This window comes from Ensifer sp. EB106-05-01-XG146 (assembly GCF_058791875.1).
The window spans coordinates 896316-952062 of the sequence record NZ_JBYTDX010000001.1; the positions used below are offsets into that span (position 1 = coordinate 896316).

Consider the following 55747-nt stretch of genomic DNA (forward strand, 5'->3'; position numbering starts at 1 on the left):
GATCCTTGTCCTGCTTGGACGGGTCATAGGACCAGGCGTTGCGGAAATGGTAGTGGCCGCGGTTCGGCCAATGAAGCTGATAAAGGTCCACATAATCTGTCTTCAGCCGCTTGAGGCTGGCGTCGATCGCCTGGTCGATGCCCTCGGGTGTCGTCGGGTTGCCGTTGCGGATATAGGGGCGGCCGGGGCCGGCGACCTTGGTCGCAACGACGACCTCATCGCGCCGGCCGCGCCTGGCCAGCCATTCGCCGATGAAGCGTTCCGTGTCGCCATAGGTCTCCGGCGAAAGCGGGGTCGTGGGGTAGAGTTCGGCCGTGTCGATGAGGTTGACGCCCTTTTCGAAGGCGTAATCCAGTTGCTCGTGCGCCTCGGCGATGGAGTTCTGTGAACCCCAGGTCATGGTGCCCAGGCAGATTTCCGAGACCTTGATGCCGGTGCGGCCAAGCGTGTTGTAGCGCATCTAGATAAGTATCCTTGTGAAGGGCGGCGCCGACCTGGGAGGGAAGGGGCGCTGGCACCGGGAATGGAGCGGTCGCCTCGACCCTGGTGATCGGGTAGGGCAGAGCGACATCGGGCGGCAAACTTACGCCTTGATTGTTGAAGATCAAGGGCAAAAGGCCTCGTCGGCCGTGTCCGTGCCGGCCTCCAAGCTTGACTCGTCGGTAAGGAATGTGAATGGAGAGGAAGCCGGAGATGTATGGTTTCTGCCTGCATCCCGCTCTAACTCATAAGAACCGATCACTAGGATTTCGTGTCGCGCCGACCCGAAATCCTAGTGATCTAGGGAAGGGACGATCCCATGAGCATTGCATTCACGTTTCCAGGCCAGGGCAGCCAGGCTGTCGGCATGGGCAAGGATCTGGCCGACGCTTTTCCGGAAGCGGCAGCCGTCTTTGCCGAAGTCGATGAAGCACTCGGCCAGAAGCTGTCCGAGATCATGTGGAACGGCCCCGAGGAAACACTGACGCTGACTGCGAACGCCCAGCCGGCGCTGATGGCCGTATCTATGGCCGTCATTCGCGTGCTCGAAGCCAAGGGCCTCGACCTCAAGTCCAAGGTTTCCTTCGTCGCCGGCCATTCGCTCGGCGAATACTCGGCGCTCTGTGCCGCCGGTACCTTCTCCATTGCCGACACGGCGCGTCTCCTGCGCATCCGCGGCAACGCCATGCAGGCGGCGGTTCCCGTCGGCAAGGGCGCAATGGCGGCGATCATCGGCCTTGAACATGCGGATGTCGAAGCCGTCTGCCGCGAAGCCTCCGCGCTCGGTTCCTGCCAGATCGCCAACGACAATGGTGGCGGCCAGCTGGTGATTTCCGGCGAGAAGGCTGCCGTCGAGAAGGCCGCAGCACTCGCTTCCGAAAAGGGCGCCAAGCGCGCTCTGATGCTGCCGGTCTCTGCCCCCTTCCATTCCGCGCTGATGGCGCCGGCTGCCGACGCGATGCGCGAGGCGCTGGCCAAGGTCGAGAAGCGTAATCCGGTGGTGCCTGTCATCGCCAACGTGCTCGCCGCCCCGGTCAGCGATTCCGACGAGATCGCCCGGCTGCTGGTCGAGCAGGTCACCGGCCAGGTCCGCTGGCGCGAGACGGTCGAATGGTTTGCCGCCAACAATGTCACGACGCTTTATGAACTCGGCTCCGGCAAGGTCCTGACCGGGCTTGCCCGCCGCATCGACAAGACCGTCAACGGTATCGCCGTCAATACGCCCGCCGATATCGACGCAGCACTCGCCGCCTTGCTCGCCTGAGCGAACGCCTAGGCGCTCCAGTTATAAGGAATCAAAGAGATGTTTGATCTTTCCGGCCGCAAGGCTCTCGTTACCGGTGCATCCGGTGGTATCGGCGAAGAAATCGCCCGCATGCTGCACGCCCAGGGCGCGACCGTCGGTCTGCACGGCACCCGCGTCGAAAAGCTGGAAGCGCTTGCCAACGAACTTGGCGATCGCGTGCAACTCTTCCCGGCAAACCTTTCCGACCGCGCCGAAGTCAAGGCGCTCGGCGAGAAGGCCGAAGCCGAGCTTGGCGGCGTCGACATCCTCGTCAACAATGCCGGCATCACCAAGGACGGTCTCTTCGTGCGCATGAGCGACGAGGACTGGGATGCCGTTCTCGAAGTGAACCTGACGGCCGTGTTCCGCCTGACGCGCGAACTCACCCATCCGATGATGCGTCGCCGTTTCGGCCGCATCGTCAACATCACCTCCATCGTCGGCGTCACCGGCAACCCCGGCCAGGCGAACTACTGCGCCTCCAAGGCCGGCATGATCGGCTTCTCCAAGTCGCTGGCCCAGGAAATCGCGACGCGCAACGTCACGGTCAACTGCGTGGCTCCGGGCTTCATCGAAAGCGCGATGACCGGCAAGCTCAACGACAAGCAGAAGGACGCGATCATGGGCGCGATCCCGATGAAGCGGATGGGCACCGGCGCTGAAATCGCTTCGGCGGTCGTTTACCTCGCTTCCAACGAAGCGGGCTACGTCACCGGCCAGACAATTCACGTCAATGGCGGCATGGCCATGATCTGATCCGGTTTCCGGGATGGGCCGCCCGCCGAGATTGTGCGGTGGGCGATCTTCAACGTCCCGGGACGCCGCCTGCCAAATGCCTGAAATTCAATGTTGAGCAAGCGAATGACAGGCATTTTCGGACTTTGCGACAGCGTTAAACCGTGTTAATCGGGCCATGACTGTTAGCAGTCGACCGGTCCCGCCAGGTGCCCGGCAGCCTTGGCTGCCTTGGGTTTGCCGCAGTTCCGGTTGGATGGATTGCCGGGTGGGCCGTCTTGGTCTATCAGGCTTACAGAAGAGTACCGGTGCCGGAATAGGCGCCTACAGAAACGAAGGTCGAGGAACTCCGACATGAGCGATATCGCAGAACGCGTAAAGAAAATTGTTATTGATCATCTTGGCGTCGACGCCGAAAAGGTCAGCGAAGGCGCAAGCTTCATCGACGACCTCGGCGCGGACTCGCTCGACACCGTCGAACTGGTCATGGCTTTCGAAGAAGAATTCGGCGTTGAAATCCCGGACGACGCTGCTGACTCGATCCTGACTGTCGGCGACGCCGTCAAGTTCATCGAAAAGGCTCAGGCCTAATACCTTAAAGCGGCTTCGGCCGTGGACGGGCCGCCTAAAGCGGCCCGTTTCAGCCCAGGGAAGTGGGCTATCCCGCGCTGAGCGGGGATTTCGATCAGCAAGCGTTTCCCGCATATCCCTCTGATCGTGAATAAGAACCTTAAAATGGATGCCCGGATCGGGTTCGTTACACGTGGTCCGATCCGGCTCTGAAATGGAAAAGTCAGGGTGGGTCGCGGACTATGAGACGTGTCGTTATCACCGGTACCGGCATGGTATCTCCCTTGGGTTGCGGAACTGAGGCGACGTGGGCGCGCCTGCTTGCCGGGCACAATGCCGCGCGCAAGGTGACCGAATTCGAGGTCGAGGACCTTCCTGCCAAGATTGCCTGCCGCATTCCCTTCGGCGACGGCACCGATGCTACCTTCAATGCCGACGACTGGATGGAGCCGAAGGAGCAGCGCAAGGTCGATCCGTTCATCGTCTACGCGATGGCAGCGGCCGACATGGCGCTGGCCGATGCCGGCTGGAAGCCGGAGAACGATGAAGACCAGATCGCGACCGGCGTGCTGATCGGTTCGGGCATCGGCGGTCTCGAAGGCATCGTCGAAGGCGGCTACACGCTGCGCGACAAGGGCCCCCGCCGCATCTCACCGTTCTTCATTCCCGGCCGGCTCATCAATCTTGCCTCGGGCCAGGTGTCGATCCGCCACAAGCTGCGCGGTCCGAACCACTCTGTCGTCACCGCCTGTTCGACCGGCGCGCATGCGATCGGCGACGCGAGCCGCCTGATCGCGCTCGGCGATGCCGACGTCATGGTGGCCGGTGGTGCGGAATCGCCGATCTGCCGGATTTCGCTCGCCGGCTTTGCCGCCTGCAAGGCGCTATCGACCCAGCACAATGACGATCCGCAGAAGGCCTCGCGCCCCTACGATATCGACCGTGATGGTTTCGTCATGGGCGAGGGCGCCGGCGTCGTCATCCTCGAAGAGCTCGAGCATGCCAAGGCCCGTGGCGCCAAGATCTATGCGGAAGTCGTCGGCTACGGCCTTTCGGGCGATGCGTTTCACATCACCGCTCCGTCGGAAGATGGCGACGGTGCCTATCGCTGCATGCAGATGGCGCTGAAGCGAGCCGGCCTGACGGCTGCCGATATCGACTACATCAACGCCCACGGCACCTCCACCATGGCCGACACGATCGAGCTTGGCGCCGTCGAGCGCCTGGTCGGCGAACACGCGTCGAAGATCTCGATGTCCTCGACCAAGTCGGCCATCGGCCACCTGCTCGGCGCTGCCGGCGCGGTGGAAGCGATCTTCTCGGCGCTGGCGATCCGCGACAACATTGCGCCGCCGACGCTGAACCTCGACAATCCGTCGATCGAGACGAAGATCGACCTCGTGCCGCATGTCGCGCGCAAGCGCGAAATCAACGTGGCGCTCTCGAATTCCTTCGGCTTCGGCGGCACCAACGCCTCGTTGGTCCTGCGCCGCTACACCGGCGCCTGATCGCGCGCCTGGAGCGTCGCTTGAGCCAATTGTCGCGCCGACCGTCAAAGGCGGCGCGATGATCCAGCTTTTGCCGTATTGCTCGCTACAAGCATGTGGTGGGAGGAGGCGTCGTCGCGGAAGACGGCGCTCGCCGACCGCGATGTTCGCGCAAGGCAAATCTGTCAGATTGCCCTTCAGTCATTGCCTGGAATTGCGGTTTGCCGGGTTTTTGCCGCGGGCCGTGGTTCCGGATTAAAGTGTCGGTCGTCCGCCGCGTTCTCTTGAACGGACGGTGATTCGACACATTTCTGTGGTTCTTCGGTGAGATTGCACCGACTGCGGATTTTTGAGTAACTGCGGACGTCGGCCTTCTGGGCGGCACCGTTTTATAAATTTGACCTATGCCTGCCACGGTCCAGTCCGAAATTCGCACCGGAAGCAGGAAGAGAATGAGGCCGCGAATTTCGGGTTCGGGATAATCGTGAGCGACTCAAACGATAACGGCGCGGCGCAATTTGGCCGCAGTGAAAACGCGAGCAACGGACCGATCATTCCGAAATCGGCAAACGAGGCCCTGCGTCCGGAAAAAGTGCCGCAACCGCCGAAACGATCGCGCAAGGCCCGCAGCCAGGTCGTGATCTTCCTGAACTTTGTCATGACCGTCATTGTCTTTGCAGCGCTCGCCGCTGCCGGCACGGTCTATTATGCGATGCACCAGTACGAAAAGCCGGGTCCGCTGCAGGCGAACCAGAACTTCATCGTCCGGGGCGGCGCCGGCATGAGCGAGATCGCCAGCGGGCTCGAGCGCGGCAACATCATCACCGATGCGCGCGTTTTCCGTTTCGTTTCCGAAGCCTACCTCGACAACGAGACGCTGAAGGCCGGCGAATATGAGATCAAGGCCGGCTCGTCGATGCAGGAGGTCATGCAGCTCCTGAAGTCGGGCAAGTCGATCCTCTACTCCGTCTCCCTGCCGGAAGGCCTGACCGTCAAGCAGATGTTCCACAGGCTGGCCGACGATCCAGTGCTCGTCGGCGACCTGCCGACGGAGCTGCCGCCGGAAGGCACCCTGATGCCGGACACCTACAAGTTCACGCGCGGCACCAAGCGCGGCGAGATCGTTCAGCAGATGGCCGCAGCCCAGAAGGTGCTGGTCGGCCAGATATGGGAAAAGCGCGATCCCAACCTGCCGGTGTCGACGGTTGAGGAGCTCGTGACGCTTGCCTCGATCGTGGAGAAGGAAACCGGTCGCGCCGACGAGCGTCCGCGCGTCGCCTCCGTCTTCATCAACCGGCTCGACAAGGGCATGCGGCTGCAATCCGACCCGACGATCATCTATGGCATCTTCGGCGGTGACGGTAAGCCGGCCGACCGGCCGATCCTGAAGTCGGACATCGACAAGCAGACGCCTTACAACACCTATATCATCAAGGGGCTGCCGCCGACGCCGATCGCCAATCCTGGTCGTGCAGCGCTGGAAGCGGTCGCCAATCCGTCGCGCACGCCTGAGCTTTACTTCGTTGCCGATGGCACGGGCGGCCACGTCTTTGCCGAGACGCTCGACGAGCACAATGCCAATGTCCGCCGCTGGCGCAAGGTCGAGGCAGAGCGGGCGGCAGAAGCGGCGAAGGCTGCGGCTGACGCGGGCACCGCCGAGCCGGCAGCCACGCAGCCGCAATAACGCCGGCTGCTGGCGGCGCATAGCCGCGCAGCGGTGCTTGCATTGTGGACGGACGAATCACGGCGCGGATATCCCTTGCGGGATGCCGCGCCGTCGCCTTATTGCTTCTGCTGAAACCGCAACGGAGGTGATGATGCCGCTCCAATCGATGACCGGCTTTGCCCGGAGAGAAGGCAGCAGCGGCCGCCGTCGTTGGGCCTGGGAGCTGCGCTCCGTCAACGGCAAGGGCCTGGACCTCAGGCTGCGCCTGCCGCAGGGGCTCGAGCGCTTCGAGCCCGAGGTGCGCAAGCTCGCAGCGGAGTATTTTTCCCGCGGCAATCTTCAGATCGGCCTCTCCGTCAGCGGCGGCGAGGCGGCCGTCGAGGCCGTGGTCAACCAGGCAGCCTTGACGGCGGTGCTGAACCTGCGCGGCCAGCTCGGTGATCTCGTCGATCCCGCGCCGCTCCGGTTCGACACGCTTCTCTCGATCCGCGGCATCGTCGACTTCCGCGAGCCGGAAGAAAGCGAAGAAGAGCGTGCGGCGCTCGATGCCGGTATCCTGGCAGGTCTGGCGGGTGCGCTCGCCGATTTGCGCGCGATGCGAGCAGACGAGGGCGCGGCACTCTGTCAGATCCTGCTGGGACAGGTCGAGACGATCGAGCGGCTGACGGCGACGGTCGAGTCCGACCCGTCACGTAGCGCCGCTGCGATTGCCGATCGGCTGGCGCAACAGGTAGCTCTGGTGATGGACAACGGCTCGTCGCTCGACCGGGACCGGCTCCACGCCGAAGTCGCTTTGCTCGCCACCAAGGCGGATCTTCGCGAGGAGATCGACCGGCTTGGTTCCCACATCGTTGCCGCCCGGGAGCTTCTGTCGAAGGGCGGTCCCGTCGGGCGCAAGCTCGATTTCCTCGCACAGGAATTTAACCGAGAATCGAATACGATCTGTTCCAAGTCCAACGCGGCCGCTGTGTCTGCCGCCGGCATCGAGCTGAAGGTCGTCATCGACCAGTTCCGCGAACAGGTCCAGAATCTGGAGTAAGGTATGAACCCGGCGACCCCTTCGCCCATCAAGATCGCCCGTCGTGGGCTGATGCTCGTCATTTCCTCGCCGTCGGGCGCAGGCAAGTCGACCATTGCGCGCAACCTCCTGGAAGCCGATCCGGAGATGAGCATTTCGGTCAGCGTGACGACGCGTCAGCGGCGACCAAGCGAGATCGATGGACGGCACTATCACTTCAAGTCGATCCGCGAGTTCGAGGCGCTGAGGTCCACCGACTCGCTGCTCGAATGGGCGGAGGTGCACGGCAACTTCTACGGCACGCCGCGAGATGCGGTCGAGGCGGCCATGGCCGCGGGCCGGGACATGCTGTTCGATATCGACTGGCAGGGCGCTCAGCAGCTCCAGGAGAAGATGGCGGGCGACGTCGTCTCGATCTTCATCCTGCCGCCGTCAATGGCTGAACTGCAGTCACGCCTGCATCGTCGCGCCGAAGACAGCGAAGAGGTGATCGCCACGCGCCTTGCCAACTCGCGCGCCGAGATCGAGCACTGGCGGGAGTATGATTACATCGTGCTCAACGACGACCTCGACCGCGCCTTTGCATCCGTGCGTGCGATCGTCGAGGCCGAACGCCTGCGCCGCGACCGGCGCCCCGGCCTGTTCGATTTCGTCAACGGGCTGCTGACCGAAAACCCGTTCTAAGGCTTCAAAAGAAATGGCTCCGTGAGGAGCCATTTTTGATTCACGCTATTTGTAGCGCGCGCCTTGCGATCCATATGCCCGCTCAGAGGCAGTTGGCCAGGCGACAGAACTCTTCCACCGAAAGTGTTTCGGCGCGTCGCTGCGGGTCGATATCGGCCTTGGCAAGCAGCGCCTCGCCACCGAGTGGCTTCAGGCTCTGCCGCAGCATCTTGCGGCGCTGGCCGAAGGCTGCATGCGTCACTTTCTCGAGCGCCGCGACCGAGCAGGGGATCGGGTTTTCCACCGGCTCCAGATGGACCACGGACGACGTCACCTTCGGTGGTGGCGTAAAGGCCTGCGGCGGCACGTCGAATGCCATCCGCGCCTTTGTGCGCCAACCACAGAGCACGCCGAGGCGGCCATAATGGTCGTCATCCGCGTCGGCGACGATCCTCAGGCCCACTTCGCGCTGGAACATCAGCGTCAGCGACTGCCAGAAGGGCGGCCAGCGCTCGGGCAGCAGCCAGTTAACGAGTAACTGAGTGCCGACATTGTAGGGCAGGTTGGCGATGATCTTGACCGGCCCATCGTCGGCAAGCGTCTCGAACGACGTCTTCAAAGCATCGCCTTCGATGACCTGTAGCCGATCGGGATAATGCGCGCCGATTTCGGCAAGTGCCGGCAGGCAGCGCGCGTCCCGCTCAATCGCAATGACCTTCTTGGCACCGAGCGCGAGGATGGCGCGGGTGAGGCCTCCCGGTCCGGGGCCGACCTCGATGACCGTTGCCCCTTCGAGCGAACCGGCGGTCCGCGCGATCTTCTGCGTCAGGTTGAGATCGAGCAGGAAGTTCTGGCCGAGCGCCTTCTTGGCATCGAGGCCGTGACGCTGGATGACGTCGCGTAGCGGAGGAAGACCGTCAAGGGCGGCCATCAGCGGGTATCTCCTGGCATATTGGCCGCAAGCGATGCGGCAAGGTCGAGCGCGGCCCGAAGGCTGTCGTCGCGGGCGACGCCCTTGCCGGCAAGGCCGAAGGCCGTGCCGTGGTCGGGCGACGTGCGGATGAAGGGAAGACCGAGCGTGACGTTGACGCTATCGTCGAAGCCGAGCGCCTTGGCCGGGATCAGCGCCTGGTCGTGATACATGCAGATGGCCACGTCGTAGGTGGCGCGTGCGCGATCATGGAACATCGTATCTGCCGGCAGCGGGCCGACCGCATCGATACCCTCCGCACGCAGCCTGTCGATGACGGGCCGGATGACGGCGTCGTCCTCGAGACCGAGCGCACCGTTTTCGCCCGCATGCGGGTTCAGCCCGGCGATCGCGAGCCGTGGCTGTCGAAGTCCTAAACGATTGCGAAGGTCGGCCGCAGTAATCGCGCAGGTGCGGTAGATGAGGTCCGGCGTCAGTTGCTCCGGCACGTCCTTCAAGGGGATATGGATGGTGACGGGAACGGCGCGCAGCTTCGGTCCGGCCAGCATCATCACCGGCAGCACCGGCTGTCCCGTCGCCTTTTCGGCAAGATCGGCGAGATATTCGGTATGGCCCGGGAAGCGGAAGCCGGCGTCATAGAGAACCGCCTTGGCGATCGGGTTCGTGACCACGGCCGAGGCCTGTCCGGCGGTCACCAGTCGCACGGCCGTGTCGATCGCCCCGATCACGGCGCTGGCATTGACGGTGTCGGGCTCGCCGGCCTTGACCGGGGCAGGGCAGGCAAGCGGCAGGACCGGCAGCGCCGTGTCGAAGAGGGAGAGGGCGCCGGCGCAATCCGTCTCGCGGATGGACACCGTGTAGCCGAGCATCGAGGCGCGCGCGGCAAGGACTGCGGGGTCGCCGATGAAAAGGAAGGGGGCCGTCGCATGGTCGCGGCGGCCGAGCCAGGTCGAGAGGCTGATGTCCGGCCCGATACCGGCCGGGTCGCCCATGGTCAGGGCGAGAGGCCCGCCGGTAGTTTCGCGCATGTTTCCGTCGTGATTACTTGTTGACGATTTGCGCCTTCTTGCGCAGCTCCTCGAGGTACTTCTCGCTGTTCGGGTCTTCGCCACCGGCCTTCTTCTTGCCGATATCCTCGGCGCGGAAGACGATTTCGGCGGCGGTGTCGTCGTTGACCTCACGCTTCTTGCAGATCGCCAGGTACTCGACGCCCTTTTCTGTCACGCGGGTTCCGGTGGTGCCATTCTCGCCGGCCTTCTCGATCAGCGGCTTCCATTCGTCAGGCAGCTGCTGGGCAAGCATGCGGCCGAGGCTGCGGATCGACACGTCGCGATAGTTGGCGGCAAACACCTTCGAGGTTTCGCAGCCCGGGAACTGAGCGCGCGAGGCGTTGGCTTCCGCCTGCCGCTTCGCGGTGATCGCGCCGCGCTTCTTCTCGGGAATGACGAAGATCACCTGCTGCAGGAAATACTCGGTGGTCACCGGCTTCTGTCCGCCGCCTTCCATCATGCGCTTGACGAGGTCGGCGCCCTGGAGGCGGTTAGAGCTGCCGTAACGGAAGTTGACCGCACGCGGCCAGCTCATCTGCACGGCGATGAATTGCTTGAAATGTTCGGAGCCGACGCCGGCCTGATCGAGAATCTTGCCGAGCTGCTCGGTCGAAAGCTTGTTGCCCGAGGCGAAGCGCGCATAGGCGGCATCGACTTCCTGCGTGCTGACGGACTGGCCGATGCGTGCGATCTCGGCACGCTTGAGAACTTCGTCGACGAGTTGCTTCTTGGCTTCGTCGTTGCCGCCCTTCTGGCGCTGCAGGCGAAGGAAGGCCACGCGCTTGGCGATGTCGCCGGAGGTAATCACCGTGTTGTTGACCGTTACCTTGACCGTGCTCGCTGCTGCCTGAGCTCCGGAGCATATTGCAACGCTCAAGGTGCCGGCCAAAGCCAGTACCGACAGTGTCCTCAAGATCGACATTTTCCCGCCCATTCTCTTTTCCTATATCCCGGACTATCACCGTCGACAGGCTTTGTCCGCCTGCCGGCCTTGCGCCGTTGCCTTATCTTGTCGGAGGGAATGCATAATACATGCGGCCAAACGATGACAAGACCGTTTGACGGTGCCGATATCGACGAATGGGCGAACTTTTGACCCGCCCACTCGCTTGACGATATCAATAATAGTCGAGCTCTTCGAACTTGGTGTCGCCGACGTTCACGTCGCCGAGTGTACGGAAGCTGATTCTCGCGCCGATCGACCAATCGTTCGCGACATTGGCATCGGTATCGCGTTCCTGCTTGTAGACGATCGAGAACAGCGTGTCCTGATCGTCGTAGGTGATGCCGAAACCGTTGCGTGAGATGACATCCTTGTTGATGTCATAGGTGATCGCGCCGAACACCGACCAATAGTCGTGGAACCGGTAGGCGGCGGCGGTCTGGATTTCGTCCTGGTTGGACAGAGATCCGTAGAGCGGCTGCGCTTCGATGCGCGTATAGGTCATCGCGGCCTGCCAGGTCGTGCCGAGATAGCCGACGGTGGTATCGGCACGGCGCAGCGACAGGTCCTTTTCGTCGAGGCGGCCGGAAACGCTCGCCATCAGACCGGACGGTGCGTCGATGCCGAACATGGCAACGTAGTCAGAGCTCTTGGTCTCAAGACCGGAATTCGCCCCGGCCTTGACCAGGTCGTCCGTCGCAAACGAGTTCAGGCCACCCAGATGGAACGACTGGCCAACGATGCCACGCAGGCCGTAGCCGCTGTCGAAGGTCCCCGTGTAGCGGAAGCCGACATTGGCGCGCGTGCCGCCCTCGATCCGGTCGAAACCGGAGAACTTGTCACGGTCAAAGAGGTTCGTTGCGTCGAACACGAAGCTCTGCGCGTCTTCGTTCGGCAGGCCGCCGGCATATTGCTCGTTCGGGCGCGCGTAGAGCTGTGCGATCGGCTCGACGACGTGACTGCTGTCCTCACCGACGAACAGGATCGGGTAGCGGGCTTCGAGGCCCGCGGTCAACATGCGCCGCGTTGCCGCATCGCTCGTGTTGAAGTCGCCGGTATAGGCCGGACCGGGATTGTCCATGTTCAGCCCGATGGCATCGCCGCGCGCTGCCAGCAGCGGCGTGAGGACCAGGCCGCCCGGGGCGATGAAGGTGCGCTTCCACTCGAGTTCGCCGGTCAGGCGGTGCGAGGTGCCTTCTAGGCCGCGGAAGCGGACCACGCCCGGTTGGGTAAACGCGTCGAGCCGGTTGCGCTTCACGTTCGTGAAGTTGAACGTCGCGGAAAGCTCGCCGCCCAACACGGGATCAGGCGCCTTGTAGGAATAGTCGAGGACCTGCGCCGCCGGCTGCTGGTTTTCCTCGATGCTGTTGGCGTCGGCGTCCTGAATGTCGAAGTAGAAGGCGCGCAGATCGAAGTAGTTCCGCTTGCCGAGCCCCGTCAGGTAGGCCTGGTTGGTATAGGTGGTGCCGTCGAACGTCGACAGCTCGTAGGTTTTGGCGAAGTTGGCGTCGGACTGGACGAGTACGTTCCAGCCGAAGGTCCAGCGCGGATTGATCTCGAACTCAGCCTTCGACGCGATCATGCCGCGATTGGTATGCATCGCGTCGACGGTGCCGGGCGTGAACTTGCCCTTATCGAGCTGGCTGATGCCGGCGAAGTTCAGCGTATGGAAGCCGTTGTGGAACCGCTGGCGGAATTCTCCCTCCAGCAGGAAGCCCTGTCGCGTCAGGCCGGTAAGCGTCGCCGTCGCGTCCATATAGGGCGAGATCGCCCAGTAGTAGGGGACGCCGACGCCAACTCCGAGTTTCTGGGCCGAGCGGAACGTCGGAAACAGGAAGCCGCTCTTGCGCTTGACCGTATGGTCCGGCAGCTCCATGACCGGAATATAGGCGATCGGCTTGCCGAACAGCTCAAAGCGCGCGTTCTCCAGACGGATGGTCCGCGTGCGGCCGTTCTGGATGACGCGCTGGGCCTTGATGTGCCACAGCGAGCGATGTTCCGGCTTGGTCGAGCACGGCGTGCAAGCCGTATAGACGGCCTCGTTCAGGATGAATTCTTCGCCGTTCCGGCGCTCGCCGCTCGTGGCAGCAAGCCGCGTCAGATCGGTGGTTTCGATGCGCATCTGCTCGAGGAAACCGTCCCCGAAATCGTCGGTGACATCCATCTTGTCGGCATAGACGACATTGCCGCCCGGCTCAATGAACTGGATTTCCCCGGATGCATAGATGCGGCCATTCTTCTGGTCGTACTCGACCTGACGGGCCACCATCTTGTAGCCGCCGTAATCGATCTGCACGTTGCCGCGCACGATCACTTTTTCGGCGTCCTTGTTGTAGACGAGCTCATTGGCGGACAGAAGCAGCTTGGCGTCTTCCGGCATGTTCGGGCGCAACGAATCGAGGCGGTCCGAAGCCTGCTGCGCCATTGCAGGCGCACTCATTCCCATGGCAAGTGTCTGCAGCGCCACGCCTGCAAGCAGGGCAGCGTTGATCAGCCTTATACGTTTGCGGTTCACTACCGCCACTAGCCATCCTCCTGATTTAAAAGAATCGTCGAGCCCAGCGCCATCGCTACAACAACTGGCAACCAGGCTGCAACGAAAGGAGGCACAATGCCGCTGCTCCCGAATGCTTTGACAAGCACGGTGACGACATAAAGCACGAAGCCTGAAAGGATGCCACCGAGAATTACGGAGCGCGATTGGTTAAACCGGCTAAATTTCAGCGACACACAAGCGGCGATCAGCGTCATGGCGACGAGCAGCAGCGGCAACGACAACATTGAGTGGAATTGAGTTTCCATGCCGTTGGTCGAAAAACCGAAGGAGCGGGCCACTTCGATCTTGCGCGGCAGGTCGAAAAACTGAATGGAATCAGCCTTTGCAAGACGTTCCTGAACAAACTCCGGCTTAAGATTGGTGGCCAGCTGTGCTGTTTTCAAACGTTGCGGAAGCTGTCCGTTGCGCGTTTCCGTGACGTCGTTAAGAAGCCAGTAACCATCTTCGAGTTTCGCCGACGCCGCATCCTGTCTCAGAATGATCGTGCCCTGTGGATCAAAGTGGATGACGGTGACGTTGAGAAGCGTCGTGCCGTTGTCCTGAACCGAGCGCGCGCCAATGATCGTGTCCGTGCCGTTATAGATCTGCCGCAGCCACGGGATCGAGCCGGCATCGGCGTTCCGCGTGGAGCCCCATTCGGCCAAAAGCGCCTCGCCGCGCTTCGTTCCCCAGGCAGCAAGCGGGTTGAGCGCCACGACCGCCAGCACGCCGAAGAGGAAGGAGCCGAGGATGAAGGGCCGCAGGAACTGCCAGACGGAGATGCCGGCTGCGCGGGTCACGACCAGCTCGTAGCGGCGGTTGAGCGAAATCAGCGCCGCCATGGCCGAAAACAGCGCGACGAAGGGTATCGTCTGCTGCAGGATCAGCGGGATTCGGAGCGCGGTCATCAACAGGGCGCCGGAGATGCTGTAGCGCGGCAGGTTTGCCAGCCGGCTTGCCTGTTCGCTGAAGTCGATGATGAAGACCAGCGAGAAGATCCCGACGAGGAACCAGAACGTCGTGATAACGTAGCGCATGAAGAAGTAGCGGCCGAGCGTGCCCATCATGACGGCTGCCCTTTCTCGGCGTCAGGCCGCATCAGGCGCAGGCGAACCAGGAGTTCCTGCAGCTTTTCCTGCCCGGTCATCGGAATGTCCAGTCGCCTGTTGCTGACGAGCTGGTGAATGCAGAGGGCGCCCGCCATCAGCGGCACGGCATACATCAACGGCACGAACCACACGGAGTCCTCGGCGCTGTTGCCGGCATAGAACGTCATCCAGCGGATGAGCAGGGCCGTGCCGAGCGCGCTGACCATCGGATGAAGCCGCGCTTCGCGATGGGAGCGTGCGTCACTGCTGAAGACCAGCGCAATCAGGCCGAAGAGCAGCGGGAAGGTCCATTCCGTGAAGCGACGGTTGAGTTCGGCGGTAAAGGCGAGCGGATTGTTCTTGTAGACGTGATCTTCCGGGTCCGGATTGATCAGGCCGGGAAGGTCGCGGTCCTTCGCTCGAATGGTCGCCTCGCGCGTCGTCTTGGTCATGTCGGCGAGATCGAAGGCATATGAGTCGAACTTGATGATCGACACGCTACCGTCGGGGAGCTTGCGCTGCACTTCCCCGTCTTTCATCACCAGCGCCGAGCTCTTGTCGTCGATGGCGCCTTCGCGGGCATAGTAGACGAGCTCGAAGCTCGGATTGCGCGAATCGGCGACGAAGATGCCCTGCAGCACGCCGCCGCCCCGCCGCGCGCCAACCTGGACGTATAGATTGTCTGCGACCTTGCGGAAGGTGTTCTCCTGCACGACGGACGACAGCAGATCGGCGTTGGCGGTCGCAAGCATCTTGCGCAAGGCCATACGCGAATAGGGCTCGACGAAATTGTCGACCACGAAGGAAAGCACGCTGAGGCCCAATGCCAGGTAGACCACCGGCCGGATGATCGCCATGCGCGAGCTGCCGGCGGCGTTGAGCACCGTCAGCTCCGAATCGGTGTTCATCGTCGTCAGCGTTTGTGTGACGCCGATCACCAGCGCAAACGGCAGGATGATCGTGATGACGGAAGGCAGGATGAGGGTCGCCACTTTGGCGAAGGCGAGCACGGATTGGCCGTTGTCGGTGACGAGGTTGACGTTGGTCAGCGCCTGAGTCGTCCAGGTGATGCCAAGCAACGGCAGGAGCGTCGCGAGGAACATGATCACGGCACGCCGGAATATGTAGCGTTCGATCAGCTTCATGCCCGTGTCCGGTCCAAAATCCTGCTCATGTTTCTGTTCCGGCGGCGGTTATCGAACCGGATTTCGCCCATGTCCGTAAACCGAAGCCCGGTTCTTTGCCAGCCACCCGTGCTGCTCGAATTGTGCAGCAACAGGGATAATTTAAGGCGAAGAACCTCGGTTAACCGCATGTAAACATCTGCGGGCATCTTGCCAAGCGGTTGAAAAGCGAGAAGGGTGCCGGCCACAGCTTTGACGGTGGCGAATGATGCGAATATTTGCCACTGTAACCGCCCGGTAACAGGCCGGCTTGCCATAAGCCTTGCCGTGTCGTCCGGTTGCGTTGTGCGGCCTAGATCCCCTTGGGCTGGCGCTCGATCTCCCGGAAAGATCCATTCGATCCAAAGGGTTGCGTCCAGACAGGAAATACCCGGAGTTTTCAATGTCGATGAAGTTTGAGTTCACCTTTGCCAAGTCCCATAAGCCGAGCGGTGGCGTCGCCGTTCTGCTGAAGAGCGCGGGCGCGTCGGCGGCTGCCGGCGCCGATGTCGCCGACCCCGAGAACGTCGTCGCAAGGGCGGCGAAGATCAAGAAGTTTACCGGCAAGGCGTTCTCCTCCCTCGACATCGTCGCGCCGCATGGCTCGCCCGCCGATCGAATCGTCGTGCTCGGTCTTGGAGACGCGGATGCGCTGACGGACCATGACTGGCTGAAGGCGGGCGGAGCCGTCGCTGCGAAGCTTGGTTCGGTCGACAAGGTGACGGTCTTCATCGACGCGCCCGACGCCAACGTGACCGGAAAGGCGGCAGCGGACTTTGCACTCGGCATGGAGATGAATGCCTACGCCTTCGACAGCTACAAGACCAAGAAGGCCGACGACGACGCGAAGCCATCCGGCAAGCCGACCAAGGTGACGATCGTCACCGGCACGGTCATCGCGGCGAAAAAGGCGTTCACGGCGGCGCAGGCCGTTGCCGAAGGCGTGTTCCTCGCCCGCGATCTGGTGAACGAACCGGCCAACGTGCTGGGCCCGGTCGAGTTTGCCGCCAAGGCGAAGGAGCTGGAAAAGCTCGGCGTCGAGGTGGAGATCCTCACCGAAAAGGAAATGAAGAAGCTCGGCATGGGCGCGCTGCTCGGCGTCGCGCAAGGGTCGAGCCGTTCACCGCGCCTCGTCATCATGCAGTGGAAGGGCGGCAAGTCCAAGGACCGTCCGCTCGCCTTCGTCGGCAAGGGCGTCGTCTTCGACAGCGGCGGCATCTCGATCAAGCCGGCTGCCGGCATGGAGGAAATGAAGGGCGACATGGGTGGTGCGGCCGCCGTCACCGGCCTCATGCACGTGCTCGCTGCCCGCGAAGCCAAGGTCAACGCCATCGGCATCATCGGCCTTGTGGAAAACATGCCCGACGGCAGTGCGCAGCGCCCGGGTGATATCGTGACCTCCATGTCCGGCCAGACGATCGAGGTGATCAACACCGACGCCGAAGGCCGTCTCGTGCTTTGTGATGCGCTCTGGTACTGCAACGATCGCTTCAAGCCGCAGGCGATCATCGATCTCGCGACCCTGACCGGCGCGATCATGGTCGCACTTGCAACGCATCATGCCGGCCTGTTCTCCAACGACGACCGTCTGGCGGGGCAGCTTCTTGCCGCTGGCATCGCGACGCACGAGCCCCTGTGGCGCATGCCGCTCGGCCGGGAATACGACAAGATGATCGACAGCAAGTTCGCCGACATGAAGAACACCGGCGGCCGCCACGGTGGCGCGGTGACCGCGGCGCAGTTCCTCAAGCGCTTCGTCAAGGATACCCCCTGGGCGCATCTCGACATCGCCGGCACCGCCATGGGCGCGCCGACCGACGAGGTCAACCAGTCCTGGGGTTCGGGCTTCGGCGTGCGGTTGCTCGATGAGCTGGTGCGGGCGAGCTACGAGGCCTGAATGCCGGACATGATGAAAGGCGGGAGGCAATCGGCATGACCGAGATCCTGTTCTACCACCTGACGGAATCGAAGCTGGAAGACGCTCTGCCGCCGCTGCTCGACAAGAGTGTCGAGCGCGGCTGGCGAGTGGTCGTACAGACGGTCGATGCAGACCGCCGCGATGCGCTCGATACGCATCTCTGGGTCTATCGTGACGAGAGTTTCCTCCCGCATGGCACTGATGCCGGGGACTTTGCGGCGGATCAGCCGGTGTTGCTCGTCGCCGACGACGGCAATGCCAATGCGGCGACGGTGCGTTTCGTGATCGATGGCGCGAGCCCGCCTGACGTTTCGGCCTATGAGCGCATCGTCTTCATGTTCGACGGCTATGACCAGGAACAGCTGGAAGGCGCGCGCGGCCATTGGAAGCGGCTGAAGGGCGAGGGCCACACCTTGACCTACTGGCAGCAGAACCGCGATGGCCGCTGGGAAAAGAAGGCCTGAGTTTACAAGCGTTACGACAAAAAAGCCCGCGGACGAGACCGCGGGCTTTTTGTTTCCGGCATGTCCGGAAGATCAGTCGTGGAAGGCCTCGACGAACTTGCGCTTGCCGAGCATGAAGGCATCTGCGACGTGGCGCAACGGCGCCAGATCGACGTCCGACTTCCCGGCTTTGACGATTTCGGCGAAGCGCCGGTAGAGCATCGGATATTCCTGCTCCGGCTCCTCGTGCACGAGCTTGCCATCGACGGAGAGCTTGGCGCCGCCTTCCGACAGCACCATCTCGCCCGCCGCCGTGCGGGCAACGATGTCCCAGCTCTGCTTGCCGGTCTGGCGCCAGTCGAATTCCGCCGCGACCGGCAATTTTTGGCCGTCGGTGAAAGTGATGTTGGCGGCGATCGGCGCGTCACGATTTTCCGGGAATTCGAGCACGGCCGACGTTACGAACAGCGGGCGTGGCAGGATGTGGGTGACGATCGACAACGCGTTGATGCCCGGATCGAAGATCCCGAGGCCCCCGGCCGCCCAGATCCAATCCTGGTTCGGGTGCCAGTGCCGCACGTCTTCCTTCCAGATGACCTGGACATCCTTGATCGGCGTCGTTGCCAGGAAGGACTTTGCAGCTTCCACGGCCGGCGCGTAGCGGGAGTGCCAGCTTGCAAACAGCGACAGCCCCTTCGATGCTGCCAGCGCCTCGAGGTCCGCGACCTCGCTGAGCGTCGCGCCCGGCGGCTTTTCCAGGAACACGTGCTTGCCGGCGTCGAGCGCGACGCGAGCTGCCTCGTAGCGATACTGCGGCGGCATGCAGAGCGACACGGCTTCGATCGCAGGAACCGCGTCGAGCATCGCCTCGATCGATTTGAAATTGTCGATGCCATCGACCGTCCCATGTCGGCTCGCGGCGGCAATCAGCTGATAGTCGCTGTTCTTGGCGATCGCCGGCAGGTGCTGGTCGCGAACGATCTTGCCGATGCCGACAAGCGCAATTTTGATGGGGGCCATGGTGTTCCGCTCGATTTGTATGACTTATTGTCGGCTCTTGTAGCAGATTGCACACCGGGAGCAAGCCGCCGCTCCGCCCGGGACTATGACATCGATGTCGATGGAATCGACAGATTGTCATTCCCTCTCAACGTCGCCGCACTAACTCTACCGGTGGACGTGCGGTGCCGTCCCGTCAACTGGACTGACATGGGCGGTCTGACCACCCGAACGAGGAGTGAACGATGCAGCAGCAGATCCGTCGGGCAAGCCGAGCCGACCTCGACATCATGATCGAGTGGGCCGCGGAAGAGGGGTGGAACCCCGGCCTCGGCGACGCGGGGCCTTTCTGGGCAGCCGACCCTGAGGGCTATTGGGTGGCGGATGGAGAGGGGGCGCCGGTCGCCGCGATCTCACTGGCGCGGTACAACGAAAGCTTCGGCTTTCTCGGCTTCTTCATCACCCGGCCGGATCATCGTGGCAGGGGCATTGGCCGACAGCTGTGGCAACAGGCGATGTCGGTTGCCGATCGGCGCATCGTCGGTCTGGACGGCGTGGTCGCGCAGCAGGAGAACTATAGCCGGTCCGGCTTCGTCTACGCCCACGCGAACATCCGCTACGGCGGCATCATCGACGTGGTCGAGCCGCCGGGCGCGGATCTGCTGGAGGTCGCGCCGGTGCACATGCCGCTCCTCATCGACTATGATCGCCGCTTCGTCCCGACGCGTCGCGAGGTGTTTCTGCGCGAGTGGCTGAAGGCGAGCGACGGGCGGCGCAGCATCTTGCTGCTGCGCGATGGCGCGGTGGCGGCCTATGGGACGATCCGGGCCTGCCGCAACGGCTTCAAAATCGGGCCGCTCTTTTCCGACACCGAGACCGGCGCCGATCTGGTCTTTCGCAAGCTTGCCGCCGGCGTCAACGGCAGCGAAGTATACCTCGACATCCCTGAACCGAACGCCTCGGCCAAGGCACTTTGCGATCGCTACAATCTCAAGCCCGTGTTTGAGACCGCGCGCATGTATCGTGGGCCGGATCCGGGGCTGCCGCTGGCGCGAATCTACGGAATTACCACTTTCGAGCTGGGCTGACGGAGGGGAGGCGACGGCGGGGCCGGCTTCTGTCAGCCGGCCATCGCGTCTTCATATTCGGCGGAAAGTTCGAGCCATTGCTCTTCGGCTTGCGTGAGTTTCGCTGCCGCGTCGGAGCGTTCCTTGGCCTTTTGTGCAGCCTTGGCCGGCGACTTTTCGTAGAGCGCCGGATCGGCAAGTTCCACATCAAGTGCCTGAATCAGTTTCTCCAGCTTTCCGGTCAAGGATTCGATTTCGTTGATCTTCTTGCGCAGCGGCGCCAGCGAGGCGCGCTTGTCGGCATTGACCTTGCGCTGGTCCGCCTTCGAAAGGCTGTCGTCGACGCCGGTCGGCCTCGGCTTCTCGTCCTTCGCCTTGGGGCCACCGACGATCAGGCTGCGGTAGTCTTCGAGGTCGCCGTCATAGCTCGTCACGGTACCGTCGCGCACCAGCCACAGCCGGTCGGCCGTCGCTTCGATCAGGTGCCGGTCGTGTGAAATCAGGATCACGGCGCCGGAATAGTCGTTGAGCGCGGTGATCAGCGCGTTGCGGCTGTCGATGTCGAGGTGGTTGGTCGGCTCGTCGAGGATCAGAAGGTTCGGCGCGTCGAAGGCGGCAAGGCCCATCAGCAACCGCGCCTTTTCGCCGCCGGAAAGATCCTTGGCGGGCGTTTCCATCTTTTCCGTCGCAAGCCCCATCTGCGCCACGCGTGAGCGCACCTTGGCTTCAGGCGCTTCCGGCATGCGCCGGCGCACATGCTCGACCGCACTTTGCGTCGGGATCAGGTCGTCGAGCTGATGCTGGGCAAAGAAGCCGACCTTGAGATTGGGAGCGATCTTCAGTTCGCCCGCCTCAGGCGCGAGGCGACCCGAGATGAACTTGGCGAAAGTGGACTTGCCGTTGCCGTTCGAGCCGAGCAGCGCGATCCGGTCGTCCGTGTCGATCCGGAGGTTCAAGCGCTTGAGGATGGGCTTGCCGGGCTCGTAGCCGACGGTACCGCCGGTGACGGCGATGATCGGCGAAGCCGCTTCCTTCTCCGGGTCCGGGAAGGAGAAGCCCTGGACATGATCTTCGATCACGGCCGCAATCGTGCCCATGCGCTCCAGTGCCTTGACGCGGCTTTGCGCCTGGCGCGCCTTGGTGGCCTTGGCCTTGAAGCGGTCGATGAAGCTCTGGAGGTGCTTTCGTGCTGCGTCGTTCTTGGCTTTCGCCTTCATCTGCAGCTCGTCGGCTTCCGCCTTCTGCCGCTCGAACTGGTCGTAGGGCCCACGATAGAAGGTGAGCTTCTTCTGGTCGAGATGCACGATGGCGTTGACCGCGGTGTTCAAGAGGTCCCGGTCGTGGCTGATGATGATGACCGTGTGCGGATAACGGCGGATGTAATCCTCGAGCCACAGCGTGCCTTCAAGGTCGAGATAGTTGGTCGGCTCGTCGAGCAGCAGTAAATCCGGCTCGGAAAAGAGTACGCCCGCAAGCGCCACCCGCATCCGCCAGCCACCGGAAAACGACGAGGCGGGACGCAGCTGTGCTTCATGGTCGAAGCCGAGGCCGGCGAGAATGCTTGCAGCACGCGCTTCGGCCGAATGGGCGCCGATGTCGGCAAGCCGCGTCTGGATCTCGGCAATCCGGTGCGGATCGGTCGCGGTCTCGGCTTCGGCGACCAGCGCCGTGCGCTCCTTGTCCGCCTTGAGCACGATCTCGATCAGCGGTTCTTCTGTGCCGGGCGCTTCCTGCGCGACCTGGCCGATGCGCGCGTTTTTGGGTAGCGCGATCGTGCCGGCTTCCGACGCGAATTCGCCGGTTATGATGCGAAACAGCGTGGACTTGCCAGCGCCGTTTCGGCCCACGAGCCCCGCCTTCGTGCCCGCCGGAAGCGTCACGGATGCGTTTTCGATGAGGAGACGTCCCGCGATGCGGGCGGAAAGGCCGGAAATCTGGATCATTGCGGCCTTTTGCCCGGACTTGGCCGGGAAGGCAAGAGGCGTCGGCGTGCTGTTGCCACCGCTGTGGCGGGGCGGGAATTCAAGAGGTCATTGTTATCGATTTTTGAACAAGGCGTTCCGACAATCGATACTACACATCCTCATCGTGAGGGACCATCTCAATAACGGAAGGGCGGGGAACGCTCTTCTGACCGCCTCGATCGACCGAACGCCAGTGGCAGAGGCCCCGCGTTCCGAGGGACGACCGATCCGGCCAAGGACATTTTTGATGAAACCTCGTTCAGCCGAACGAGCCTCCCAGGAGTGAAGACCATGAAAACCGCAATCCAGACCGCTCTTTCCGCCGCTCTCGTTGCAACCGCTATCCTCGGTGGCGCTTCTGCTGCCTTTGCCGGCGGCAGCTACTATGAAGGCGTCAGCCCGACGCCGCTCTATACCGAGCGCACGCCGGCCGTCACCGGCAAGTCGTCCTTCACCATCGGCAGCTCCGAAGCCGGCTATGTCGATCGCACCAACACCGGCTCGGTCGCAAACTTCAGCGTCGCGCCGAAGAGCGTGATCGGCGGCGAAGGCGAATACTACCAGGGCATTTCGCGCTAACGGCGATGAATGAGGGGGCGCGGGTTTTGGCCCGCACCCCATTTCAAGGGATTTGATGGATCACCGTGATGATCCTATGAGGCGACCCCAAGCGCCTATGCGGGGCCTAGTCCCCGACCTTCTACCTCCACCAAGGAACAGATTGATGAAGAAGTCCTTTGCCGCAATCCTCGTTGCGGCGGCCATGCTCGGCGGCGCGTCCGCCGCTGTCGCAGGCGGAAGCTACTACGAGGGTGTGAGCTCCACGCCGCTCTTTACCGGCCGCGCCGAAGCCTCCGCCGGCACCGGCGTGTCCGCGACCGCAAGCCGCGGCGACTACTATGCGGGCATCGAAGACAGATCCGTCGACAAGACGGCAACCGGCGCGATCGCCAATGGCGGCGCCAGGGCTTTCGGCGAGGCCGACCAAAACAAGCAGTAAGTCACGCCAGACGGTTGACCGAACAACCCGGTCCCGCCCACGCGGGGCCGGGTTGTTTCGTTTTGGCGTTGCCAAATGAGGTACATTGCCATGACAGAAAAAGTCGAAGTCGCCGAGCGGCTCTTCGAGCTCTACCACTGCGTTCATCGCCTGGTGAACGCATCGATGTCGGAGGAAGGCGTTTCGCTCGCGCGCAGCAAATTCCTGTTTTATCTGAACACGCTCGGCCCCTGTCGCTGCGCGGATATCGCCTCGGCGCTCGGCTTTGCGGCCAGAACCGTCACCGAAGCGATCGATGGCCTGGAGCGGGACGGCATGGTCCTGCGCGAACCGGATCCGGAAGACCGTCGCGCGAAGATCATCTCGATCACCGACCGCGGTCGGCTGGCGCTGGAGGCGGCACTGCAGCCGCGCCATCGCACGATCGATGAGCTGTTCTCAGCGCTCGACGATTGTGAACGCACCGAATTCTTCCGGCTGCTCGGCTGTCTGCGTGAAAGGGCGTCGGAAATCGACGAAAGCCGTCACCCGGTCGCCGCCTGATTTGCAAGCGTCAAGCGGCGCTCTGGCCGTAGCCCCTGCCGCGGCCGAGGGCCGCCGAATAGCACAGGATGCCGGCGCCATCGCGTGCGCCGGCGAGGGCCTGCTCCGCCTGGGTCAGCAGATCGGCGCTCGTCGATGCCGGTTGCGCAAGGGTGATGCCGGCCGCAAGCGAAAGCGTCTCGGCTGTGTGCGCCCGTCCGGGGAGGGTGACCGTCAGTTCCTTCACCGACTGCCGCAGACGCCGGGCAATGGCCTCGGCATTTTCGGTGCTGACATCCCGGCACACGAAGGCAAACTCCTGCTGGCCCACGCGGGCGACGAAATCGTCCTTCTTGATCGACTTGCGAAACAGCGTCGAGAGCTTGGCAAGCGCCTTCGCGGCGACCGTGCCGCCGTGGTGCTCCGCCATTTCGCGCAGCCCTTCCACCGAGGCAAGAAGCAGGGCAACCGGCTGGTCTGCCTGTTCCGCTTCGAGGATCGAGTCGAGTTTTGCCGTCAGCGCCAGGCGGTTCGGCAGGCCCGTGGCCGGGTCGCGGGTCAGGGATCGCCGGCTTTCGGCAAGCTCGCCCTCGAGTTCGGCGAGACGTGTCATGCTGGTTTCCAGCGCCTGCTGGAGAGCGCCTTCTTCATTCGTCAAACGGCCAGCCGCTTCCCGCAGTCGCGCGGCGTCGTCGGCGAATTCGGACATGCCTGCAACGGGGTCCGTGGCCAGGCGGCCGGCGAAATGGTCCAGTTCATCCTTGAAGCTCTGTTTCTGCAGCAAGGCGAGCCTGAGCTTTCCGGCAATCTCGACAAGCGCTTCCTGGCCAGCGGCTCTCGCGCGGTCCGCGGCAAGTGCTGCATGGGAGATGAGGTGATGCCTGAGACCCAGGGCATCCAGCGCATCCTGCTGCGGGTTGTGCCCGAGTGCGGCGAGTTCGCGGGAAAGCTCCGGCAGGCGACCGGATAGCGCCTCGTAGACAAGCTCGTAATTGCGGGGCAGGGCCGCGATCCCGTGCGCCGACATCGCATGCGCCACCTTCAGAATGATCGCCGCCTGCCTCGCCTGCGATCGGCTGGCATCCGCTGGAACTTGCCTGTTCATTCTGTCGTGGCCCCCGGTCGCTTCTCGATCTCTGGATTGATAAGCCGCCACTATGAGAAGGCCGCATTTAAGGGAGTCTGAAGATTTCGGGCTCTGGGCGATTCCCGCCCGGTATGGTTGCTAAATTCCATCGGCCCTCCGTCCACCGCAACCGCATGTCGCGGGGGAATGGACGGTCGTCAACTGTCGCCATCTTTATACTTGACGCCTTTAGTCACCAATTATATTCGGCGCTGCTAAATCGGGCATCGAGCCCGGGCAAACAGCGACGGTCAAGCATGTCCCTCTCGTTCATTGCGGATCTGGCGAAATGGGGCGACCGGCCGGCGCTGGTCTTTTCCGGGCAACGGATCGTCACCTATCGCGAACTCCATGAGCGGGTCACCCGCCAGGCACTTGCCTTTCGCGGTCCGCGCGGGCTGGTAACGATCGAGGCCGAGCTTTGCGAGCATGCGATTGTCGCCTATCTGGCAGCGCTCGCCGCCGGGCATGCCGTCGCCATGCAAGCCCCGAAGAACGGCGCTGCCGGCTCCTGGGTCGATGCCTTCGAGCCAGACTTCGGCTTCCGTCGCATCGATGGCCGCTGGCGCACGGAGCATCTGCGACAAGGCGATCGGACGCCCCATGACGAACTGGCCCTCATGCTCTCGACATCGGGCAGCACCGGTTGCGGCAAGGCCGTGCGTCTCTCGCGGGAAAACATTTCCGCCAACGCTGTGGCGATCGCGGACTATCTCGGCCTGACGGCGAAAGATCGCGGCTGCTTGATCCTGCCGCTCCATTATTCCTACGGCCTGTCGGTGCTGAATTCTCACCTGGCCGTCGGCGCCAGCCTCTATATTCCCGGCGGCTCCATCCTCGATGCCGGTTTTCTCGATGGTCTCGCGGAAAGCGGAAGCACGAACCTCTCGGGCGTGCCCTACTCCTACGAGCTGCTGGAAAAAGTGGGCTTCCGCGACCGTCGCTTCGCCAAGCTGCGTTTCATGACTGTCGCCGGTGGCCGCTTGAGCGCTGATGTCATCCGACTCTACAACGACCATCTCGGCACCCAGGGTGTGGCTTTCTTCGCCATGTACGGCCAGACCGAGGCCACCGCCCGCATCGCCTATGTGCCGCCGGCTCAGCTTTCCGGCAACGAGGACAGGATCGGCGTCGCCATTCCAGGTGGACGCCTTCTGATCGTGAGCGAGAGCGGCGTGCCGATCGAAAGCGACGGCGTGGCTGGCGAACTCGTCTATCGCGGCCCGAACGTCATGATGGGCTATGCCATTTCACGGGATGACCTCTGCCGCGGCGCCGACCTTGCCGAATTGCGGACCGGCGACCTGGCCATGCGCCATGCCGACGGCCTGTTCCAGATCGTCGGCCGCATGAAGCGGATCTCCAAGATCGCCGGGCTCAGGATCGCGCACGATGTGCTGGAAGCGGGGCTCGAGGCGCGCGGTATCACCGCTGCCGTTGTCGGCGACGATGCCGGCCTTCACGCCTTTTACGCCGGCAGCCGCGATGTCGAAGAGATCAGGCGGCTCTTGGCGCAGGCAAGCGGGCTGACATTGGCCCACCTGAAGGCGACGCCCCTTGCTGAGATGCCGCGGCTTGCCAGCGGCAAGATCGATTACAACGCACTGAACATGGCAGCCCGCCAGGCGGCGGCCAGTGGCGATGATGATAACGGCGGTATCGAAGGGCTCTTTGCCCAGGTCTTCTATCCAAAGCGGGTGAAGCGGTCCGACAGCTTTGTCTCGCTCGGCGGCGATTCGTTGCGCTTCGTTCAGCTGTCGATCGGGCTGGAAAAGGCGCTGGGGCAAGTTCCGGATGCCTGGGAGACCTTGCCGATCGCCGAGCTATCGCTCCAGGAACGGCGCGAAACTGCCACGCGACGGATCGGCACGGACCTCTTGATCCGTGCGCTTGCCATTCTTCTGGTCGTCCTGCACCACGAGGTCCTGTGGCCGATCCCCGGCGGGTCGGCGGCCATGGTCGTTCTCGCCGGCTTCAGCCTTGCGCGCTTTCAGATGGGACCGCTGCTTGCAGGCGACGGCTGGGCGATCCTGCGGCCGCTCGCGCAGGTGCTGATCCCCTATTATCTGATCGTTGCGGCCTATGCGGTCGCCTGGGGTGAGGTGCCCTGGGCCTCGGTCTTTCTCGTCGGCAACTTCGGCGTGGCCCTGCCGGAAACGCACGGCATGGTGCCCTATCTCTACTGGTTCATCGAGGCCTATTGCCAGATGATGGTGGTCTTCGTCGGGCTCTTTGCCGTCCCGCAGTTTCGCCGTTTCGTGTCGGCAAAACCCTTCGCCGCCGGGATGGCCTTGCTTCTGGCCGCGCTTGTTACCCGTCTGGCGCTGCCACTCGTCTGGCCGATCGGCAATCGCCAGATCTTTACGCTGCCATGGATCTTCTATCTCGCCGTCATTGGCTGGTGCGCCGCCGTTGCGGAAACGGCCAGGCAGCGGCTGCTGTTGATGCTGGCCGGCACGGGGGCCTTCCTGTTCTTCGGCCTCTACGAAGGAGTCTGGATCGGCACGAAGATCAAATATCTGCTGCAGATCGCCGTCCTGGCAGCGCTGCTTTACCTTCCACGCGTCAGTCTGCCGCGCTGGTCGGCTCAGCTCATCCTGCCCCTGTCGGCGGCGGGTTTCCACATCTACATCCTGCACCGCTTCGTGCCGGAATTGCTGATGGTGCCGATGCAGCCGGCCTTGCCGCCGGCGGCTTTTTCGCTGCTGTCGATCGTCGGCGGCGTGGCGCTCGGCCTCGTCGCATGGCTCGGCCAGCGTCAGCTCTTGAAGAAGCTTACCGCATGGCGCGGGCGTGAGATCCGGCCACTGCGGCTGTTCGGCTTCGAGGCGTTACGCTCGCCGTTACGCCCACTGTGATCCTTGGGTCCTCAGAAACTGGGCCAGGTCCAGTATCAGGGACGGGCGCCCGAGCGCGGTGAGCGTCGCGTGCGCCTGACCGCGATGGTGGGTCTGGTGGTTGAAGAAGTGGCCGAGCGTCGGCGCCAGCCTCTGCGCGACGGCCGCCGGATTGGTGAGCGTTCTGTAGCTAAGCAAAGCGCCAAGGCGCTCGTCGCTGAGGTTGTCGATCCAGGCGATGATGCGTTCGTCCTCGGCCGCCCGCGCGGCGGTAAGCCCGGCGAGGTCCTCGTGCAGGGTCGTGTCGAGTGAAGCAGGGGTATTGCCCTCGCCTGTGAAGCGCTTCATCCAGATGCGGTCGGCAACGAGGATATGATTGAGGGTTGAAAGCAGTGAGCCGAAAAAGGCGCCGCGGTTTTCCCGCAATTCGGCATCGGTCAGCTCCGCAGCAGCAGCATAGACGAGGCGGTTCGCCCAGCGGTTATAATCGGCGAACATGCGAAAATGATCAAGCATCGGCTACCTTCCTGATGGCTGCGGTTGCGGATGGCGACGCTAACCCGGAACCGCATTCCTGTGTCTGATATCATTCATGAAATTTACTGATTTGATGACGCGGCGGATATGTCGTTCAAGAGGACGCCAATCGTCCCGGAGAGTTTGCATGACTAGAAAGCTCTATTCGCTGTGTGGATCCGACAGGGGGCGTCCCTTCTCGCCGCATGTGTGGAAGACCGCGATGTCGCTGGCCCACAAGGGGCTCGACTTTGACACCGTGCCGACCGGTTTCACCGAAATCCGAGCGATCGAGGACGGGGCGACGAACCTGGTGCCGTTGCTGCGGGATGGAGAAAAGCTCGTGAAGGACAGCTTCGAGATCGCCCTTTATCTCGAACGGACCTATCCGGACCGTCCGGCGCTCTTTGCCGGCGAGGGGGCGATGGCGATCTCCCGCTTCGTCGAGGGTTGGTCGCAGACGACGCTGCACCCGGCCGTCACCCGCATCATTATCCGGGACATTCACGACCGGCTGGACCCCGTCGATCAGGCCTATTTCCGCGAGAGCCGGGAAAAGCGCTTCGGCACGTCGCTCGAGGCCGTGGCCGAAAGTGGCGGATCCTCTCTCGCAACCTTCTCGGAAAAGCTCGAGCCTTTGCGCCATCTGCTGAAGATTCAGGATTTTCTGGGTGGTGCAACGCCGCTTTTCGCCGACTACATCGTCTTCGGCGCGTTTCAATGGGCGCGCATCGTCTCGCCGCAGCGCCTGCTTCAGCCGGGTGATCCCGTCACCGCCTGGTTTGAGCGCTGCCTCGATCTGCATGGCGGGCTCGGGCGCAGTGTGACGGCTGCGTGAAACCCGCCTGGCCTAAGCCGAATCATCGGTGAACCCCCTTGTTTTGCGCGGAATTGGCGGCTAATGAACCGCCACTTCTCAAGAAACAAGGGATTGACCCAATGGCTATTGAACGTACCTTCTCGATGATCAAGCCGGACGCGACCAAGCGCAACCTGACCGGCGCCATCACCAAGATGCTCGAAGATGCCGGCCTGCGCGTCGTCGCTTCCAAGCGCGTCTGGATGAGCCGTCGCGAAGCCGAAGGCTTCTACGCCGTTCACAAGGAGCGTCCGTTCTTCGGCGAACTGGTCGAGTTCATGTCCTCCGGCCCGACCATCGTTCAGGTTCTCGAAGGCGAAAACGCAATCGCCAAGAACCGCGAAGTCATGGGCGCCACCAACCCGGCAAACGCTGACGAAGGCACGATCCGCAAGGTTCACGCTCTCTCGATCGGCGAAAACTCGGTTCACGGTTCGGATGCTCCGGAAACCGCTGCTGAAGAAATCGCCTACTGGTTCTCGGGCACCGAGATCGTTGGCTGATTCAAAATCTTCGGTTCGAGCCATAGCGGCTTGAATTGACTCAGGATTTGAGCCGGAGCGGAAACGCTCCGGTTTTTTGTTGCCCGGTCTCTCAGACGGGGCACTTCGCGGTCTCGAAATGGGCTGGTGCCTTGCCGCCGCTGAAGACCGCCGGGTTCTTGTCGTAGGCCGGGCCCTCGACCAGCGGTTTGGCCGGCATGATGTCCTGATCGACATCGGAGACGACGGTGGTCTCAAGCTTCTGCAGTGACTGGCCTTCGGGGCCTTTGACCTCGATCGACACCGTATAGGGGCGATCCTTCTTCACGCAGGTGACATCGGGGCTTTCCAGCACCACCTTCTCCAACTTCGGAAAGAGCTTGCGCTCCAGTGTCAGCGCGTCGCCGCCGGCCGGATTTTCGAAGCGCGCCACCAAGATGCTGCCGTCGGGCACCGCCTCGGCCTTGGTCAGCGTGACCATGTAGGTCGCATAGGCGAGGCGGTAGTTGAAGACGAACATCTTGCCCGTCAGCTTCAGCGGATCCGGGCCGCTCTCGCGCTGACATGCCGCAGCGGCAAGTGCGATGGCAAGTGTGGCCAAGATCCCGAATGTCCTTGTCATGGGCCTGCTTCTTCCCTGTTGCGGTGATAGTGGCGCTTGGCTTTGGTGCGGTTGCCGCAGACGGCCATGTCGCACCAGGTGCGGCTGCGGTTGCGGCTGCGGTCGAGAAACAGCCAGCCGCAATTCGGGCAGATCTTCAGCCGATCGGGCTCGGGGTTGGCGGCAAGCGTGAGCGCCGATTGCGCCGTTGCGGTGTCGAGCGAAAGCAGGCCGCCCTGGTGCGTCGAGCCGCGCAAGACGCCGGCGATGGCTTCCAGCAGATCCGCCAACAGTTCCGGCCGGCCTGTGTCCGAGATCTCTGCGCGAAAATGCCGGTCGGTCGCTTCGCGCAACTGCAAGAGCCGGTCACGGTTCTCCGCGGCGACAGGCGCAAGCGCGCCGAAGCGTACACTCTCCGCGCTGTAGCGGTTGGCGGCTTCTGCAAAGGAATGGAGTGCGACGACATCGGCGAAGCGGTCGATCCGGCGTTCGGGATCGAAACGCAGGACGATGGAATTGGCGACATCCAGTGCCAGGGCGCCGCCGGCAAATCGATGGGCTGTCCAGGTGAAGGTCATGCAAAAATCCTAACTGGCAAAATCGATTTTACCAGTTATATTGATCTTGTCACGCTCCGGATGCGCCATGCTCTATTTTCTGCAGCAGCTCGCCAATGCCGTTCCCGTCGCAGCGCTCTACGCGGCGCTGGCCTTTGGCTACGCGATCGCCTTTGCCGTGACCCGCCGGGCCGATCTCACCTATGGTGCGCTCTTTGCCTTCTCGGGCCAGATCTTTGTGCTGTTTGCTGCTTTCGGCTGGGACCGGCTGTGGCTGGTGCTTCCGGCCGCCCTTGGTCTCGGTACGGCGGCTGCCCTGACTTTCAGTGTTGGTGCCGGGCTCGTCGCCGGGCGGTATGTCATGCGGCCGTTGGCCTTCTCGTCGGCCAACACCGTCGTCGTCGCCTCGCTCGGCTGCCTGCTGGTGCTGATGGAGACGGCACGGCTTGCCTCGGAGACCCGCAGCCTGTGGCTGCCGCCGTTCCTCAATGCCAACATCGTCTTCTGGGATGATCCGCGTTTCCCGGTCACGTTGACCGTCATCCAACTCGGCAATACCGCGCTGATGGCGGCGTTGGTGGCGGCCGGGCACTGGTTCCTGACCCATTCGCGGGCAGGGCGGTTCTGGCGGGCCGTCTCCGAAGACCGGGGGGCTGCAGCGCTTTGCGGGGTCGACGCGGCCACTGTCTACATCGCCGCCTATGGCGCGGCGTCCCTGATTGCCGCCTTTTGCGGCATCCTCGCCGCGTCCTACTACGGCAACATGGATTTCGGCACAGGGCTTACTTTCGGCGTCAAGGTACTGTTCATCGCCGCCATCGGCGGCCAGGCCTCGCCGCTCTATGCAGCCCTCGGCGCTGCCGCGGTCGGCCTGCTCGAAACACTATGGAGCGCCTATGGGCCGATCCTCTGGCGCGACTTTGCGATCTTCGGATTTCTGGTGATCGTGCTGGCGGTGACGCGCAAGGAGAAGGTCATTCCCTGACCTCAAGGAACGGCGGCTACTTCGACCAGCGGTCCCGTGCGGTGTCGTCGGCATCCTTGGCGCTGACCCAGCCGCCGGTCGTGCCGTCGCCCAAATGTTCCTTCTTCCAGAAGGGAGCCGATGTCTTCAGGAAATCCATGATGAAGTTGGCGCCGTCGAAGGCGGCCTGCCGGTGCCGCGAGGCGGCAACGACAAGCACGATGTTCTCGCCGGGAAGGATCTTGCCGTAGCGGTGGATGGCGGTGGCCGCCTGGAGCGAGAAGCGCTCGACCGCCTCCTGGCAGATGCGTTCGATCTCCGCCTCGGCCATGCCGGGGTAGTGTTCCAGTTCGAGGGCGGCAAGCGTGCCTGCCTCGTCGCGGCAAAGCCCGGAAAAGGTGGTGATGGCGCCGATGTCGGCACGCCCGGCCGAAAGCTTGGCGACCTCGCTATTGAGGTCGAAATCCTCGCGCTGGACGCGCACGGTCACCGGCGCGCGCATGGCCTCAGCCACCCGTCATCGGCGGAAACAGGGCGATCTCCCGGGCGCCGGCGATCGGCTCCTTGTGGTCGACATGTTCCTGGTTGATGGCCGCGCGGATGACGTTTTCATGTTCGAGCGCCGCCTCGTATTCCTCGCCGAGCGTCTTCAGGTGCTGAAGCAGATCGGCAATGGTGACGACACCGGCGGGAAGGTCGAGGGTTTCCTCGCCCTTGCCGATACGCTCGCGCACCCATGAGAAATAGACCAGGTTGACGGTGCTCATTCGTTGACCACGTGCTTGAGGCCGGCGCGGAAGTAATCGTAGCCCGAATAGAGCGTGATCGCGGCGGCAATCCACAGGAGCACGATACCGGCTTCCGTCGTATAGGGCAAAATCTTGTCGCCGGCCGGGCCGGCAAGCAGGAAGGCGATGGCGACCATCTGGATCGTCGTCTTCCACTTGGCGATGCGGGTAACGGGAACGCTGACCTTCAGCGCCGCCAGATATTCGCGCAGGCCCGAGACCAGGATTTCACGGCACAGAATGATGATCGCAGCCCAGATCGACCAGCCGGCGATCGTGCCGTCGGCGGCGACCAGCAGCAGGATGGAGGCGACCAGCAGCTTGTCGGCGATCGGATCGAGCATCTTGCCGATGTTCGATGTCTGCTTCCAGATGCGTGCGAGATAGCCGTCGAAGAAATCGGTGATTGAGGCAACGGCAAAAAGCGCCACTGCCGTCCAGCGCGCGAAGTCCGAACTGTGCAGCCGTCCTTCGACGAAGAAGCAAAGGACGATCAGCGGCACGATCAGGATGCGGAAATAGGTGAGCAGGTTCGGGATGCTGTAGGCGACGGGCGTGGGCATGGATTCGTGTTCTCTGGTTCGTCAGGTACAGAAATGACTTTGCTGGCCGGAGGTCAACAGGTCATCGTCGTCAACTGTCATATTTGCCCTATCGCATGTGAACGCCGGGTGAATTGTGACATCAGGTTTTCATTTCCCGGCATCGTCGTGGAAATGTTCGTAGACCAGCCGCGCCACCGTTTCGGAAATCCCGGCGACGGCCATCAGGTCGTTGATGCCGGCGCGCGAGACGGCTTTGGCGGTGCCGAAATGCGTGAGCAGCGCGCGCTTGCGCGTCGGCCCGATGCCGGCGATCTCGTCGAGCGGGTTCTTGACCATCTCCTTTTTGCGGCGAGCCCGATGCGAGCCGATCGCGAAACGGTGCGCCTCGTCGCGCAGCCGCTGGATGAAATAGAGCACCGGATCGCGCGGCGGCAGCGTGAAGCTGTCGCGACCGAGCGCGAAGAAGCGTTCGCGGCCGGCGTCGCGATCGACGCCCTTGGCGACGCCGATCGCCGTCACGCAGTCCTCGACATCGAGCTCCTTGAGGATGGCGCGCACTGCGGTCATCTGTCCCTGGCCGCCGTCGATGAGAATGACGTCCGGCCAGGCGGGGAAAGCGGCATCGTCACCGACCTCCACGCTCCGGTCCGGTTTGCCCTCTTCCTTCAGCAGCCGCGAGAACCGCCGCGTCATCACTTCGCGCATCATACCGAAGTCGTCGCCCGGGGTGATGTCGGTCGATTTGATGTTGAACTTGCGGTACTGGCCTTTGACGAAGCCTTCTGGCCCCGCCACCACCATGCCGCCGACGGCATTGGTGCCCATGATGTGCGAGTTGTCGTAGATCTCGATGCGGCGCGGCGTGCGCTCCAGCTTGAAGGTTTCCGAGAAGCCTTCGAGCAGGCGTGACTGGGAGGCTGTTTCCGCCAGCTTGCGGCCGTGCGCCTCGCGCGCATTGGCGAGCGCGTGATCGACGAGATCCTTCTTTTCGCCGCGCTGCGGCACCTGGATCGCGACCTTGTATCCGGATTTTTCGCTGAGCGCCTGGCCGAGCAGTTCCTGCTCTTCCACCGCTTCGCAAAGCAGGATCTGCCGCGGACAGGGCTTGTCGTCGTAGAACTGTGCGAGGAATTGCGAGAGCACCTCGGCCGTCGGCAGCGACGGGTCGGCCTTCGGGAAATAGGCGCGGTTGCCCCAGTTCTGCCCGGTGCGGAAGAAGAACACCTGGATGCAGGAGATGCCACCCTCGTGGTGGATCGCAAAGACGTCGGCTTCCTCGACGCCAGAGGGGTTGATGCCCTGGTGGCTCTGGACGTGGCTGAGTGCGGCGAGGCGGTCGCGGTAAAGCGCTGCCCTTTCGAAGTCGAGGTTCTCGGCTGCCTCGCCCATGGCGGCAGCGATCGTCGCCTTCACCGCTTGGCTCTTGCCCGAGAGGAAGTCCTTGGCCTCCTGAACGAGTTCCGCATAGCCTTGATCGCTTATTTCGCCGGTGCAGGGCGCCGAACAGCGCTTGATCTGGTAGAGCAGGCAGGGGCGCGTGCGCGTCTCGAAGACGCTGTCGGTGCAGGTCCGAAGCAAAAAGGCGCGCTGCAACGAATTGATCGTGCGGCCGACCGCGCCGGCGGACGCGAAGGGACCGAAAAAGTCGCCCTTGCGGCTGCGTGCGCCGCGATGCTTGTAGAGTGCCGGCGCGCGGCTGTCGCCGGTCACCAGAATATAGGGAAACGACTTGTCGTCGCGCAAAAGCACGTTGAAGCGGGGCCTCAGGCGCTTGATCAGGTTCGCTTCGAGCAGCAGCGCCTCGATCTCGGTGCGCGTCGTCACGAACTCCATGTTCGCGGTCTCGCGCACCATGCGGGCGATGCGGTTGGAATGACCGCGCCCCTGGGCATAATTGCTGACGCGCTTCTTCAGGCTGCGCGCCTTGCCGACATAGAGAACGTCGCCGGCCTCGTTGAACATGCGATAGACGCCGGGGCCATTCGGCAGCAGCTTGACGAAGGCCTGGATCAGCTCCGCACCCTTCAGTCCCTCGGTCTCCGAGTGATTCTCGTGCCACTCGACGACGGGCGCAACGCCGCTCACGTCAGACACTTCGATCAGGTCGTCGTCGTCTTCCGCTTCGCTGCCATCATAAAGGATGCCGCCGTCGGCCGGCACGCGTCCATTCATTCCACTATCTCCCTGATGTCGGGCGTTTCCCAGGCGAGGTGCTGGCCCCCGTCCAGCGCAATCATCTGTCCGGTAATCGACGGCGTGTCGAACAGGAAGCGGATCGTCCGTCCAAATTCGTCGAGCGTCGGCCCGCGCTTCAAGATCAGCGCATCGACCTGCGCCTCAAAATCCTTCGGGTCCTGCCGTTCGTTCGGCAGCGTCGGTCCGGGGCCGATGCCGTTGACGCGGATGCGCGGGGCGAGTGCCTGCGCCATCGTCCGGGTGGCCGTCCAAAGCGCCGACTTGGACAACATATAGGAATAAAAGCGCGGATTGGGAGCCCAGACGCGCTGGTCGATCACATTGATGATAAGCCCGCTGGCGTTGGCCGGCAGTTGCGCGGCGAAATCGCGTGCCAACAGGGAAGGGGCTTTCACATGCAGCGCGAAATGCTGGTCCCAGACCCCTTCGTCGAAGGCATCGAGGCTATCCTTCTTGAACAGCGACGCATTGTTGACGAGCAGATCGATCGGCCCGAGTGCTGCTGTCGCGCGCTCGATCAGTGTCGATGTCGCGCCCGTATCCGTAAGGTCGGCTCGAATCGCGACGGCATTCGTTCCCGTCTTCTTCAGGGTTTCGGCCAGGGCCCGCGCTTCGTCAAACGAGGCATCGGCATGAATGGCGACCGCAAAGCCGTGGGCGGCCAGGTCCTCCACTATAGCTTTACCGATCCTCTTGGCGCCCCCGGTTACGAGAGCCGCCTTCAGTGCTTTCTTCAACGTTTTATCCCGCTTTTTCGAATCTTCGCGTCAGCGGACGAAGATATAGGGAAGAAACGCGGGGCTGAAACACTCCCTGACGATTCCTTGCCCAAAAATTAATGGAATTGGCGTAAATTGTATTATTTTGCGTACTCATAGTATAGCTTTCGTTAATCTTGATTTATGGTTAACAAATCTCCTGTGGCGCCAAAGCAACATCAAACTTCGGGCGCGTTTGTGCCACCAAAATTTCACATTTTGGCTCTTGTGAATCCGCATTTGCTGGCCAATTTCAGCTCAACCGGGCGGGTTAAATTAAGAGTTGCCTGATGTTTCACTGTGGGACCCCAAGCCCTCGGCGCATCGGGACGAAAAGGAGAATGTATATGCGTACGCTCACCACCACCCTCATGGCTTCGGCTGTGTCCCTCATCGCCTTCCAGGCCGCCCAGGCTGCAGACGCGATCGACGAAGTTCCGGCAGCTCCGCAGGCCGAATACAGCGAGCCGGCAGTCAAGAACTGGTCCGGCGCCTATGTCGGTGGCACCGCCGATTGGAAGCATGGCCAGCACGATGCGACCGGCAGCAACACCGCAGCCGGCTTCGGCGGCGGCCTCTATGGTGGCTACAACGTTCAGGACGGCCAGATGGTATACGGCGGCGAAGCCGATATCGGTTACTCCGGCCAGGATTCGACTAAGGGCAACCTGCGCATGAAGCAGGGCGTCAACGGCTCGCTCCGCGGCCGCGTCGGTGTCGATCTGAACCCGGTCCTCGTCTACGGTACCGCAGGTCTTGCCGTCGGCCAGACCAAGGGCACCGTCGGCGGCGCTTCCGACAAGAACACCATGGTCGGCTGGACCGCAGGTGTCGGTGCTGAAACCTTCGTCACCGACAACATCACCGCACGCGTCGAGTACCGTTACACGGACTACGGTTCGAAGGACTTCCGCATGGGCAGCACCAAGGTCTCGTCCGGCTACGACGAGCATGCTGTTAAAGTCGGTATGGGCGTGAAGTTCTGATCGGCTTCTGCCGGATCAAAGAAAAGGCCGGGGAGACCCGGCCTTTTTTGTGTCTGCACGTTAGGCCTTGAACTTGGGGTAATCCGGGAAGTGTTTTTCGAACTTCGCCGGCCAGTTCTTCAGCTTGGCACGCCCCTTCTGCCATTCGCCGGCAAACCGCAACTCGATGTAGCGCAGCATCGCCGCGAGTGCGAAATGGCCTGCATTGAGCTTGGCCCCGGTCTTCGGCAGGTTGGCATTCAGATGGTCGAGGCTGCGCTCGACCTTTTCCCATTGCCGGTCGATCCAGGGCTGGTGCACCTTTTCCGGCGGATGGGAGCGTTTCTCGTAGACGATCGACAGCAGGCTGCCACAGACGCCGTCGCATAGCGCTTCCAGCAACTCGACGTCGGTGCGCTTTTCGGCGTTCCTGGGATAGAGCTTGCCCTTGGTCTCCCGGTCGATGAAATGCATGATGGTACGGCTGTCGTAGAGCGCCCGTCCGTCGTCGAGAATCAGCGTCGGGATCTTGCCGAGCGGATTGTTGTCGATCAGCTCCGGCGGGTTGGCATTGGTGTCGGTCAAGACACTTTCGGCCGCATAGCCCGCATAATGCGCCGCCATGCGCACCTTGTTCGAATAGGGCGAGGCGGGCGAGTACAAGATCTTCATCGGGCGTCTTTCCTTCCAGGGATTGCGAGATGGGTTTCTGACAGGCGCCTTCTGCGGCTGGTCAAAGCGCCGGGGGCAGCGACACGCTTTCCTTTCGGCAGGCCTGGCGATCGACCGCCGGGCAGGCGCGGAAATTGAGCGACTTGTCGAAGCAGATCCGGATTTCCTCGAGCCGACTACCCTCGCAGGTCACGGCGACCGCGTCCTTCGTCATGCCGGGATTCTTGGCAACGAGCGCATCTTCGATGGCGGCGACGCGCAGGCCCTTTTCTTGCGGGGGAGGTGCGAGCTCCGATGGCAGCGTCAGCCGGTCCCACGCCGCGCGCGTGACGGCGAAGTATTCCTCCTGACTGAGGCCGGAGCAGGTCCCGTGCTTGCGCCATTGGTGGCCGATCAGGCCCATCGATGGAATGAGGTCGAGATATTGCTTGCCGAGCGACGACGGCACGCGATCGGACTGGCGTGTCGGGCAGAAGTCCGGATAACCCCGTTCGTTCTGCGGCCACAGGCCATGCACGATCAGGCCGCGATTGCCGCCGACTTCGCACTGGCTGGATTTTCCCTTGGGGTCATTGTCGCCGCACCAGGTCGGCGACCAGGAAAGCGAGAGCACATAGAAATCGAAGACGCTGCCGACCGGCACCGTAACGGCCGCCTTCGTGGCTTGCGTTCCCGTCGCCGTCGGCGCCTTTTCAGTGTTCTGATCGCTGCAGCCAATGAGGGCTGCTGCAACGAAAAGCGCCGGCAGAAGCCGGCGCGTTTTCCGGAATGATCTCATGATTAACGGAGCGAAGCGCAATAGGCGCCGTAGACATACCAGGGATCGAGGCCGCCGACGCAGAACTCGATGCTTCTGCCGACGCCGGCAAAGCCCCACGGGCGTTCGATGAGGTAATAGAGCGCACGCTGTTCGCCGTTGGTCATCACAGCGGTTCCGTAGCAATATTCACGCTCGACGAGATGCGTCTCGTCGCGGAACTCCTGCCGATTCTGCCCCATGTCGCGGATCTCGGCGATCGAGAGATTGGCGTGCAGGTAATTTGCATCCCGATACTCGAAACGGGATGTGATGAAGCCGAGAACCGAGGATTCGCTGCAGACCCCGGCGTTGTAGGATTGCGCCTGGCTGCTGCCGATGTAGTCGGCGGCAATGGCGCCCGGCGCCGTAGCGCCGGCGAGGGAAAGCGAAATGAGAAGCGTGGCGGCGAGCGTGCGAGTCATGGGCGTCTCCCTATGTCGTCGCATGAGATTGCGGTGCGTCGCGCCCGTCCGTCAAGCCCCTCGGGTTGTCTGTTCTTCCCCGCGCAGCCAGAAGCAGCGACTGGACGCGAAACGATCCTGCCCCAACCGGCTTTTCAGGAACGGCAGCAGCAGGTCGAGCTCGCTCTTCAGCGTGAAGGGCGGGTTTACGATGATGAGGCCGGAACCGGAAAGCCCTGTGGTTTCCCGGTCGCTTCTGACGGACAGTTCGGCGCAGAGCATCTTCGGGATGTCCAGCGCCTTCAGCGCCTCATGAAACGCTTTGATCGGCGCCCCCTGCTTCAGGGGATACCACAGGCAATAGACGCCGCCGGTAAAGCGGCGGTAGCCGCGCGCAAGGCCATCCACCAGCCGTTCGTATTCGCCCTCCTTTTCGAAGGGTGGGTCGACGAGAATCAATCCGCGCTTTTCCTTCGGCGGCAGGTGCGCGCCCAGCGCCAGCCAGCCGTCGAGCTCGGTGACGCGGCTCTGGAAATCGGCGTCGAACAGCCGGTGCAGCGTTTCGTAGTCGTCCGGATGCAGCTCCATCGCCGAAAGCCGGTCCTGGGGTCGGAAGAGCATGCGCGCGAGCTTCGGCGAGCCGGGGTAAAGCGTCAGCTCGGAGCCGGGGTTCAGCGCGCGGATGGAGGACAGGTAGGGGGTGAGGATCACCGCGATCTCCGGTGGCAGTTCGCCCTCGAGCAGCCGGCCGACGCCGTCGCGCCATTCACCGGTCTTCTGCGCTTCCTCGCTGGAGAGATCGTAGAGCCCGATGCCCGCATGGGTATCGAGAACGCGGAACGCTTTCTCCTTCTGCTGGAGATAGGTGACGAGCCGCGCCAGCACTGCGTGCTTCAGGACGTCGGCAAAATTGCCTGCGTGATAGATGTGCCGATAGTTCATGAGCGCCGCCGATGGCTGTGATCAATAGTTGCGATGGGTGGGCGATTGGCTCTTTGAGCCGAAATGCCGATGCCATATAGAAAAGCCATGAACGTTGCGACCCCCATCAAAGCAGAAAAAACCATCGGCCACTCGGTCTGTCCGCACGATTGTCCCTCGGCCTGTGCCCTGGAAGTCGACCTGACCGCCGAAGGGCGGATCGGCCGTGTGCGCGGTGCAGCCGCCAATACCTACACCGCCGGCGTGATCTGCGCCAAGGTGGCGCGGTATTCCGAGCGCATCTATCATCCCGACCGTCTGATGGTGCCGAAGCGCCGCAAGGGAGCCAAGGGCGAGGGCGGCTGGCAGGAGGTGAGCTGGGAGGCCGCGCTCGACGAGATCGCCGATCAGTTCATTCGCGCCGAGCAGAAATATGGCGCCGAGACCGTGTGGCCATACTTCTATGCGGGCACCATGGGCCAGGTGCAGCGCGACTCGATCGACCGGCTGCGTCACGCCAAGCGCTATTCCGGCTTTTTCGGCTCGATCTGCACCAACATGGCCTGGACCGGCTTGAGCATGGCGACCGGCGCCTTGCGCGGCCCCGACCCGCGCGAAATGGCCAAGGCCGATTGCGTGGTGATCTGGGGCACGAATGCGGTTGCGACCCAGGTCAACGTGATGACCCATGCGGTGAAAGCCCGTAAGGATCGCGGCGCGAAGATCGTCGTCATCGACATTTACGACAACCCGACGGTCAAGCAAGCGGACATGGGCCTGGTGCTTAAGCCGGGCACCGACGCAGCACTTGCCTGCGCCGTGATGCACATCGCGTTTCGCGACGGCTACGCCGACCGGGCCTACATGGCGAAATTCGCCGACGATCCGGCCGGCCTTGAAGCGCATCTGAAGTCGCGTGGGCCGGAATGGGCGTCGGCGATCACCGGCCTTTCGGTCGAGGAAATCGAGGCCTTTGCAAAGTTGGTCGGCACGACGCCGCGGACCTATTTCCGGCTCGGCTACGGTTTCACGCGCCAGCGCAACGGTGCCGTCGCCATACACGCGGCGGCATCCGTGGCGACCGTGCTCGGCTCCTGGAAACACGAAGGCGGCGGTGCCTTCCACTCCAACAACGATATCTTCAAGCTCGACAAGCGCGAGTTGATCGGCTCGGCCTTTCACGATCCGGATGTGCGCATGCTCGACCAGTCGCAGATCGGCCGGGTGCTGACCGGCGACGCCGAGGCGCTGCGCCACCGCGGGCCGGTGACGGCGATGCTGATCCAGAACACCAATCCCGTGAACGTCGCGCCGGAGCAGCGGCTGGTGAAGCGCGGCTTCCTGCGCGACGACCTCTTTGTTGCCGTGCACGAGCAGTTCATGACCGATACGGCTGCTGTTGCCGATATCGTGCTTCCGGCCACCATGTTCCTGGAGCATGACGATCTCTATCGCGGCGGCGGCCATCAGCACATCCTGATCGGCCCTAAGGTGGTAGAACCACCCTCGACCGTGCGCACCAATCTGTTCGTCATCGAGGAACTGGCCAAGCGCCTTGGCGTTGCCGATCATGCCGGCTTCGGCCTGACCGAGCGTGAGCACATTGATCGGCTGCTCGCCAACTACGGCATCGGCTACGAAGAGATGAAGGGCCAGAAGTGGCTCGACTGTCAGCCCGCCTTCGAGGAGGCGCACTATCTCAACGGCTTTGGCCACCCGGACGGCAAGTTCCGCTTCAAGGCGGATTGGACGGGGACGCCGGCGCCGAACCGGCCGCCGAAGTCGATGGGCATTCAGGGGCCGCACCAGTCGCTGCCAGAGTTTCCTGACCATGTCGACCTCATCGAGGTTGCCGACGCCGGGCACCCGTTCCGGCTGGCGACCTCTCCGGCTCGATCCTTCCTGAATTCGACCTTTGCCGAGACACCGTCTTCGATCCAGAAGGAAGTGCGCCCGGAAGTGATGGTTCATGCGGAAGATGCCGCAGAACTCGGCATTGCCGATGGCGATGTCGTCCAACTCGGCAACGTCCGCGGCGAGGTGCGTCTGCATGCGAAGATCGGTGGCGGCGCCCGTCGCGGCGTCGTCATCGCCGAGGGCCTGTGGCCGAATGGCGCGCATCTCGACGGGGAGGGCATCAACGTGCTCACCGGCGCCGATGCGGTGGCGCCCTATGGTGGTGCCGCCTTTCACGACAACAGGGTCTGGGTAAGGTTGGCGCGCTAAGTCAGGTTGTAGAACGGCAGACGGAACCTCCCATGAGCGGCGACCACCACCATGCAGATGTCACGAGCACGCCGGTTTCAAGGCTCTGGGCCTCGCTTGGCCTGACCGGCGGCTTCATGCTGGCCGAAGTCGTCGGCGGCATCCTGACCGGCAGCCTGGCGCTGATATCCGACGCCATGCACATGCTGACCGACACGGCGGCCCTTGCGATCGCGCTCGTCGCGATCCATGTCGGCCGTCGCCCGTCAGACCTCTTGCGCACCTATGGCTACGCCCGCTTCGAGATCCTGGCTGCCGCCTTCAACGCGCTGCTCCTGCTCGGTGTCGCCTTCTACATCCTCTATGAGGCCTGGAAGCGGTTGTCCGAGCCGCAGGAGATCCAGTCCGGCGGCATGCTGGTGATTGCCGTCGTCGGCCTTCTCGTCAATCTCGCCTCGATGCGGCTGCTCACCAGCCACAAGGACGAAAGCCTCAACGTCAAGGGCGCCTATCTCGAAGTCTGGTCGGACATGCTGGGCTCGCTCGCCGTCATCGTCGGCGCGGTGGTCATCTGGTTGACCGGCTGGCAGTGGGTGGATTCGCTGCTCGCTGTCGGCATCGGCTTCATGGTCTTTCCGCGCACCTGGGTGCTGCTGAAGGAGTGCGTCAACATCCTGCTCGAAGGCGTGCCGCCGGGCATGCGCCTCGCCGATGTCCACGCGACGATTGCCGCCGTTCCCGGTGTTGCCTCCGTGCATGACCTGCACCTCTGGGCGATCACCCAGAGCCAGCCGTCGCTGACCGCCCATGCGGTACTTGCCGACGGTGCCGATGCCGAGACCGTGCGCCGCGCAATCGAGGAGCAGTTGCGCGCGACGTTCGACCTGCACCACACGACGCTGCAGATGGAGCGGGAAGATCGCGCGGCAGCGGAACATATCCACTGATGGCTGAAAGGGCGGGATTGCACTCGCCGGAGAAGGAAGTTGCATGAGCACCCAGCATGACCCACGCGTCAGGATCGTCGGCCGCCGCACGCTGTGGAAGGGCTTTGCGCACCTGGAAGAGGTGACGTTCGAACAGCAGATGTCCGATGGCGCGACCGTGACGCTGAAGCGGGAGATCCACGACCATGGCAATGCGGCGACCATCCTGCTCGTCGATGCCAGGCGCCAGAGCGTCATCCTGGTGCGGCAGCTTCGCGTTCCCGTTCTGCTCCAGGGCGACCCGGCTTATCTGATCGAGGCGGCCGCCGGGCTCCTCGACGGCGACACTCCGGAAGAGGCGATCTGCCGCGAGGCGCTGGAGGAGACCGGCTACCACGTCCAGGACGTTATCCACCTCTTCGATGTCTATATGAGCCCGGGGGCGCTGACCGAGCGCACGAGCTTCTTTGCCGGCCACATCGATGCCACCGAGAAACGCGGCGACGGCGGCGGGCTTGCGCATGAGGGCGAGGACATAGAAGTGCTGGAAATCCCATTCGACGAAGCCGTTGCAATGATCGCGACCGGAGAGATCTGCGATGCCAAGACAATCATGCTCCTGCAGTGGGCGCAGCTCAACCGACAGCAGCTGTTTGCCTAAGGGATTGTTTTATAAGAGTATAATTTATTACCGATATTTCACTTTTTGATCCGTATCGGGTAAGCTAAAGCGCTGATGTCCTCATTATCGACATGGGCGCTTCATGACATCCTCCCTACCGGAACGTGCAACCGACGACGAGCAACAGGCGGAGGGAGGCTGGTTCTCCTTCCTGCGTCGCAATCGCCGTTATCTATCGGCTGCGGGTACGCTCTTCGTAATCGCCCTTTTCGGCTTTGCGATCTTTCACCTGACGTCCGAAGTCCAGTACGACGAGGTCGTCCAGGCATTGGCGGATACCAGTTGGATCTCCGTCGCGGCGGCGGTATTCTTCACCGCATTGAGTTTCCTCGCGCTCACCTTCTATGACGTCAGCGCGCTTGATTACGTCAAGCGAAAGCTGCCCTATGCCGATGTGGCGCTGACGGCGGCCTCGGCCTATGCGGTCGGCAATACCGCGGGGTTCGGGGCGCTCAGTGGCGGCGCCATCCGCTACCGCTCCTATTCGCGCCTTGGCATCGAGCCTGAGAACATCGCCCGCATCATCGCCTTCGTGACGCTCGCCTTCGGGCTCGGGCTGCTGGCGGTGACTTGCCTCAGCCTGCTTGCCGTCGGCGAGTATGTGGCACCGATGACCGGGATGGATCCTCTGATATTGCGCGTAATCGCGGCCGTGATCCTCGGCGGTCTGTTCACAGTGTTCTTTCTTGCCCGTGACGGGCGCGAGGTCAGCATCGGGCGTCTGACGCTTCGGCTCCCGGATTCGCGCACCGTTTCGCGCCAGTTCCTGGTGACGGCGCTCGATCTCGCCGCCTCGGCGACCGTTCTCTATGTTCTTCTACCCGCCGGCACGATCGGCTGGCCGGCCTTCCTTGCGGTCTATTCGCTGGCCGTCGGCGTTGGCGTCTTGAGCCATGTGCCGGCCGGTCTTGGCGTCTTCGAGACGATCATCATCGCGACGCTCGGCCACAATGCCGATGTCGACACCATTCTTGGTGCGCTGGTGCTCTACCGCGTGATCTATCACGTGCTGCCGCTCGTGATCGCGATCGCCGTCGTCATCGGCATCGAACTCCGCCAGCTGTCCGGTCATCCGGTTGCCTCCAGCGTGCGGCGCATCGGCGGCCGCATGACGCCGCTGCTTTTGGCAACGCTCGGCATCGTGCTGGCGATCATGCTGGTTCTTTCCAGCGTGACCCCGACGCCCGACGAGAACCTGGCATTCCTCGAAGGACTGCTGCCCTTGCCGATCGTTGAGGGCGCACACTTCCTCGCCAGCCTGCTCGGCCTTGCCCTCGTGGTCGTCTCGCGCGGACTGGCGCTGAGGCTTGACGGCGCCTGGTGGGCCTCGATCGTGATCGCGATCGCCGCGCTGCTGCTGTCGTTGATCAAGGCGATCGCCGTGGTGGAAGCGGGCATGCTGGCCTTCTTCCTGGTGGGGCTCATCGTCAGCCGCCGCCTGTTCGTGCGGCCGGCCTCGCTGTTCGGGCAGGCGCTGACGGTGCCATGGCTGACGGCGCTCGGGGTCATCTGCCTGGGCGCGCTGGTCGTGCTGCTCTTCGTCTATCGCGATGTCGAATACAGCCATGAGCTCTGGTGGCAGTTCGAATTCTCCGCCGAAGCCCCCCGCGGTCTGCGCGCGCTTCTCGGCGTGACGATCGGCGCGAGCATGCTTGCGATCTGGAGCCTGATGCGCCCGGCAACCGGATCCGCCGAGCCTGCCTCCGACGACGCGATGGAGCGGGCGCTTTCGATCGTCGAGGCGCAGGATATGTCCGATGCCAATCTGGTGCGCATGGGCGACAAGAGCCTGTTGTTTTCCGCCGACGGCCGAGCCTTCATCATGTATGGCCAGCGTGCTCGTTCCTGGATCGCGCTTTTCGATCCCGTCGGCCCGATCGATGCCTGGCCGGAGCTGATCTGGCACTTCATCGAAAAGGCGCGCGCGGCCGGCTGCCGGGCGGTTTTCTACCAGGTCTCGCCCCTGGGGCTTGCATACTATGCCGATGCCGGGCTGCGCGCCTTCCGGCTCGGCGAACTCGCGCGCGTCGACCTCGCCCGCTTCGAGCTGAAGGGGGGCAAATGGGCGAACCTGCGCCAGCAGGTGAGCCGCGCTCAGCGGGACGGGCTAGAGTTCCGTGTCGTAGCGCCCGAAAACGTTCCGGACGTCATGCCTGACCTGACCGCGGTCTCCGATGCCTGGCTCGCGCATCACAATGCCAAGGAGAAAGGCTTCTCGCTCGGTGCCTTCGATCCCGAGTATCTTCGCGAGCAGCCGGTGGCGATCCTCACCTGTGGTGGGCGTACGGTCGCATTTGCCAATATTCTGGTGACGGCGACCAAGGAGGAGGGGACCGTTGACCTCATGCGCTTTTCGCCGGATGCGCCGAAGGGCGCGATGGATTTTCTCTTCGCTCAGGTGATGGAGTATCTGAAGGCCGAGGGATACCGTACCTTCAACCTTGGCATGGCGCCCCTGTCGGGCATGTCCACGCGCCAGATCGCGCCGGTCTGGGACCGGGCCGGGCGCACCTTCTTCGAACACGGCGAACGTTTCTACAACTTCAAGGGCTTGCGCGCCTTCAAGTCGAAGTTTCATCCGCAGTGGCAACCGCGCTATCTTGTCGCCAGTGGCGGCATCAATCCGATCCTCGCCCTGATGGATGCGACATTCCTGATCGGCGGCGGTCTCAAGGGAGTGGTGAAGAAATGATCCCTGTCGCGAACGCCTGGAAATGCCTGACTTCGGCGGCGCTGCTGCTCTCCGCATCGATGTTCCCCGCTCTCGCAGAAGACGCGCCGAAGAGCTACGATACCGGGATGATCCCGTCGCCGCGCATCATGCTGCCGAAGGAAAAGGCGGCCGCACTTGTTGTGCTGCTGTCGGACGCCGCCGGCTGGACGGACAGGGAGCAGGCGATCGCCGATACGCTCACCGATGACAAGACAGTCGTTGTCGGCATCGACCTCAAGGCCTATCTCGCTTCACTCGCCAAGGATGATGGCGACTGCATCTACATGGTCTCCGACATCGAATCGCTGAGCCAGCAGGTGCAGCGTGCCGTCGGCACCGACGCTTACCAATTGCCCGTCGTCGCAGGCGTCGGTGCCGGTGGTGCGCTGGCACTCGCCATCGCTGCCCAGACACCGCCTGCCACCATCGGCCAAACACTTGCGATTGATCCGGAGGAGGGGATCGCGCTTGAAAAGCAACTCTGCACCCCGGCCGAAAAGGTGAAGAAGGGCGACCGCATGGTCTACGGCCTGACCGACGGCGCATTGCCGGATCCGGTTTCCGTCGTCTTTTCACCTGCGGCATCGGCCGACGGGCGCGCCCATGTGGCGGCATTGATCGCCAAGCATCCGGACGTCGAGCAGGAGGACAGTGACGACGACGCCTATACGACGCTGTCCGATCACCTCACCGATATCATCGACAGCGAGCGCGACGCCGGCAATCCGTTCGGCTTGCCCCTGACCATCCTTGACGCAAAGCCGACCCGTGACACGATGGCGGTGATCTATTCGGGCGACGGTGGCTGGCGCGACATCGACAAGGAAGTCGGCGACGTGCTGCAGCAGCAGGGCGTACCGGTCGTCGGCTTCGATTCCCTGCACTACTTCTGGTCCGAGCGCGATCCGCAGGTGACGGCGGACGACCTTGCCAAGGTGATGAGCTACTACCGCAAGCACTGGAACGTGCGAAACGTGCTCCTCATCGGCTATTCCTTCGGTGCCGACGTGCTGCCGCGAACCTTCAACCTGCTGCCGGCCGGCGAAAAGGCCCATGTTCGTCAGGTGACCTTGATGGCCCTCTCGCACATGGTCGATTACAAGGTCTCTGTGCTGGGTTGGCTAGGGGCTTCGGGCGACGGCAAGGGTGGTGATCCGCTCGACGATATCAAGCGCATCGACCCGGCGCTGGTGCAATGCATCTACGGCACCGACGAAGAGGACGATGCCTGCCCGCAACTGAAGGGCACCGGCGTCGACGTCATCGGCATCGACGGCGGCCACCACTTCGACGAGGATTATCCGGCGCTGACACGGCGCGTGCTTGATGCCCTCGATCGCCGGCTGGCTTCGGCGAAGTGAACGGTCGGTGTGTGGGGGCGTGGGGCTTACCCCCCTCTGCCCCGCCGGGGATCTCCCCCCACAAAGGGGAGATCGGCTAGACGCGGCCACCCGCTACAACTGAACGAGATTGCCCGCCGGCTCGATGTTGACGATGGGGGTATCCTTCTGCGCCAGATAGAGTTGCCACCGGCGAACCGGTAATGACCGCCGAGTGGTCGCCATCTGCTGATCTCCCCCTTGCGCGGGAGATACCCGGCATGACAGAGGGGCGTTAACCGCGTGAGATGCGCTGCGGTCGGGACAAAGCAACCCGGCGTGATTACGCAGCCGGCGAAATCAGCGTACCCGTCGCCTCGCCAAGGCTCTTGCTCACAGCGCGACCGCCTTCCATGCGTATCTTGCCCTCGGCCATCAGCCGAAGCGCCATCGGATAGGTGCGGTGCTCGACGGTCAGCACTCGGGCAGCAAGGCTGTCGGACGTGTCTCCGGGCACGACTGGAACCACCGCCTGCGCCAGGATCGGGCCTTCGTCCATGCCTTCGGTGACGAAGTGCACGGTGCAGCCGGCGACCTTCATGCCGGCGTCGATAGCCCGCTGATGGGTGTGCAGGCCGGGGAAAAGCGGCAGCAAGGACGGATGGATGTTGAGGATGCGTCCCTCGTGGCGCTGGATGAACGTCGCCGACAGCAGACGCATATAGCCGGCGAGGCAGATGATGTCCGGCGACAGCCGGTCGAGCTCGGCAAGGATTGCCGCTTCGTGGGCGTCCTTGCTGTCGTAGTCCTTGCGCAGGAAAGCGCGCGTGGGGATGCCAAGCGCCTCGGCTTTGGCGAGGCCGCCGGCATCCGCCTTGTCGGCGATGACGGCGACGATCTCGGCCGGGAAATCCGGCTCGGCCGTTGCCTTTGCGAGCGCCAGCATGTTGGAGCCGCCACCAGAGATGAAGACGACGACCCGCTTCTTGCCCGTCGAGACTTCCGTCGTCATAGGGCCAGGTTGCCCTTGTAGATCGTGCCGGCTGCACCTTCGTCGCGGGCGACCATGCGGCCCAGCGTAAAGACGGTTTCGCCTTCGCCGGTCAGCACAGACGTGACCTCCGCAGCCTTGTCGGCCGGGACGACGGCGATCATGCCGACGCCGCAGTTGAAGGTGCGCAGCATTTCATTGGCGGCAACGCCGCCGGTCTGGGCGAGCCAGGAGAACACCTTCGGCGCCTTGATCGCGTCGAGGTCGATCTCGGCAGCGAGGTGCTTTGGCAGCACGCGCGGAATGTTCTCAGGGAAACCGCCGCCGGTGATGTGAGCGAGCGCCTTGATCGAACCGGTCTCGCGGATCGCCTTCAGGAGCGGCTTCACATAGATGCGCGTCGGCGTCATCAGGAGATCGGCAAGCGTACCTTCGCCGAACGGAGCAGGAGCATCCCAGGCAAGGCCCGAGAGCGTGACGATCTTGCGCACCAGCGAATAGCCGTTGGAATGCACGCCGGAAGAGGCGAGGCCGAGGATGACGTCGCCTTCGGAGATGTCACCGGCCGGCAGCAGCTGACCGCGTTCGGCAGCGCCGACGGCAAAGCCCGCGAGATCGTAGTCGCCGCCCGAATACATGCCGGGCATTTCGGCCGTCTCGCCGCCGATCAGCGCGCAACCAGATTCGCGGCAGCCCGCAGCGATGCCGGCGACGATCGCGGCACCCTGGTCCGGGTCAAGCTTGCCGGTCGCGAAATAGTCGAGGAAGAAGAGCGGTTCGGCGCCCTGGACGACGAGGTCGTTGACGCACATGGCGACGAGGTCGATGCCGACGGTGTCGTGCTTGTTGGCGTCGATGGCGATCTTCAGCTTGGTGCCGACGCCGTCATTGGCGGCCACCAGAACCGGGTCGGTGAAGCCCGCGGCCTTGAGATCGAAAAGACCGCCGAAGCCGCCGATTTCGCCGTCGGCGCCGGGCCGCCGGGTCGAGCGCACATGCGGCTTGATCTTCTCGACCATCAGGTTCCCGGCGTCGATATCAACGCCCGCGTCGCTATAGGTGAGACCGTTCTTTCCCGACTGGCTCATGCTCGTTCTCCAAGGCTCGTCGTGCGACAGGTATTTTGCGGATGCGATTGGCACGGCAGGCAAGGGAGTGCAAGCCGAGAGCAGGCCTTGGCGGCGTTTTTTCACCATTTTGCCCATATCCCACGGCGCAAGCCAGTCAGCTTGGCTATAAACTGGATGACTGCACCGGTCGGACTTGACCGTTACGCGCACCGCCCCCTATCTCCTTGACAGGGTTGTGATACGCAACAGTGGCGAGCGGCGCCTCACGAGGAGTGTCATGGATATCAAGGTCAGCGGTTCCGGATTGCAGCGCCAGGTCATTTTCTGGCTACTGGTGCTTGCCGCCTTCATTGCTTTCCTCATGGTTTTCAGCTCGATCCTGCTGCCATTCCTGGCCGGCATGGCGCTTGCCTATTTCCTCGACCCGGTCGCAGACCGCCTGGAGCGGTTCGGCTTGAGCCGGTTGATGGCGACGGTCGTGATCCTGATCGGCTTCGTCGTCGTCTTCGTGCTGGCCCTCATGGTCATCATTCCTGTCGTCGTCAGCCAGGCGGCCGATTTCATTGCGAACATCCCCGGCTATGCCGCCAAACTGCAGGTGCTCGTCAACGAAGCGCAGACGCGGCTGATTCCCGATTGGCTCGCGAGCCAGATGCCATCGCTGAAGCAAAGCTCCGGCAAGCTGCTCGAACAGGGCGCGGCCTTCGTCGGCACGCTCTTCCAGCAGATCTGGAACTCCGGCGTGGCGTTGCTCGACGTCATCTCGCTGCTGGTCGTCACCCCTGTCGTCGCCTTCTATATCCTGCTCGACTGGGACCGGATGGTCGAGAAGGTCGATAGCTGGGTTCCGCGCGACTACGTCTCGGATGTGCGCCAGATCGCCCGCGACATGAACGCGACGATCGCCGGCTTTGTGCGCGGGCAGGGCTCGCTCTGCCTCATCCTTGGTCTTTATTACGGGATCGGCCTGTCGCTGGTCGGTCTCAATTTCGGCCTGCTGATCGGTCTCTTCGCCGGCATGATCAGTTTCATTCCCTATGTCGGATCCATGGTCGGCCTGGTGCTTGCCGTTGGCGTCGCACTGGTCCAGTTCTGGCCGGACTATCTGTGGCTCGGCCTCGTGCTTGCCGTCTTTTTCAGCGGCCAGTTCATGGAGGGCAATATCCTCCAGCCGAAGCTGGTGGGCAAAAGCGTCGGCCTGCATCCGGTCTGGCTGATGTTTGCGCTGCTTGCCTTCGGTGCACTGTTCGGTTTCGTCGGTCTTCTGGTCGCGGTGCCCGCAGCAGCCGCCATCGGCGTGCTTGTCCGCTTCGGCATCCAGCGCTACCTTGATAGCGACCTCTATCACGGGCACGGCAAGGCCGTGGAAAAGAAGGCGAAGAGCGACAAGGCCGCCTGATTTCCGACGATTGTCCCGAGTACAGCATGACAAAACGCCCATTTGAACAAATCCCCCTGGCTTTCGGCCACGACCCGGCGACGGGTCGTGAGGACCTGCTCGTCTCCGACAGGCTGAGCGCGGCCATCGCCATCGTCGATCACTGGCCGGACTGGCCGGCGCCCGTGGTCATCATCGCCGGCCCGGTCGGCTCGGGAAAATCGCATCTCGCCAGCATCTGGAAGGAGCGGGCAAGAGCGGAAGTGATCCACCCGCTCGCCGGTTCCGATGCCGCGTTGATCGCGGCCGAAAGACCTGTTCTATTCGAGGATGCCGATCGCAGCGGCTTCGACGACACGACGCTGTTCCACGTCATCAACAACGTGCGCCAGCACGGCACCAGCCTGCTGATGACGTCGCGGCTCTGGCCGATGTCCTGGCCAGTGACGCTGCCGGACCTGCGCTCGCGCCTGAAGGCGGCGACCGTGGTCGAGATCGGTGAGCCGGACGACGAATTGCTGACGCAGGTGCTGATCAAGCTCTTTGCCGATCGCCAGCTTTTCGTCGACGAGCGGCTGGTGGGCTACATCGTCCAGCGCATGGAGCGCTCGTTGGAGGCGGCGCAGACGATCGTCGAGCGCATCGACCATCTGGCGCTGGCCCGCGGCACGAAGCTTTCACGCGCGCTCGCTTCTGAAGTTCTCGAAGAACTGGGAAATCAGCGTCGGTCCGATTGACTGTCACAGAACCGTCGTCAAACTGAGATAGCCGGTGCAGCCGGAGCAATGGGATCTGAAAAGCATGGATAACGCGCTATCTGCGGTGAACGAAAACCAGGCATCGGCGGAGGACGTCGACCTGCTGACGAGCCCGCAGCGCTTCATCAACCGCGAATTTTCCTGGCTGCAGTTCAATCGCCGCGTGCTCGAGGAAACGCTGAACACGGCGCATCCTCTGCTGGAGCGTGTTCGCTTTCTGTCGATCTCTGCCGCCAACCTCGACGAGTTCTTCATGGTGCGCGTCGCCGGCCTCGAAGGCCAGGTGCGCCAGGGCCTCTCGATGCGTTCGCCCGACGGCAAGACCCCGGTCGAGCAGCTCGAAGACATCCTGAAGGAAATCGACAATCTGCAGATGGAGCAGCAGGCCTCGCTCGCCGTGCTTCAGCAGTATCTCGCCAAGGAAGACATCCTGATCGTTCGCCCGGCCTCGCTTTCGGTGCAGGACAGGAGCTGGCTTGCCAACGAGTTCGATCAGTCGATCTTCCCAGTGCTGACACCGCTCTCCATCGACCCGGCGCATCCGTTCCCCTTCATTCCGAACCTCGGCTTTTCGATGGGCCTGCAGCTCGTCAGCAAGACCGGCCGCGAGCCAATGACGGCGCTCCTGCGTCTGCCGGTGGCACTCGACCGCTTCATCCGGCTGCCCGACGTCAAGAACGTCATCCGCTACATCACCCTCGAAGACATGGTCAGCCAGTTCATCGACCGGCTGTTTCCGGGCTATGAGGTCAAAGGCTCCGGTACCTTCCGCATCATTCGCGACAGCGATATCGAGGTGGAAGAAGAGGCGGAAGACCTCGTTCGCTTTTTCGAGACCGCGCTGAAGCGCCGTCGCCGCGGTTCGGTGATCCGCATCGAGACCGATTCGGAGATGCCGGCGTCGCTGCGCCAGTTCGTCGTGCAGGAACTGGGCGTCCCGGAAAACCGGATCGCCGTCCTGCCGGGACTGCTGGCACTCAACACTTTGTCCGAAATCACCAAGGCTCCACGCGACGATCTGCGCTTCGAGCCGTACAATCCGCGTTTCCCCGAGCGCGTGCGCGAGCATGCCGGCGACTGCCTGGCGGCGATCCGCGAGAAGGACATGGTGGTGCATCACCCCTACGAGTCCTTCGACGTGGTCGTGCAGTTCCTGTTGCAGGCAGCGCGCGATCCTGAAGTCGTCGCCATCAAGCAGACGCTTTACCGCACGTCGAACGACAGCCCGATCGTGCGCGCCCTGATCGACGCCGCCGAGGCCGGCAAGTCGGTGACGGCGCTGGTCGAGCTCAAGGCCCGCTTCGACGAGGAGGCCAATATCCGCTGGGCGCGCGACCTCGAACGCGCCGGCGTCCAGGTCGTCTTCGGCTTCATCGAACTGAAGACCCACGCCAAAATGTCGATGGTGGTGCGGCGCGAAGAGGGCAAGCTTCGGACCTATTGCCATCTCGGCACCGGCAACTATCACCCGGTCACCGCGAAGATCTACACCGACCTGTCGTTCTTCACCTGCAACCCGGTCATCGCCCACGACATGGCGAACATCTTCAACTTCATCACCGGCTACGGCGAGCCGGAGGCGGGCATGAAGCTGGCCGTCTCGCCGCACACGCTGCGCCCGCGCATTCTCAGGCACGTCGACGAAGAAATCGAGCATGCCAAGGCCGGGCGCCCGGCGGCGATCTGGATGAAGATGAACTCGCTCGTCGATCCGGAGATCATCGACGCGCTCTATAAGGCGAGCCGTGCCGGCGTCGAAATCGACCTGGTGGTGCGCGGCATCTGCTGCCTGCGCCCGCAGGTCCCGGGGCTCTCGGACAATATCCGTGTCAAGTCCATCGTCGGCCGATTCCTCGAACATTCCCGGATATTCTGCTTCGGCAACGGTCACGGGCTTCCGTCGGAGAATGCCCTTGTCTATATCGGCTCGGCGGATATGATGCCGCGCAATCTGGATCGGCGGGTCGAGACGCTCGTGCCTCTCATCAACCGGACTGTGCACGAACAGGTTCTGTCGCAGATCATGCTGGGTAATCTCATCGACAACCAGCAGAGCTACGAAATTCTTCCCGATGGCACCTCTCGCCGGATGGAAGTCGGCAAGGATGCCGAGCCTTTCAACGCACAGCACTATTTCATGACCAATCCCAGCCTCTCCGGCCGGGGCGAGGCCCTGAAGTCCAGCGCACCGAAGCTCATAGCCGGCTGGAAGAGCGGCTGGCACAAATAAACTGGAATTGCATGGTCGAATCTGAAGCGCAGGGGCGTCTGCCCGGCATCCGCCCGGTTTCCGTTATCGATATCGGTTCGAACTCCATCCGCCTTGTCGTCTATGAAGGCCTGAGCCGCTCGCCGGCCATGCTGTTCAACGAAAAGGTGATGTGCGGTCTCGGCAAGGGCATCGATGCGACCGGACGCATGGATGAAGACAGCGTCGAGCGCGCGCTGAAAGCGCTGCACCGCTTTCACGCGCTCTCCAAGCAGGCGCGTGCGACCTCGATGTATGTGCTGGCGACGGCCGCCGCACGCGAAGCGAGCAACGGCCCCGCCTTCATCGAGAAGGCGGAGGCGATCCTCGGTCACAAGGTCCGCATCCTTACCGGCGAGGAAGAGGCCTATTATTCCGCGATGGGCATCGTCAGCGGCTATCACGATCCCGACGGTGTCGTCGGCGACCTTGGCGGTGGCTCGCTGGAACTCGTCGAGGTCTCCGGCACGAAGATCGGCAAGGGCATCACCCTCCCGCTCGGCGGTATCCGTTTGTTCGAACACAGCAACGGCTCGCTCACCAAGGCGCGCACCTGGGTGCGCAAGTTCATGAAGAACTCGGCGGTGCTGAAGACCGGCACGGGACGGACGTTCTATGCGGTCGGTGGCACTTGGCGCTCGATCGCCAAGCTGCACATGGAGATCCGCGACTATCCGCTGCACATGATGCAGGGCTACGAGATTTCCTTTGACGAGGCGATGGCGCTTTTGCCGGAAGTGATCGAGCCGAAGAACATCAAGCCGTCTGCCTATTCGACGATTTCGAAGAGCCGCCGCAGCCTTCTGCCCTTCGGCGCGATCGCCATGCAGGAAGCGCTTTCGATCATGAGGCCGGAGCGGATTTCCTTCTCGGCGCTCGGCGTTCGCGAAGGTTATCTTTTCTCGCTCTTGAGGGACGAGGAACGTGCTCAGGATCCGCTGCTGACGGCGGCCAACGAGATCGCCATCCTGCGTGCCCGCTCGCCCGAGCACGCCCGCGAACTGGCTGACTGGACCGGTCGCATGGTGCCGTTCTTCGGGATCGAGGAGACGGAAGAGGAAGGCCGGTATCGCCAGGCGGCCTGCCTGCTTGCGGATATCAGCTGGCGGGCGCACCCCGACTATCGCGGTCTCCAGGCGCTGAACATCATCGCCCACTCGACCTTCTCCGGCATTACCCATGCCGGCCGCGCCTATATTGCGCTTTCCAATTATTACCGCTTCGAGGGGCTCAACGACGACGGCGCCACGAACGCACTTGCCGGCATCACCACGCCGCGCCTGCTGGAACTGGCAAAGCTGCTCGGCGGCCTCTTGCGTGTCGCCTATCTTTTCTCCGCATCGATGCCGGGGATTGCCCGTAACCTGACGTTCCGCAAGTCGTCTCTGCCGGACGTGGACCTCGAAATCGTCGTGCCTGCGGACTATTCGGAATTCCAGGGCGAGCGCCTGGACGGACGCCTGCAGCAGCTTGGAAAGCTCACTGGCAAGCGTCTCGCTTTCCACTTCGAAAGCTGACGCCGAAAAGTCAACCGGTCAAACGGGAAGGGCGCGCGAACAGATGTTCGCGCGCCCTTTTGATTAATCGGCCTTGAGGAAGTCGCCAACTTCGAGCAGCACGAACTCGTTGTCGTCGGCCTTGTCGAGCGCGCGGCCGGCCGAGAACGGTAGGTTGTTGTCGTTGCCGACGATGATGTGGGTCTCATCGACGCGGTCGACGTTCTCGATGGTGACGAAGGGCATATCGTAAAAGCCTTCGCCGCCGCCCTGGCGCTTCCTGTTGTCCGGATCGGCGATCTTCAAGAGGTCGATGTAGCCGATCTTGCGCACGGCCTTGCCGGCATTGTTGTCGTCAAAGGCGATCTTGTAGATGCGCTTGACCTTGGAGCCCGTTGCGAAGCAGTCCGGCTTCGGGTCCTTCGGATCGGCGCAGGCCTTGTCCAC

At 62.9% G+C, this 55747-nt stretch carries 52 protein-coding genes (2 of these 52 only partly in view); 27 read left to right on the forward strand and 25 right to left on the reverse strand.

From position 1 onward, the window contains the following. A protein-coding gene (locus AC3WVQ_RS04305) for an aldo/keto reductase (RefSeq protein ID WP_090294607.1) crosses the window boundary here: on the reverse strand, positions 1-460 show its beginning. It extends 584 nt beyond the left edge of the window; only the first 460 of its 1044 coding nucleotides appear in the window; it begins with the start codon at positions 458-460; its stop codon lies off the left edge, out of view. Positions 461-799: 339 nt separating this feature from the next. Here AC3WVQ_RS04305 and fabD point away from each other — a divergent pair, with 339 nt between their 5' ends. From fabD to gmk, 7 genes are all read left to right on the forward strand, one after another. Then, positions 800-1744, forward strand: coding sequence for an ACP S-malonyltransferase (gene fabD, locus AC3WVQ_RS04310; RefSeq protein WP_089043928.1), 945 nt, complete (start codon positions 800-802; stop codon positions 1742-1744). Between the two features lie 39 nt (positions 1745-1783). Further along, positions 1784-2521, forward strand: coding sequence for a 3-oxoacyl-[acyl-carrier-protein] reductase (gene fabG / locus AC3WVQ_RS04315; RefSeq protein ID WP_034803959.1), 738 nt, complete (start codon positions 1784-1786; stop codon positions 2519-2521). A 333-nt stretch (positions 2522-2854) separates the two neighbouring features. Further along, entirely contained in the window at positions 2855-3091 is a 237-nt protein-coding gene (locus AC3WVQ_RS04320; protein ID WP_003531676.1) for an acyl carrier protein, read from the forward strand. A 221-nt stretch (positions 3092-3312) separates the two neighbouring features. After that, positions 3313-4578, forward strand: coding sequence for a beta-ketoacyl-ACP synthase II (gene fabF / locus AC3WVQ_RS04325; protein WP_034803942.1), 1266 nt, complete (start codon positions 3313-3315; stop codon positions 4576-4578). Positions 4579-5041: 463 nt separating this feature from the next. Then, complete coding sequence (gene mltG, locus AC3WVQ_RS04330; RefSeq protein WP_034803938.1) at positions 5042-6241, forward strand: endolytic transglycosylase MltG; 1200 nt, start codon at positions 5042-5044, stop codon at positions 6239-6241. A gap of 133 nt (positions 6242-6374) precedes the next feature. Beyond that, a complete protein-coding gene (locus tag AC3WVQ_RS04335) occupies positions 6375-7262 on the forward strand; it encodes a YicC/YloC family endoribonuclease (protein ID WP_090294799.1) in 888 nt (295 codons plus the stop codon). Positions 7263-7265: 3 nt separating this feature from the next. Continuing rightward, the gene (gene gmk / locus AC3WVQ_RS04340; RefSeq protein WP_034803935.1) at positions 7266-7925 is read left to right on the forward strand and encodes a guanylate kinase; all 660 of its coding nucleotides are present in this window, start codon (positions 7266-7268) and stop codon (positions 7923-7925) included. An 82-nt stretch (positions 7926-8007) separates the two neighbouring features. On the opposite strand, the gene rsmA is transcribed toward gmk, so the two are convergent. From rsmA to lptF, 6 genes are all read right to left on the reverse strand, one after another. Then, positions 8008-8835 carry a 16S rRNA (adenine(1518)-N(6)/adenine(1519)-N(6))-dimethyltransferase RsmA gene (gene rsmA / locus AC3WVQ_RS04345; protein WP_089043930.1) on the reverse strand — a complete coding sequence of 276 codons (828 nt, stop codon included), beginning with the start codon at positions 8833-8835 and terminating at the stop codon, positions 8008-8010. After that, positions 8835-9863: a 4-hydroxythreonine-4-phosphate dehydrogenase PdxA gene (gene pdxA / locus AC3WVQ_RS04350; RefSeq protein WP_492382602.1), complete on the reverse strand. Its 1029-nt coding sequence runs from the start codon at positions 9861-9863 to the stop codon at positions 8835-8837. The genes rsmA and pdxA overlap by 1 nt, the downstream gene beginning before the upstream one ends. Positions 9864-9876: 13 nt before the next feature. Next, on the reverse strand, positions 9877-10818 hold the full coding sequence (locus AC3WVQ_RS04355; protein ID WP_034803927.1) for a SurA N-terminal domain-containing protein: 942 nt from the start codon (positions 10816-10818) through the stop codon (positions 9877-9879). Positions 10819-11002: 184 nt separating this feature from the next. Continuing rightward, positions 11003-13351, reverse strand: a complete 2349-nt coding sequence (locus AC3WVQ_RS04360) for an LPS-assembly protein LptD (protein ID WP_060580928.1) — start codon at positions 13349-13351, stop codon at positions 11003-11005. Continuing rightward, positions 13351-14430: an LPS export ABC transporter permease LptG gene (gene lptG, locus AC3WVQ_RS04365; protein ID WP_034803924.1), complete on the reverse strand. Its 1080-nt coding sequence runs from the start codon at positions 14428-14430 to the stop codon at positions 13351-13353. The genes AC3WVQ_RS04360 and lptG overlap by 1 nt, the downstream gene beginning before the upstream one ends. Further along, positions 14427-15596 carry an LPS export ABC transporter permease LptF gene (lptF, locus tag AC3WVQ_RS04370; RefSeq protein ID WP_034803922.1) on the reverse strand — a complete coding sequence of 390 codons (1170 nt, stop codon included), beginning with the start codon at positions 15594-15596 and terminating at the stop codon, positions 14427-14429. Before lptF ends, lptG begins: the two co-directional genes overlap by 4 nt. Before the next feature lie 421 nt (positions 15597-16017). Between lptF and AC3WVQ_RS04375 the strand changes: the two genes are divergently transcribed. Both AC3WVQ_RS04375 and AC3WVQ_RS04380 read left to right on the forward strand, forming a co-directional pair. Beyond that, complete coding sequence (locus AC3WVQ_RS04375) at positions 16018-17511, forward strand: leucyl aminopeptidase (protein WP_492382603.1); 1494 nt, start codon at positions 16018-16020, stop codon at positions 17509-17511. A gap of 35 nt (positions 17512-17546) precedes the next feature. Next, a complete protein-coding gene (locus tag AC3WVQ_RS04380) occupies positions 17547-17996 on the forward strand; it encodes a DNA polymerase III subunit chi (protein ID WP_034803915.1) in 450 nt (149 codons plus the stop codon). Positions 17997-18068: 72 nt separating this feature from the next. On the opposite strand, the gene AC3WVQ_RS04385 is transcribed toward AC3WVQ_RS04380, so the two are convergent. After that, a complete protein-coding gene (locus AC3WVQ_RS04385; protein ID WP_090294601.1) occupies positions 18069-18995 on the reverse strand; it encodes a Gfo/Idh/MocA family protein in 927 nt (308 codons plus the stop codon). 224 nt (positions 18996-19219) lie between these two features. Between AC3WVQ_RS04385 and AC3WVQ_RS04390 the strand changes: the two genes are divergently transcribed. Next, positions 19220-20062, forward strand: coding sequence for a GNAT family N-acetyltransferase (locus tag AC3WVQ_RS04390; protein ID WP_090294600.1), 843 nt, complete (start codon positions 19220-19222; stop codon positions 20060-20062). A gap of 32 nt (positions 20063-20094) precedes the next feature. On the opposite strand, the gene AC3WVQ_RS04395 is transcribed toward AC3WVQ_RS04390, so the two are convergent. Next, positions 20095-21984, reverse strand: coding sequence for an ABC-F family ATP-binding cassette domain-containing protein (locus tag AC3WVQ_RS04395; protein ID WP_110818457.1), 1890 nt, complete (start codon positions 21982-21984; stop codon positions 20095-20097). A 312-nt stretch (positions 21985-22296) separates the two neighbouring features. Here AC3WVQ_RS04395 and AC3WVQ_RS04400 point away from each other — a divergent pair, with 312 nt between their 5' ends. The 3 genes from AC3WVQ_RS04400 to AC3WVQ_RS04410 all read left to right on the forward strand — a co-directional run bounded on the left by AC3WVQ_RS04400 (position 22297) and on the right by AC3WVQ_RS04410 (position 23548). Next, complete coding sequence (locus tag AC3WVQ_RS04400; protein WP_034803904.1) at positions 22297-22584, forward strand: hypothetical protein; 288 nt, start codon at positions 22297-22299, stop codon at positions 22582-22584. Positions 22585-22729: 145 nt separating this feature from the next. Further along, positions 22730-23005, forward strand: coding sequence for a hypothetical protein (locus AC3WVQ_RS04405; protein ID WP_060522129.1), 276 nt, complete (start codon positions 22730-22732; stop codon positions 23003-23005). A gap of 90 nt (positions 23006-23095) precedes the next feature. Further along, positions 23096-23548: a MarR family winged helix-turn-helix transcriptional regulator gene (locus AC3WVQ_RS04410; protein WP_060604252.1), complete on the forward strand. Its 453-nt coding sequence runs from the start codon at positions 23096-23098 to the stop codon at positions 23546-23548. Positions 23549-23558: 10 nt separating this feature from the next. On the opposite strand, the gene AC3WVQ_RS04415 is transcribed toward AC3WVQ_RS04410, so the two are convergent. Further along, complete coding sequence (locus AC3WVQ_RS04415) at positions 23559-24632, reverse strand: GGDEF domain-containing protein (RefSeq protein ID WP_090294595.1); 1074 nt, start codon at positions 24630-24632, stop codon at positions 23559-23561. Positions 24633-24910: 278 nt separating this feature from the next. Between AC3WVQ_RS04415 and AC3WVQ_RS04420 the strand changes: the two genes are divergently transcribed. Then, positions 24911-27511, forward strand: a complete 2601-nt coding sequence (locus AC3WVQ_RS04420; RefSeq protein ID WP_492382604.1) for an AMP-binding protein — start codon at positions 24911-24913, stop codon at positions 27509-27511. Here AC3WVQ_RS04420 and AC3WVQ_RS04425 read toward each other — a convergent pair. Continuing rightward, positions 27497-28006, reverse strand: a complete 510-nt coding sequence (locus AC3WVQ_RS04425; protein ID WP_060522133.1) for a DinB family protein — start codon at positions 28004-28006, stop codon at positions 27497-27499. The genes AC3WVQ_RS04420 and AC3WVQ_RS04425 overlap by 15 nt on opposite strands. 148 nt (positions 28007-28154) lie before the next feature. Here AC3WVQ_RS04425 and AC3WVQ_RS04430 point away from each other — a divergent pair, with 148 nt between their 5' ends. Beyond that, entirely contained in the window at positions 28155-28844 is a 690-nt protein-coding gene (locus AC3WVQ_RS04430) for a glutathione S-transferase family protein (protein WP_090294591.1), read from the forward strand. A 101-nt stretch (positions 28845-28945) separates the two neighbouring features. Continuing rightward, positions 28946-29368, forward strand: coding sequence for a nucleoside-diphosphate kinase (gene ndk, locus AC3WVQ_RS04435; protein ID WP_034803877.1), 423 nt, complete (start codon positions 28946-28948; stop codon positions 29366-29368). Between the two features lie 91 nt (positions 29369-29459). On the opposite strand, the gene AC3WVQ_RS04440 is transcribed toward ndk, so the two are convergent. Continuing rightward, positions 29460-29969: a hypothetical protein gene (locus tag AC3WVQ_RS04440; protein WP_492382605.1), complete on the reverse strand. Its 510-nt coding sequence runs from the start codon at positions 29967-29969 to the stop codon at positions 29460-29462. After that, entirely contained in the window at positions 29966-30526 is a 561-nt protein-coding gene (locus AC3WVQ_RS04445; protein ID WP_034803871.1) for a CGNR zinc finger domain-containing protein, read from the reverse strand. Before AC3WVQ_RS04445 ends, AC3WVQ_RS04440 begins: the two co-directional genes overlap by 4 nt. A gap of 67 nt (positions 30527-30593) precedes the next feature. Between AC3WVQ_RS04445 and AC3WVQ_RS04450 the strand changes: the two genes are divergently transcribed. Further along, entirely contained in the window at positions 30594-31490 is an 897-nt protein-coding gene (locus tag AC3WVQ_RS04450) for a branched-chain amino acid ABC transporter permease (protein WP_110818456.1), read from the forward strand. 16 nt (positions 31491-31506) lie between these two features. Here the strand turns inward: AC3WVQ_RS04450 and AC3WVQ_RS04455 are convergent, their stop codons facing one another. The 5 genes from AC3WVQ_RS04455 to AC3WVQ_RS04475 all read right to left on the reverse strand — a co-directional run bounded on the left by AC3WVQ_RS04455 (position 31507) and on the right by AC3WVQ_RS04475 (position 35735). Then, positions 31507-31971 (reverse strand): molybdenum cofactor biosynthesis protein MoaE, encoded by a 465-nt coding sequence (locus AC3WVQ_RS04455; protein WP_034804281.1) that lies wholly within the window; start codon positions 31969-31971, stop codon positions 31507-31509. A gap of 4 nt (positions 31972-31975) precedes the next feature. Then, entirely contained in the window at positions 31976-32236 is a 261-nt protein-coding gene (gene moaD / locus AC3WVQ_RS04460; RefSeq protein ID WP_034803865.1) for a molybdopterin converting factor subunit 1, read from the reverse strand. Further along, the gene (gene pgsA / locus AC3WVQ_RS04465; RefSeq protein WP_034803862.1) at positions 32233-32820 is read right to left on the reverse strand and encodes a CDP-diacylglycerol--glycerol-3-phosphate 3-phosphatidyltransferase; all 588 of its coding nucleotides are present in this window, start codon (positions 32818-32820) and stop codon (positions 32233-32235) included. The genes moaD and pgsA overlap by 4 nt, the downstream gene beginning before the upstream one ends. Before the next feature lie 129 nt (positions 32821-32949). Continuing rightward, entirely contained in the window at positions 32950-34974 is a 2025-nt protein-coding gene (uvrC, locus tag AC3WVQ_RS04470; RefSeq protein ID WP_089043939.1) for an excinuclease ABC subunit UvrC, read from the reverse strand. Then, the gene (locus AC3WVQ_RS04475; protein ID WP_060522139.1) at positions 34971-35735 is read right to left on the reverse strand and encodes an SDR family oxidoreductase; all 765 of its coding nucleotides are present in this window, start codon (positions 35733-35735) and stop codon (positions 34971-34973) included. The genes uvrC and AC3WVQ_RS04475 overlap by 4 nt, the downstream gene beginning before the upstream one ends. Positions 35736-36103: 368 nt before the next feature. On the opposite strand from AC3WVQ_RS04475, the gene AC3WVQ_RS04480 reads away from it, so the two are divergent. Further along, positions 36104-36742 (forward strand): outer membrane protein, encoded by a 639-nt coding sequence (locus AC3WVQ_RS04480; protein WP_060522140.1) that lies wholly within the window; start codon positions 36104-36106, stop codon positions 36740-36742. Between the two features lie 60 nt (positions 36743-36802). Here AC3WVQ_RS04480 and AC3WVQ_RS04485 read toward each other — a convergent pair whose 3' ends face one another. The 4 genes from AC3WVQ_RS04485 to AC3WVQ_RS04500 form a co-directional block, all read right to left on the reverse strand. Then, positions 36803-37393: a glutathione S-transferase gene (locus tag AC3WVQ_RS04485; protein WP_492382606.1), complete on the reverse strand. Its 591-nt coding sequence runs from the start codon at positions 37391-37393 to the stop codon at positions 36803-36805. Between the two features lie 61 nt (positions 37394-37454). Then, positions 37455-38171 carry a ribonuclease T2 family protein gene (locus tag AC3WVQ_RS04490; protein WP_090294587.1) on the reverse strand — a complete coding sequence of 239 codons (717 nt, stop codon included), beginning with the start codon at positions 38169-38171 and terminating at the stop codon, positions 37455-37457. A 2-nt stretch (positions 38172-38173) separates the two neighbouring features. Further along, complete coding sequence (locus AC3WVQ_RS04495; RefSeq protein WP_034803848.1) at positions 38174-38614, reverse strand: hypothetical protein; 441 nt, start codon at positions 38612-38614, stop codon at positions 38174-38176. A gap of 51 nt (positions 38615-38665) precedes the next feature. Next, on the reverse strand, positions 38666-39535 hold the full coding sequence (locus AC3WVQ_RS04500; RefSeq protein WP_090294586.1) for a 23S rRNA (adenine(2030)-N(6))-methyltransferase RlmJ: 870 nt from the start codon (positions 39533-39535) through the stop codon (positions 38666-38668). 69 nt (positions 39536-39604) lie between these two features. Here AC3WVQ_RS04500 and AC3WVQ_RS04505 point away from each other — a divergent pair, with 69 nt between their 5' ends. The 5 genes from AC3WVQ_RS04505 (at position 39605) to AC3WVQ_RS04525 (ending at position 47401) form a co-directional block, all read left to right on the forward strand. Then, a complete protein-coding gene (locus AC3WVQ_RS04505; protein WP_090294584.1) occupies positions 39605-41740 on the forward strand; it encodes a molybdopterin-containing oxidoreductase family protein in 2136 nt (711 codons plus the stop codon). Positions 41741-41772: 32 nt separating this feature from the next. Beyond that, the gene (locus AC3WVQ_RS04510; RefSeq protein WP_090294583.1) at positions 41773-42666 is read left to right on the forward strand and encodes a cation diffusion facilitator family transporter; all 894 of its coding nucleotides are present in this window, start codon (positions 41773-41775) and stop codon (positions 42664-42666) included. A gap of 43 nt (positions 42667-42709) precedes the next feature. Then, positions 42710-43306, forward strand: coding sequence for an NUDIX domain-containing protein (locus tag AC3WVQ_RS04515; protein WP_060522145.1), 597 nt, complete (start codon positions 42710-42712; stop codon positions 43304-43306). A 103-nt stretch (positions 43307-43409) separates the two neighbouring features. Next, a complete protein-coding gene (gene mprF, locus AC3WVQ_RS04520; protein ID WP_090294581.1) occupies positions 43410-46019 on the forward strand; it encodes a bifunctional lysylphosphatidylglycerol flippase/synthetase MprF in 2610 nt (869 codons plus the stop codon). 59 nt (positions 46020-46078) lie between these two features. Further along, the gene (locus tag AC3WVQ_RS04525; protein WP_244546714.1) at positions 46079-47401 is read left to right on the forward strand and encodes a virulence factor family protein; all 1323 of its coding nucleotides are present in this window, start codon (positions 46079-46081) and stop codon (positions 47399-47401) included. A gap of 301 nt (positions 47402-47702) precedes the next feature. Here AC3WVQ_RS04525 and purN read toward each other — a convergent pair whose 3' ends face one another. Together purN and purM are read right to left on the reverse strand one after the other, a co-directional pair. Next, positions 47703-48371, reverse strand: a complete 669-nt coding sequence (gene purN / locus AC3WVQ_RS04530; RefSeq protein WP_034803831.1) for a phosphoribosylglycinamide formyltransferase — start codon at positions 48369-48371, stop codon at positions 47703-47705. Beyond that, positions 48368-49438, reverse strand: a complete 1071-nt coding sequence (gene purM, locus AC3WVQ_RS04535; RefSeq protein ID WP_060522148.1) for a phosphoribosylformylglycinamidine cyclo-ligase — start codon at positions 49436-49438, stop codon at positions 48368-48370. The genes purN and purM overlap by 4 nt, the downstream gene beginning before the upstream one ends. Positions 49439-49697: 259 nt before the next feature. On the opposite strand from purM, the gene AC3WVQ_RS04540 reads away from it, so the two are divergent. The 4 genes from AC3WVQ_RS04540 to ppx all read left to right on the forward strand — a co-directional run bounded on the left by AC3WVQ_RS04540 (position 49698) and on the right by ppx (position 55321). Then, positions 49698-50819: an AI-2E family transporter gene (locus AC3WVQ_RS04540; protein ID WP_090294578.1), complete on the forward strand. Its 1122-nt coding sequence runs from the start codon at positions 49698-49700 to the stop codon at positions 50817-50819. A 26-nt stretch (positions 50820-50845) separates the two neighbouring features. Continuing rightward, positions 50846-51535, forward strand: a complete 690-nt coding sequence (gene hdaA / locus AC3WVQ_RS04545; protein ID WP_492382607.1) for a DnaA regulatory inactivator HdaA — start codon at positions 50846-50848, stop codon at positions 51533-51535. A 64-nt stretch (positions 51536-51599) separates the two neighbouring features. Next, positions 51600-53786: an RNA degradosome polyphosphate kinase gene (locus AC3WVQ_RS04550; RefSeq protein WP_034803821.1), complete on the forward strand. Its 2187-nt coding sequence runs from the start codon at positions 51600-51602 to the stop codon at positions 53784-53786. 11 nt (positions 53787-53797) lie between these two features. Continuing rightward, on the forward strand, positions 53798-55321 hold the full coding sequence (gene ppx, locus AC3WVQ_RS04555) for an exopolyphosphatase (RefSeq protein ID WP_090294575.1): 1524 nt from the start codon (positions 53798-53800) through the stop codon (positions 55319-55321). A gap of 63 nt (positions 55322-55384) precedes the next feature. Here the strand turns inward: ppx and AC3WVQ_RS04560 are convergent, their stop codons facing one another. After that, positions 55385-55747: the 3' end of an esterase-like activity of phytase family protein gene (locus AC3WVQ_RS04560; RefSeq protein ID WP_090294574.1), read on the reverse strand. Its footprint extends 996 nt past the window's final position; the window shows 363 of its 1359 coding nt (coding positions 997-1359); its start codon lies off the right edge, out of view; the stop codon is at positions 55385-55387.

Bases quoted from the DNA above. Each gene is read 5' to 3' on its own strand.
- fabD (WP_089043928.1), top strand. From the start codon at position 800: ATGAGCATTGCATTCACGTTTCCAGGCCAGGGCAGCCAGGCTGTCGGC.
- fabG (WP_034803959.1), top strand. From the start codon at position 1,784: ATGTTTGATCTTTCCGGCCGCAAGGCTCTCGTTACCGGTGCATCCGGT.
- AC3WVQ_RS04320 (WP_003531676.1), top strand. From the start codon at position 2,855: ATGAGCGATATCGCAGAACGCGTAAAGAAAATTGTTATTGATCATCTT.
- fabF (WP_034803942.1), top strand. From the start codon at position 3,313: ATGAGACGTGTCGTTATCACCGGTACCGGCATGGTATCTCCCTTGGGT.
- AC3WVQ_RS04335 (WP_090294799.1), top strand. From the start codon at position 6,375: ATGCCGCTCCAATCGATGACCGGCTTTGCCCGGAGAGAAGGCAGCAGC.
- gmk (WP_034803935.1), top strand. From the start codon at position 7,266: ATGAACCCGGCGACCCCTTCGCCCATCAAGATCGCCCGTCGTGGGCTG.
- rsmA (WP_089043930.1), bottom strand. From the start codon at position 8,835: ATGGCCGCCCTTGACGGTCTTCCTCCGCTACGCGACGTCATCCAGCGT.
- pdxA (WP_492382602.1), bottom strand. From the start codon at position 9,863: ATGCGCGAAACTACCGGCGGGCCTCTCGCCCTGACCATGGGCGACCCG.
- AC3WVQ_RS04355 (WP_034803927.1), bottom strand. From the start codon at position 10,818: ATGGGCGGGAAAATGTCGATCTTGAGGACACTGTCGGTACTGGCTTTG.
- lptG (WP_034803924.1), bottom strand. From the start codon at position 14,430: ATGATGGGCACGCTCGGCCGCTACTTCTTCATGCGCTACGTTATCACG.
- lptF (WP_034803922.1), bottom strand. From the start codon at position 15,596: ATGAAGCTGATCGAACGCTACATATTCCGGCGTGCCGTGATCATGTTC.
- AC3WVQ_RS04375 (WP_492382603.1), top strand. From the start codon at position 16,018: ATGTCGATGAAGTTTGAGTTCACCTTTGCCAAGTCCCATAAGCCGAGC.
- AC3WVQ_RS04380 (WP_034803915.1), top strand. From the start codon at position 17,547: ATGACCGAGATCCTGTTCTACCACCTGACGGAATCGAAGCTGGAAGAC.
- AC3WVQ_RS04385 (WP_090294601.1), bottom strand. From the start codon at position 18,995: ATGGCCCCCATCAAAATTGCGCTTGTCGGCATCGGCAAGATCGTTCGC.
- AC3WVQ_RS04390 (WP_090294600.1), top strand. From the start codon at position 19,220: ATGCAGCAGCAGATCCGTCGGGCAAGCCGAGCCGACCTCGACATCATG.
- AC3WVQ_RS04395 (WP_110818457.1), bottom strand. From the start codon at position 21,984: ATGATCCAGATTTCCGGCCTTTCCGCCCGCATCGCGGGACGTCTCCTC.
- AC3WVQ_RS04400 (WP_034803904.1), top strand. From the start codon at position 22,297: ATGAAAACCGCAATCCAGACCGCTCTTTCCGCCGCTCTCGTTGCAACC.
- AC3WVQ_RS04405 (WP_060522129.1), top strand. From the start codon at position 22,730: ATGAAGAAGTCCTTTGCCGCAATCCTCGTTGCGGCGGCCATGCTCGGC.
- AC3WVQ_RS04410 (WP_060604252.1), top strand. From the start codon at position 23,096: ATGACAGAAAAAGTCGAAGTCGCCGAGCGGCTCTTCGAGCTCTACCAC.
- AC3WVQ_RS04415 (WP_090294595.1), bottom strand. From the start codon at position 24,632: ATGAACAGGCAAGTTCCAGCGGATGCCAGCCGATCGCAGGCGAGGCAG.
- AC3WVQ_RS04420 (WP_492382604.1), top strand. From the start codon at position 24,911: ATGTCCCTCTCGTTCATTGCGGATCTGGCGAAATGGGGCGACCGGCCG.
- AC3WVQ_RS04425 (WP_060522133.1), bottom strand. From the start codon at position 28,006: ATGCTTGATCATTTTCGCATGTTCGCCGATTATAACCGCTGGGCGAAC.
- AC3WVQ_RS04430 (WP_090294591.1), top strand. From the start codon at position 28,155: ATGACTAGAAAGCTCTATTCGCTGTGTGGATCCGACAGGGGGCGTCCC.
- ndk (WP_034803877.1), top strand. From the start codon at position 28,946: ATGGCTATTGAACGTACCTTCTCGATGATCAAGCCGGACGCGACCAAG.
- AC3WVQ_RS04440 (WP_492382605.1), bottom strand. From the start codon at position 29,969: ATGACAAGGACATTCGGGATCTTGGCCACACTTGCCATCGCACTTGCC.
- AC3WVQ_RS04445 (WP_034803871.1), bottom strand. From the start codon at position 30,526: ATGACCTTCACCTGGACAGCCCATCGATTTGCCGGCGGCGCCCTGGCA.
- AC3WVQ_RS04450 (WP_110818456.1), top strand. From the start codon at position 30,594: ATGCTCTATTTTCTGCAGCAGCTCGCCAATGCCGTTCCCGTCGCAGCG.
- AC3WVQ_RS04455 (WP_034804281.1), bottom strand. From the start codon at position 31,971: ATGCGCGCGCCGGTGACCGTGCGCGTCCAGCGCGAGGATTTCGACCTC.
- moaD (WP_034803865.1), bottom strand. From the start codon at position 32,236: ATGAGCACCGTCAACCTGGTCTATTTCTCATGGGTGCGCGAGCGTATC.
- pgsA (WP_034803862.1), bottom strand. From the start codon at position 32,820: ATGCCCACGCCCGTCGCCTACAGCATCCCGAACCTGCTCACCTATTTC.
- uvrC (WP_089043939.1), bottom strand. From the start codon at position 34,974: ATGAATGGACGCGTGCCGGCCGACGGCGGCATCCTTTATGATGGCAGC.
- AC3WVQ_RS04480 (WP_060522140.1), top strand. From the start codon at position 36,104: ATGCGTACGCTCACCACCACCCTCATGGCTTCGGCTGTGTCCCTCATC.
- AC3WVQ_RS04485 (WP_492382606.1), bottom strand. From the start codon at position 37,393: ATGAAGATCTTGTACTCGCCCGCCTCGCCCTATTCGAACAAGGTGCGC.
- AC3WVQ_RS04490 (WP_090294587.1), bottom strand. From the start codon at position 38,171: ATGAGATCATTCCGGAAAACGCGCCGGCTTCTGCCGGCGCTTTTCGTT.
- AC3WVQ_RS04495 (WP_034803848.1), bottom strand. From the start codon at position 38,614: ATGACTCGCACGCTCGCCGCCACGCTTCTCATTTCGCTTTCCCTCGCC.
- AC3WVQ_RS04500 (WP_090294586.1), bottom strand. From the start codon at position 39,535: ATGAACTATCGGCACATCTATCACGCAGGCAATTTTGCCGACGTCCTG.
- AC3WVQ_RS04505 (WP_090294584.1), top strand. From the start codon at position 39,605: ATGCCATATAGAAAAGCCATGAACGTTGCGACCCCCATCAAAGCAGAA.
- AC3WVQ_RS04510 (WP_090294583.1), top strand. From the start codon at position 41,773: ATGAGCGGCGACCACCACCATGCAGATGTCACGAGCACGCCGGTTTCA.
- AC3WVQ_RS04515 (WP_060522145.1), top strand. From the start codon at position 42,710: ATGAGCACCCAGCATGACCCACGCGTCAGGATCGTCGGCCGCCGCACG.
- mprF (WP_090294581.1), top strand. From the start codon at position 43,410: ATGACATCCTCCCTACCGGAACGTGCAACCGACGACGAGCAACAGGCG.
- AC3WVQ_RS04525 (WP_244546714.1), top strand. From the start codon at position 46,079: ATGTTCCCCGCTCTCGCAGAAGACGCGCCGAAGAGCTACGATACCGGG.
- purN (WP_034803831.1), bottom strand. From the start codon at position 48,371: ATGACGACGGAAGTCTCGACGGGCAAGAAGCGGGTCGTCGTCTTCATC.
- purM (WP_060522148.1), bottom strand. From the start codon at position 49,438: ATGAGCCAGTCGGGAAAGAACGGTCTCACCTATAGCGACGCGGGCGTT.
- AC3WVQ_RS04540 (WP_090294578.1), top strand. From the start codon at position 49,698: ATGGATATCAAGGTCAGCGGTTCCGGATTGCAGCGCCAGGTCATTTTC.
- hdaA (WP_492382607.1), top strand. From the start codon at position 50,846: ATGACAAAACGCCCATTTGAACAAATCCCCCTGGCTTTCGGCCACGAC.
- AC3WVQ_RS04550 (WP_034803821.1), top strand. From the start codon at position 51,600: ATGGATAACGCGCTATCTGCGGTGAACGAAAACCAGGCATCGGCGGAG.
- ppx (WP_090294575.1), top strand. From the start codon at position 53,798: ATGGTCGAATCTGAAGCGCAGGGGCGTCTGCCCGGCATCCGCCCGGTT.